The organism is Sphingobacterium kyonggiense, assembly GCF_039536825.1.
In the GTDB taxonomy this organism is placed as follows: domain Bacteria; phylum Bacteroidota; class Bacteroidia; order Sphingobacteriales; family Sphingobacteriaceae; genus Sphingobacterium; species Sphingobacterium kyonggiense.
In genome coordinates this window covers 57,672-115,342 of sequence record NZ_BAAAZI010000005.1, presented here as the reverse complement: position 1 = coordinate 115,342, position 57,671 = coordinate 57,672, and the positions used below count along the sequence as shown (strand labels likewise).

Annotated in this window: 54 protein-coding genes (2 of these 54 cut by a window edge); 35 read left to right on the top strand and 19 right to left on the bottom strand. The window is 40.2% G+C overall.

Going from position 1 to position 57,671, the window contains the following annotated elements:
• The 3 genes from ABD676_RS04865 to ABD676_RS04855 all read right to left on the bottom strand — a co-directional run.
• A protein-coding gene (locus ABD676_RS04865) for a response regulator (RefSeq protein WP_002993158.1) crosses the window boundary here: on the bottom strand, positions 1–175 show its start. 209 nt of this gene lie to the left of the window's left edge; 175 of the gene's 384 nt are visible here — the first part of the coding sequence; its start codon is at positions 173–175; the stop codon falls past the left edge of the window.
• A 273-nt stretch (positions 176–448) separates the two neighbouring features.
• Positions 449–700, bottom strand: a complete 252-nt coding sequence (locus tag ABD676_RS04860; RefSeq protein ID WP_425565270.1) for a helix-turn-helix domain-containing protein — start codon at positions 698–700, stop codon at positions 449–451.
• Between the two features lie 28 nt (positions 701–728).
• Positions 729–1,040: a helix-turn-helix domain-containing protein gene (locus tag ABD676_RS04855; RefSeq protein ID WP_125202213.1), complete on the bottom strand. Its 312-nt coding sequence runs from the start codon at positions 1,038–1,040 to the stop codon at positions 729–731.
• Positions 1,041–1,215: 175 nt separating this feature from the next.
• Here ABD676_RS04855 and ABD676_RS04850 point away from each other — a divergent pair, with 175 nt between their 5' ends.
• Together ABD676_RS04850 and ABD676_RS04845 are read left to right on the top strand one after the other, a co-directional pair.
• On the top strand, positions 1,216–2,817 hold the full coding sequence (locus ABD676_RS04850; RefSeq protein WP_344673471.1) for a hypothetical protein: 1,602 nt from the start codon (positions 1,216–1,218) through the stop codon (positions 2,815–2,817).
• A complete protein-coding gene (locus tag ABD676_RS04845; protein WP_002993164.1) occupies positions 2,817–5,468 on the top strand; it encodes a hypothetical protein in 2,652 nt (883 codons plus the stop codon). Before ABD676_RS04850 ends, ABD676_RS04845 begins: the two co-directional genes overlap by 1 nt.
• Positions 5,469–5,527: 59 nt before the next feature.
• Here ABD676_RS04845 and ABD676_RS04840 read toward each other — a convergent pair whose 3' ends face one another.
• The 13 genes from ABD676_RS04840 to ABD676_RS04780 form a co-directional block, all read right to left on the bottom strand.
• A complete protein-coding gene (locus tag ABD676_RS04840; RefSeq protein ID WP_002993166.1) occupies positions 5,528–5,809 on the bottom strand; it encodes a hypothetical protein in 282 nt (93 codons plus the stop codon).
• Between the two features lie 121 nt (positions 5,810–5,930).
• Positions 5,931–6,380 carry a DUF3872 domain-containing protein gene (locus ABD676_RS04835; protein WP_002993167.1) on the bottom strand — a complete coding sequence of 150 codons (450 nt, stop codon included), beginning with the start codon at positions 6,378–6,380 and terminating at the stop codon, positions 5,931–5,933.
• 11 nt (positions 6,381–6,391) lie between these two features.
• A complete protein-coding gene (locus tag ABD676_RS04830; RefSeq protein ID WP_002993168.1) occupies positions 6,392–6,952 on the bottom strand; it encodes a conjugal transfer protein TraO in 561 nt (186 codons plus the stop codon).
• A gap of 27 nt (positions 6,953–6,979) precedes the next feature.
• Entirely contained in the window at positions 6,980–7,873 is an 894-nt protein-coding gene (gene traN / locus ABD676_RS04825; protein ID WP_344673470.1) for a conjugative transposon protein TraN, read from the bottom strand.
• A 24-nt stretch (positions 7,874–7,897) separates the two neighbouring features.
• Positions 7,898–9,244, bottom strand: coding sequence for a conjugative transposon protein TraM (traM, locus tag ABD676_RS04820; RefSeq protein WP_313260148.1), 1,347 nt, complete (start codon positions 9,242–9,244; stop codon positions 7,898–7,900).
• Positions 9,231–9,515, bottom strand: a complete 285-nt coding sequence (locus tag ABD676_RS04815; protein ID WP_313260146.1) for a nitrogen regulatory IIA protein — start codon at positions 9,513–9,515, stop codon at positions 9,231–9,233. Before ABD676_RS04815 ends, traM begins: the two co-directional genes overlap by 14 nt.
• Before the next feature lie 17 nt (positions 9,516–9,532).
• Positions 9,533–9,961, bottom strand: coding sequence for a hypothetical protein (locus ABD676_RS04810; RefSeq protein WP_002993172.1), 429 nt, complete (start codon positions 9,959–9,961; stop codon positions 9,533–9,535).
• 10 nt (positions 9,962–9,971) lie between these two features.
• The gene (gene traK, locus ABD676_RS04805) at positions 9,972–10,595 is read right to left on the bottom strand and encodes a conjugative transposon protein TraK (protein WP_002993173.1); all 624 of its coding nucleotides are present in this window, start codon (positions 10,593–10,595) and stop codon (positions 9,972–9,974) included.
• Positions 10,596–10,615: 20 nt separating this feature from the next.
• Positions 10,616–11,611: a conjugative transposon protein TraJ gene (gene traJ, locus ABD676_RS04800; protein ID WP_002993175.1), complete on the bottom strand. Its 996-nt coding sequence runs from the start codon at positions 11,609–11,611 to the stop codon at positions 10,616–10,618.
• 3 nt (positions 11,612–11,614) lie between these two features.
• The gene (locus ABD676_RS04795; protein ID WP_002993177.1) at positions 11,615–12,247 is read right to left on the bottom strand and encodes a DUF4141 domain-containing protein; all 633 of its coding nucleotides are present in this window, start codon (positions 12,245–12,247) and stop codon (positions 11,615–11,617) included.
• A gap of 27 nt (positions 12,248–12,274) precedes the next feature.
• Positions 12,275–14,776, bottom strand: coding sequence for a TraG family conjugative transposon ATPase (locus tag ABD676_RS04790; protein ID WP_313260142.1), 2,502 nt, complete (start codon positions 14,774–14,776; stop codon positions 12,275–12,277).
• Complete coding sequence (locus ABD676_RS04785; protein WP_313260141.1) at positions 14,773–15,105, bottom strand: DUF4133 domain-containing protein; 333 nt, start codon at positions 15,103–15,105, stop codon at positions 14,773–14,775. The genes ABD676_RS04790 and ABD676_RS04785 overlap by 4 nt, the downstream gene beginning before the upstream one ends.
• An 11-nt stretch (positions 15,106–15,116) precedes the next feature.
• On the bottom strand, positions 15,117–15,422 hold the full coding sequence (locus ABD676_RS04780) for a DUF4134 domain-containing protein (protein WP_002993181.1): 306 nt from the start codon (positions 15,420–15,422) through the stop codon (positions 15,117–15,119).
• Between the two features lie 188 nt (positions 15,423–15,610).
• Between ABD676_RS04780 and ABD676_RS04775 the strand changes: the two genes are divergently transcribed.
• The 3 genes from ABD676_RS04775 (at position 15,611) to ABD676_RS04765 (ending at position 18,980) form a co-directional block, all read left to right on the top strand.
• Positions 15,611–15,922, top strand: a complete 312-nt coding sequence (locus tag ABD676_RS04775; RefSeq protein WP_002993183.1) for a hypothetical protein — start codon at positions 15,611–15,613, stop codon at positions 15,920–15,922.
• 86 nt (positions 15,923–16,008) lie between these two features.
• Entirely contained in the window at positions 16,009–18,180 is a 2,172-nt protein-coding gene (locus ABD676_RS04770; protein ID WP_091100932.1) for a TonB-dependent receptor, read from the top strand.
• Between the two features lie 5 nt (positions 18,181–18,185).
• Positions 18,186–18,980, top strand: coding sequence for a cation efflux transmembrane domain-containing protein (locus ABD676_RS04765; protein ID WP_091100928.1), 795 nt, complete (start codon positions 18,186–18,188; stop codon positions 18,978–18,980).
• 60 nt (positions 18,981–19,040) lie between these two features.
• Here ABD676_RS04765 and ABD676_RS04760 read toward each other — a convergent pair whose 3' ends face one another.
• From ABD676_RS04760 to ABD676_RS04750, 3 genes are read right to left on the bottom strand one after another with little or no spacing between them, the layout of a single operon-like run.
• Entirely contained in the window at positions 19,041–19,676 is a 636-nt protein-coding gene (locus tag ABD676_RS04760; RefSeq protein WP_002993186.1) for a hypothetical protein, read from the bottom strand.
• 2 nt (positions 19,677–19,678) lie between these two features.
• Positions 19,679–20,077 carry a DUF3408 domain-containing protein gene (locus ABD676_RS04755; RefSeq protein ID WP_313260139.1) on the bottom strand — a complete coding sequence of 133 codons (399 nt, stop codon included), beginning with the start codon at positions 20,075–20,077 and terminating at the stop codon, positions 19,679–19,681.
• 11 nt (positions 20,078–20,088) lie between these two features.
• Entirely contained in the window at positions 20,089–20,856 is a 768-nt protein-coding gene (locus ABD676_RS04750; protein ID WP_148917754.1) for a ParA family protein, read from the bottom strand.
• 689 nt (positions 20,857–21,545) lie between these two features.
• Here ABD676_RS04750 and mobA point away from each other — a divergent pair.
• From mobA to ABD676_RS04600, 30 genes are all read left to right on the top strand, one after another.
• On the top strand, positions 21,546–21,977 hold the full coding sequence (gene mobA / locus ABD676_RS04745) for a conjugal transfer protein MobA (RefSeq protein WP_002993194.1): 432 nt from the start codon (positions 21,546–21,548) through the stop codon (positions 21,975–21,977).
• 8 nt (positions 21,978–21,985) lie between these two features.
• Positions 21,986–23,266 carry a conjugal transfer protein MobB gene (gene mobB, locus ABD676_RS04740; RefSeq protein ID WP_313260137.1) on the top strand — a complete coding sequence of 427 codons (1,281 nt, stop codon included), beginning with the start codon at positions 21,986–21,988 and terminating at the stop codon, positions 23,264–23,266.
• A gap of 96 nt (positions 23,267–23,362) precedes the next feature.
• The gene (locus tag ABD676_RS04735; protein ID WP_002993197.1) at positions 23,363–23,737 is read left to right on the top strand and encodes an ArsR/SmtB family transcription factor; all 375 of its coding nucleotides are present in this window, start codon (positions 23,363–23,365) and stop codon (positions 23,735–23,737) included.
• Positions 23,734–24,327, top strand: coding sequence for a mercuric transport protein MerTP (gene merTP / locus ABD676_RS04730; RefSeq protein WP_002993200.1), 594 nt, complete (start codon positions 23,734–23,736; stop codon positions 24,325–24,327). Before ABD676_RS04735 ends, merTP begins: the two co-directional genes overlap by 4 nt.
• Before the next feature lie 7 nt (positions 24,328–24,334).
• Positions 24,335–24,541 (top strand): GDCCVxC domain-containing (seleno)protein, encoded by a 207-nt coding sequence (locus tag ABD676_RS04725; RefSeq protein ID WP_002993202.1) that lies wholly within the window; start codon positions 24,335–24,337, stop codon positions 24,539–24,541.
• Positions 24,542–24,742: 201 nt separating this feature from the next.
• Complete coding sequence (gene mobC / locus ABD676_RS04720) at positions 24,743–26,743, top strand: conjugal transfer protein MobC (protein ID WP_425565269.1); 2,001 nt, start codon at positions 24,743–24,745, stop codon at positions 26,741–26,743.
• 205 nt (positions 26,744–26,948) lie between these two features.
• Positions 26,949–27,284 (top strand): DUF6660 family protein, encoded by a 336-nt coding sequence (locus ABD676_RS04715; protein ID WP_209023052.1) that lies wholly within the window; start codon positions 26,949–26,951, stop codon positions 27,282–27,284.
• Between the two features lie 183 nt (positions 27,285–27,467).
• A complete protein-coding gene (locus ABD676_RS04710) occupies positions 27,468–31,772 on the top strand; it encodes a CusA/CzcA family heavy metal efflux RND transporter (protein ID WP_237235625.1) in 4,305 nt (1,434 codons plus the stop codon).
• An 8-nt stretch (positions 31,773–31,780) separates the two neighbouring features.
• On the top strand, positions 31,781–33,040 hold the full coding sequence (locus ABD676_RS04705; protein WP_094258247.1) for an efflux RND transporter periplasmic adaptor subunit: 1,260 nt from the start codon (positions 31,781–31,783) through the stop codon (positions 33,038–33,040).
• Positions 33,041–33,051: 11 nt separating this feature from the next.
• On the top strand, positions 33,052–33,474 hold the full coding sequence (locus ABD676_RS04700; protein ID WP_290363292.1) for a Fur family transcriptional regulator: 423 nt from the start codon (positions 33,052–33,054) through the stop codon (positions 33,472–33,474).
• A 47-nt stretch (positions 33,475–33,521) separates the two neighbouring features.
• On the top strand, positions 33,522–33,791 hold the full coding sequence (locus tag ABD676_RS04695) for a transglutaminase-like domain-containing protein (RefSeq protein ID WP_313260135.1): 270 nt from the start codon (positions 33,522–33,524) through the stop codon (positions 33,789–33,791).
• Positions 33,792–33,798: 7 nt separating this feature from the next.
• A complete protein-coding gene (locus ABD676_RS04690) occupies positions 33,799–34,224 on the top strand; it encodes a hypothetical protein (protein WP_313260133.1) in 426 nt (141 codons plus the stop codon).
• Between the two features lie 5 nt (positions 34,225–34,229).
• Positions 34,230–36,263 (top strand): heavy metal translocating P-type ATPase, encoded by a 2,034-nt coding sequence (locus ABD676_RS04685; RefSeq protein WP_094258249.1) that lies wholly within the window; start codon positions 34,230–34,232, stop codon positions 36,261–36,263.
• 925 nt (positions 36,264–37,188) lie between these two features.
• A complete protein-coding gene (locus ABD676_RS04680; RefSeq protein WP_232046363.1) occupies positions 37,189–37,755 on the top strand; it encodes a DUF3347 domain-containing protein in 567 nt (188 codons plus the stop codon).
• A 9-nt stretch (positions 37,756–37,764) separates the two neighbouring features.
• Positions 37,765–38,190 carry a hypothetical protein gene (locus ABD676_RS04675; protein ID WP_002993214.1) on the top strand — a complete coding sequence of 142 codons (426 nt, stop codon included), beginning with the start codon at positions 37,765–37,767 and terminating at the stop codon, positions 38,188–38,190.
• A 24-nt stretch (positions 38,191–38,214) separates the two neighbouring features.
• The gene (locus ABD676_RS04670) at positions 38,215–38,787 is read left to right on the top strand and encodes a DUF3347 domain-containing protein (protein WP_260041216.1); all 573 of its coding nucleotides are present in this window, start codon (positions 38,215–38,217) and stop codon (positions 38,785–38,787) included.
• 93 nt (positions 38,788–38,880) lie between these two features.
• Complete coding sequence (locus ABD676_RS04665; RefSeq protein WP_313260130.1) at positions 38,881–42,732, top strand: efflux RND transporter permease subunit; 3,852 nt, start codon at positions 38,881–38,883, stop codon at positions 42,730–42,732.
• Positions 42,719–44,185 carry a TolC family protein gene (locus ABD676_RS04660; protein WP_313512430.1) on the top strand — a complete coding sequence of 489 codons (1,467 nt, stop codon included), beginning with the start codon at positions 42,719–42,721 and terminating at the stop codon, positions 44,183–44,185. The genes ABD676_RS04665 and ABD676_RS04660 overlap by 14 nt, the downstream gene beginning before the upstream one ends.
• Positions 44,186–44,210: 25 nt before the next feature.
• Positions 44,211–45,794: an efflux RND transporter periplasmic adaptor subunit gene (locus tag ABD676_RS04655; protein ID WP_344673469.1), complete on the top strand. Its 1,584-nt coding sequence runs from the start codon at positions 44,211–44,213 to the stop codon at positions 45,792–45,794.
• A gap of 23 nt (positions 45,795–45,817) precedes the next feature.
• Complete coding sequence (locus tag ABD676_RS04650) at positions 45,818–46,291, top strand: heme-binding domain-containing protein (protein ID WP_344673468.1); 474 nt, start codon at positions 45,818–45,820, stop codon at positions 46,289–46,291.
• Positions 46,292–46,363: 72 nt separating this feature from the next.
• Positions 46,364–47,866 (top strand): thymidine phosphorylase family protein, encoded by a 1,503-nt coding sequence (locus ABD676_RS04645; protein ID WP_115170702.1) that lies wholly within the window; start codon positions 46,364–46,366, stop codon positions 47,864–47,866.
• 10 nt (positions 47,867–47,876) lie between these two features.
• Positions 47,877–48,770, top strand: a complete 894-nt coding sequence (locus tag ABD676_RS04640) for a ribose-phosphate pyrophosphokinase (protein WP_313260123.1) — start codon at positions 47,877–47,879, stop codon at positions 48,768–48,770.
• Positions 48,771–49,125: 355 nt separating this feature from the next.
• Positions 49,126–49,404 carry a DUF5676 family membrane protein gene (locus ABD676_RS04635; RefSeq protein ID WP_003010065.1) on the top strand — a complete coding sequence of 93 codons (279 nt, stop codon included), beginning with the start codon at positions 49,126–49,128 and terminating at the stop codon, positions 49,402–49,404.
• 2 nt (positions 49,405–49,406) lie between these two features.
• Positions 49,407–50,438 (top strand): type II glyceraldehyde-3-phosphate dehydrogenase, encoded by a 1,032-nt coding sequence (locus tag ABD676_RS04630; protein WP_344673467.1) that lies wholly within the window; start codon positions 49,407–49,409, stop codon positions 50,436–50,438.
• Positions 50,439–50,485: 47 nt separating this feature from the next.
• On the top strand, positions 50,486–51,589 hold the full coding sequence (locus ABD676_RS04625; RefSeq protein ID WP_313260121.1) for a site-2 protease family protein: 1,104 nt from the start codon (positions 50,486–50,488) through the stop codon (positions 51,587–51,589).
• Between the two features lie 39 nt (positions 51,590–51,628).
• The gene (locus ABD676_RS04620) at positions 51,629–52,300 is read left to right on the top strand and encodes a hypothetical protein (protein ID WP_147284239.1); all 672 of its coding nucleotides are present in this window, start codon (positions 51,629–51,631) and stop codon (positions 52,298–52,300) included.
• 168 nt (positions 52,301–52,468) lie between these two features.
• The gene (locus ABD676_RS04615) at positions 52,469–53,530 is read left to right on the top strand and encodes a class I fructose-bisphosphate aldolase (RefSeq protein ID WP_039990349.1); all 1,062 of its coding nucleotides are present in this window, start codon (positions 52,469–52,471) and stop codon (positions 53,528–53,530) included.
• Between the two features lie 115 nt (positions 53,531–53,645).
• Positions 53,646–54,491, top strand: coding sequence for an ATP cone domain-containing protein (locus ABD676_RS04610; RefSeq protein ID WP_003010073.1), 846 nt, complete (start codon positions 53,646–53,648; stop codon positions 54,489–54,491).
• A 101-nt stretch (positions 54,492–54,592) separates the two neighbouring features.
• The gene (locus ABD676_RS04605; RefSeq protein ID WP_313260117.1) at positions 54,593–55,969 is read left to right on the top strand and encodes an MBL fold metallo-hydrolase RNA specificity domain-containing protein; all 1,377 of its coding nucleotides are present in this window, start codon (positions 54,593–54,595) and stop codon (positions 55,967–55,969) included.
• 90 nt (positions 55,970–56,059) lie between these two features.
• On the top strand, positions 56,060–57,671 hold the 5' portion of the coding sequence (locus ABD676_RS04600) for a heavy metal translocating P-type ATPase (protein WP_003010077.1). The gene runs 500 nt beyond the window's last position; only the first 1,612 of its 2,112 coding nucleotides appear in the window; it begins with the start codon at positions 56,060–56,062; its stop codon lies off the right edge, out of view.

The following is a 57,671-nucleotide window of genomic DNA, read 5'->3' as shown; positions in this document are numbered from 1 at the left end:
CTTTGGGGAGTTCATTCAATGAAGACAACTGTGTTAGCCCATTTTCAATGCTTTCTGACCGAGATAGTATTTCCATTCCAGATGCAGCGAGATCTTTGCAGATGTTATCGGTTACAGGGCTTTTGTCATTGATAAAAGACAGGGAGATTGTTTCTTGTACAGTACCAGTTTTCATACGTTACCTTTTTTTGAGTTAGATGAAGTTCCTGCACAAAAAGAAAGCGCAGGCAACTACACTTACCGCACATTGAGGTACTGGTATACCCGACAACGAATAAGCGAGCGCCCACGCCTATGGCATGAGCGTTCTTCCTTATCGTCCCGTTGTCTAAAAATTACCAGTTTTCAATGTGGGACTTAAAGCAAAAACACTTTAAGTATTTCTATATTTTACATAGCAAAGATACTAAACTCGTTTCGATATAGAAATATGATTGCTTGAAATCCGTTACTTGTTCTTTTGTCCATTGCAGACATAGTTTTGTTCAAGTATCCGTAAAAGGTCGGTTTGCTTAAAAATGATTTTGCCGCCTATCTGGATGTATGGGAGTATTTGGTCATCACGATATTGCTGTAAAGTCCGTCTGCTGATATGTAACAGCTTGCACACATCTTCGCCCGAAAGATATATTTCACCGTTCATTACAGGACGGTAGTTTTTTAATATCTGTTCAATACGATTTCGTAGCTGTGTAATCATTTCCCTGTGGGCGATGATATCGTCACTATCATTCGTGAATAAATCCATTTTCAGTAGTATTGTCCAGCTGTCCGGCTTCGAGCAAAGCCTGTACATCTGAGCGTTTATAATAATTTTTACGGTTCAGTTTTGAATACGGTAATAGTCCTTTGCTTTTGTAGGTCTGTAAAGTCCGCTTGGTAATGTTCATCATCAGACATACTTCCTGGTTATCGAGCCATTGTTCCGCTTTAAAAATGGGCGTATATTTCTGTGTGGCATTTTCGGTCAATTCCAAAAGTGCTTTTAGCTCATTTTTCATTCCGTCTAGTGCCGACTTTTGTATTGCAATTACTTCCATTGTTTGCTCAATTTTACTATGGAAGTCGAATTTATAAATGCTTATGATAGCGTTAGAAAATGTTGCAGGCTTTGGCTCTGAAAGGTAGTGTTTGGCTCCGCGATAAATTTCAGCATAGTTTATTTTGTAAATTTGAAAATTATAGGTTAATAACAAATTCAATAAGAATTTTTAAATGGCATTATTACAAAAAGGCAAATCAAACTATCCGTTTTGGGGAGCATCAATAAATTTAATTACAGGACTTGACCCATTAGGGCTTCAGACAACTTCAGAGGCAACTTATGCAACGATGTTGCCCGGAATTTCTAACTTGACTAATCGACTGCGGTACTATGGCTTTTATTGCTGGTTATTAGATTTTTACTTTAAAACAGAGAAAAAGGGAAATTCAAAAGAGCAATACCGCTTTATTCGCAGGGCTGAGTTAATGATTGCTATCATAATGCAAAGTCAGCGGAAAGCAGTTCAGCAAATTACAGGAAGTAATTTCGCATCAAACCTACTCAACACGATTGAAAATGATTATTTTGATTTAGCTGAGGGGGCTGATAAAGACGGTACAGACAAAAATGTGTATTGGAAATATCCGTCCGGTGCTTTTGGGCAATATTATTATGGGGCGATGCAAGCTCTTTCATTAATTATTACTGCGGTAAATGATTTTGGAGACGTTGTTTACAATATAAGCCAACCACATCCCAGACAAAAAGTTTCAGGAAAACAATTAGCTAATGCTTTTGAGATATCATTATCCCCCCAAATAAAAGAGTTATTTTACAGCAACATAAAAAAAGGAAAGCTTTACCAATCGGATATTCCAGAACTAATCAAATATTTTGCGATTGAGACTATAGAAACTGAAAGCAGTGAATGGCAATTGTATATGGAAATGCTCCTTGACAAAGATGAGCCAAGCCAAGAAGTTGAAGAATTGGTGACTTTTCATAGAAGAGAAACCATTTTATCGCTAATAAAAACAGCGGTTCAAAACGATAATGACTATAATTGGTATAAATTTTTGCTCGAAAGCTATCATAAAAAATTAGGTTCAAGCACTCAACCCGAAACAGAAACAAACATCGGTTGGTATTGCTATCAACTAAATGAATATTGGCAATACAGTTGCGGAACAATATTTTGGGCATTGCTGCAACATCTTTACGATTTTCAACAAGACCAATATTTGCCGTCTTTTGTTGAGAAGTTTTCGGATAGCATCTCAAAAGAAATTTGCAAAGATTTTAACCAATCAATACAGCCCACATCTTTAGTTTCAGAAATTTTATCACTCATTCCAGATACGAACGACGAAGAGGAAACGAAAAGAGCAATCAACCAAACCAACGACCCAATTCTTGCTGGTAAATACGGTTTCATGCTTTTACTTCAGCTGTTCAAAAATAATAGAGAACAATTGCATCCTTTGAAAGAATTTATGAGTAGAAAGAGAACAGAAAGAGATGGAAATATGGTTGATGGCATCCTTACAGTTCATAAAGCAGAGAAAGAAATTCTTAAAGATTTTGTTGAACAATTTATTTTACGCAAAATAATTTACAGACACACAATGGTTGCCTTTAGAAAAATGGGTAATGGCTCACAATCCACGCATAAATTTTTTATAGAAGAACAATACATCCGTTTCATCGACATATTTCCACCAAGAAATACATCGCCGAGAATGAATGCTTTGCAAAACATAATGTTTGATTTGCAGGTAATCGACGAGGAAAAGGTTTTGTCTCCGCTTCACACAAAACTTTTGGTTGACTAATGGCATTAGAAAGAGAAAACATTTTGACTTTAATTGGAAGCAGAAGATACCATTCTTGTATTCTTACCACTTTCAGCTTTGACTTTTACTTTTTTGAAATGAAAGCAATGAAATGGTTGCGTTCGTGTGGTGTGAGAAACATTAATGTTTTTATTGACGGCTACTATTATTCAGAGTTGATGCGACAAGCCACTGGCGAAGAAATGCAACTTACTGCCGGTTATTCACTTTATCCTGTTTTTCAAAATTCAGTATTTCATCCAAAAATCTGGATGCTATTTGGCGATAAGGAGGGTTTATTAATTGTTGGTTCAGGAAATCTTACCAATTCGGGAAATGGAAACAACGATGAAATTTGGGGAGCATATCATTTTGATATTCGTTCGACCGAGAACGCCCCAATATTTTCATCTGCTTGGAATTATTTATCGATGCTTTCATCAACAGTTAAAGGTCAGATGAATGAAAAGACCACAAGGTGGATAATTGAACATTCAAAATGGCTTAATGAATTACCAGCAGTAAAACCGTTTGAATTTTTAAATACTTCACAAAAAGAGAAAGTTGCTTTTTTATTCAATTCCGAAACCTCTTCGATTTGGAATGAGCTATTAAAACATATTAGCAACGAAAAAATTGTTGAAATTACTACCATTTCTCCATTTTATGATAGCAAAGGAAAGGTACTGCAAGAGCTGAAAAATCTTTTCCCAAAAGCAGATATTAATGTGGTTTTAGAAGAAAGTGGTTTTATTCCATCGGCAATGGATTTAAGTAAAACATTTTCATTTTACGACTGGTGCAATGCTGGTATCAGTAGAGTTCAATATTCGAAATCTGATAATTCAAACTCTAAACTTCACGGAAAGATTATCCATATTAAAACAAAAGATGGTAAAGAATTTTGCCTTTTCGGAAGTGCCAATATAACACCGGAGGGCTTGGCATTAGCAGGAAAAAATGCAAATGCAGAAGTTTCACTTCTTATACGATCTGAAAAAGGTGGCTTGCTTAATAAATTAGGCATAAAATTGAAAGTTGGCAACAAAAAACAACTTTCAGATTTTACTTCTACAGCTCATAAATCCATTTATGAAACGATAATCAAGAATAATAAATTTCAGGTTCAACTTCTTAGCGCAGAATTGATTTATGATGAGCTTACAATTCACTTAAATGGCAATTTCTCAGAACCGTTTAAATTTATGCTTTTTGATAAAGAGAACCGATATTTTCATTCCCAAACATTCTCGAAGTTTGAGCAAGAACTAAAAGTAAAACTCAATGCAGAATTAGGTAGTTTTCAGTACGTTCAATTGGCTAATATGGAGGATGAATTTGTATCAAACAAACTTTTGGTGTCTGATTATTTTCATCTTGCCAAAACCCATCCAAATCCTAAAACTGAAGACATAGAAAGGATTTACAGCGAAATCCAAAATGGAGAACTAAGCAAAGTTCTCGACTTGTTGCATTATGCGATAATTGATGAAACGGAAAACGAAGAAAGTGCAAGTATTCTGAATAGCCGTAAAACTACAGATGCAAAAAGAGACGGAAACAACGAGCCCGAAAAGCTGTATGACCTTTCTTCTTACAAACCAATTGAGCATTCTGCGTATGAGAAAAGTCTTTTGCTTTCTTCTCTTTCGCTTCGGGTTTTAGATGTTTTAAAATTCATTCACTCAAAATCTCTGTCCATAAACAGACAGATTGATATTAGCATTGATGAACAGGAAGAAAATTTAGGTAACATTGATGGCAATGAGAAAAACGAAGTAAAAATAGTTCGTAATCTTTCTTTTGCGTTGCTAAAGTCTGAAAAAAGAAAATTGACAAGCTATTTTGATAATCTGTATTATAATCAGCAAGAACTTCTTTATGGTAACAATAGACCCCAAAACTATAAACCCACATTAACAGACTTAACCAAATATTTGATAACGCTTGAGCTGATACTTGAATATGGAGGCAAAACAGAAAAATACGACGAGCAAGAAAAGCAACATTTCTTTAGCTATCTTCCGTTTAGCAACAATTATGACAACAATAATGTGAAAGGTTGTTGTTTAAACTTAATAGGCGACTTTTTAATGTTGGCAAGAACAGGCTTTAAAGAATACGAATTTGATTATACAAAAAAGAAAGTTGAGGAATTAAAAGCCGATGCACTTGTAAACACGATTGTTTGCCTGATAAACAATTATTGGAAAGATGGCGAGATGCATTACTTTTTTTCAATGCTTCTAAACACGCTTCATTATTTAGGGTGGAAAAATATTGATGATTTTGAAAATAATTTTGATGATTTGCAAATTAAAATCAATCTTAGAATTTCTGACCTAAAACAGCGAACCAAAGGACTTGAACAGAATCTGATGGTGTTTTATTACAAAGTTTGTCCAGCATTTAAAAAAGTTATGAAGCAACTTGCAGAAAAAAACTTCGATACACTGGCAGTTCAAGGTCAAATTATTTACAAATCTCCGTGGGGTTACAGCTATGTTCAATCAGTAAATAAAATAAATGACTTTACGCTAGTTAGACCAGGCTTTATGTGGGATGATGTTAAAGAAGATTATATAAAACATAGCCCAGATGAAATATATTTGCCGTTAAGGCTCTCTTCTTTTATTTGTACGGATTTGTAGTCATAAAAAATCGGATAACCTTTTGGGCTATCCGATTTGCTTTTAAAATTCTGTAATAATTATCTGCGTTGGGCAGGTTGTTCGGTTGTTACGTCAGGCTGCTGTTTCTCCTTTTTTTCACGGGAATAAACCCATAACGACAACAGCCCAAATATAATCAACGCATAAGCTATCCATTTGCCAACCTTTTCAATCAATTTAATGAAAATCGAACTTTCATAAGATGAGAACCCCTCAGTTCCCATAGAGCTGCGCCTGTAAAACTTTCTACGGTTAATCCAGTAACGAAGTACCAAGCCTGCAACCAAAAATATGATACCTATAACGAGTGATGCAACCATAGTTTATTTCCACTATTTGAATTTACAAAAAAATATTTGTTTAGCCCCTGAACGATGCGTATTCAATACAAAAACGGCTTACCAATCCAATAAGCCGTTTTTTATGAATTGACATGCTGTATTAATCACTACTGTTAAACTGAAAAGTTATCTGCTTTTCGTTCCCGAAGTTATCCGAAATCCAAACCTCAAAGGATTGAGATACTGCAGATGCCGAAGTATAGTACAAACGGAACTGCTCGGTTGGTAACTCATACAGATCATTAGGTAGGTACGGCGGCTCATCGTAATACCTAAGTGTGCCCTTTCCGTCAAACTGGAAGTAGCGAAGGAAATATTGCGTGCTGCTATAATTTCCAGTTCGCTGTATTGTAATGCGGATCTCTACCGTCTGGCCGTTGGCAACATATTTAGGCACTGGCATCACTTTGACCTCAAAAGGAAAGTCCTTTTGTATTTCGAGTTCATCATCTTTGCTACAAGATACCAACGTAACCGAAGCTGTGAGGATTGCCAGGAATACATATATCGGCAGTAATCCTATTCTGAAATTATTGAATATTGCTATCATTGTTTTCTGTTTTAAAAGTTAAACCTTAATCCCATACCTACGGACGGTCGGAACTGTTCTAAGTCTTTACCCCAAAGGACTTTTGTACGCCCTTGCAGGACTAATACAAATCGGTCGGACAGGTACGTTTCAAATGTGAGCCGTCCACCAGCTCCGTAGATAAAATTGTCCTCGCTCAGTATCTTCGATCCGTCATACAACATAGCTTCGCCCCGGTTAATGCTTTCATAACCGACTACGCCTGTTATTCCTAAATTCAGCGTGATGTTTTTTCGGGCATCGCCCAACAAGTAGAAACTGTAACCGCCTTCGGCACTATAACTTTCCTGCGGTATGCGCAGGTCTTTATAGTCGTGGTATTGGTGTGTATATTCCAATGCCCAAAGCTGGTAATTGCCGTTTTTACCATTTACAGTCATCGCTACACTGATGTAATAATCATTGCCAATCTTATCATTGGATAATACGCCTGTGCTTATTTCCAAGCCTTTCTGTTTAGGCAGCATTCGTTGTGCCTGTGCCATTGTGATGCCCATTAAAACAAGCATCACGGTATAGATATACTTTTTCATTTTATTGCTATCTTTTTTAAAGGGTTATTAAAATTTCAGGTGCATATCGTTAATCAAACGAGCCTTGATTAAATCAGAGTTTTCTATCTGAAGTGTTTGATGCCTGCCACCGTTTTTCTCGAAAATCTCAATCAGTAATACCTTGTCATCAGCAATGGTAAATTGGTCTAACATGAACACGTTTTGCTCGATGGTTTTTCCACCGATCTCGTCCAATGGTTTGTAAGTGCGTAGCGGTATCATCGGACGTTCGTGTACTACGGTACGTTTGGCTACCTTTTTATCCACTACCTTGAAATTCACAAAATCAATCTGAAATGGCACATTGGTACGGTTTCTCAATTCCGTATGCAAATAGTATTTGCCGTTGTGGATGTAAATGCCTTTGAGCATAAACTGAATGCCGAAGCTCTTAGCTCCAATATGCTTTACAATGCGTTTGTCTTTCTTGTAAATGGTTTCCAGTAGCAAGCCTGCCAGCGAGGGCGAATTGTTGCCCAATTCTTCAAAAAGCACATCGTTACCATTGGCTTTATCTACCGCTTTCTGCATCGTGAGCAGGTCATAGCTCATTGCCGCCGGGTAGGAACTGTAATACACGTTGAAGTTGTAAAAACGACCGTCATTCGTGATAACGGAAAAATTGGTTTCAGGCTCAAAGTCCCTTACAGATGCTTTCACACGCAACACGTTTTCTGCATCTTCGGCTTTTCCTGCTATCAGGTATTCGCTGCCCAAGTCCACATAACGAATGGCGGTCGGGAAAATCAAGTGCGAAGTTTTATCGTAAGTTACTTCCATACGGTACGGTTCTATCTTGCCCAGGGCAAGCGGCGTTCTGATGGTGTCCTGTGCGTAAGAGTTTACGGCAAAGCCGAGTATCAGGGCAAAAGCCCAAAAGGTTTTTAAATGATTTTTCATTGTTTTATTTATTTGAGTTCAACATTATTTTTTAGATACAAGAAAGACCTGATAGCCCGCTTTCAGTGTAACCTTTGGCGTTCTTACTTTCTTGGCGAAATAGCCTGAGATACCCTGTACCAAGCCACGGCTTAAATCAGCCGCTACCTGCTGTCCGGCATTCTGCGTGAGCATTACGCTTGTTCCCCCTGTCTGGCTCATATTGCCCGCCATTTCGGTAAGTGCATTCATTTCCGGCGAATACGGAACGTACAAGCCTTGCTGCCCGTCCAAATCGTAAATGGTTATATCTACCGGAATGATGTTGCCCTCCAGTTCTACGGAGGTAACTTTTAATTGTAGCCTGCCATTCTGAAATTTTGCATTAGCCGTTACAATTGTTCCTTTGGGAATGGTACGTTGCGGGGTTTTAGCAGGCTCTAATAGTCGTAAGCGCACACCCGTTTCGCCAACTACTGTCTGGGCTTCGTTTACACAGGCTTTGATGCTGTTTTTAGGCTGTACTACCTCTTCAGTAGAACCTGCGGTATAGAACCCGCGGCTTTTTGTTTGGCTCCAATCGGCTGCAAAGGCACTGTCCGACGGCTCACGGTACAAGGCTGATACAATGTTCTTTCTTGTTGGTGTGAACGATACAAATTGCTCTTTTTGGTTAGCACCCGCAGCCCCAGTAGTTGCACCGTTGGCAGGAGCAGCATTTCCTGTGTTAGCATTTTGCGGAAGATACTTTGCAGCCATTTCATAGGATTTCTCCATTAATTTGAGTTGGTCGTCAACGGTGGCCACAGGTGGCACATCTTTCTCGGCCAGCTTTTCTTTCATTTCGTCCAGTTGCCTGCGGAGTTCCATTGTTTCAGAATTATTATCCTGATAGAATGAACCCAATGTGCTTTGCATATTTCTGTAGCTGTTCAATCCATGATTACCGTTTCTTCCCGAATTTCTGCCACCACCGCCAAAGCCGTTGCTTTCTTCATCTTGTTCAGGTAAACCTTCTTCATTGTCAGCAGATGCATTGTCTTCAGTATTCCAATAATCAGAAAGCGTGGTCAGTGCATTGCGCTTTTCCTGCTCTTTGCGTTCGAGCATTTCCTGTTCATACGCCTTGCCTTTATCGGCAGGCATTCCTGCCCCGGTAGCCTGTGGTACGGCATCGTTTAATCCGATGTTCTCCACCGCCTTTTTGTCTTTCGACGGTTTAAATATCAGGTACATACAGCCGAGAAATACCACTCCCATTAAAAGGAATATAAGTGGCTTTTTGAGTTTGTCGGCTTTGTTCTGTGCGCCGTCTTGCAACACATCAGCAGTTTCATTCGGGTTCCCCTCCGTTACCCGAACAACCGATTTTTTGTTCTCATTTTCTTTCATAAATCTGATTTTTTAAAATTGTTGATACACTATCCGGCAACCTTGCAGGATTTCCATTTTTAAGGACAGGGTTCTCAATATGTTTAATGACCATATTGTTACCTGACTTTGAGGTGTCGTACATCACTTTGCCAATGACCACTACGGTGAGCAGTAGGTAAACCACAAAGAAGTACAGCGTATATTGGCGCTGTTTGCGCAAAGGCAACGCCCGCCAACGTTCATCGAGCAGGTCAAAGTACCTGTCCATATTTGCTCTTAATTTTTTCATAGCCTTACTATTTGTTGTTACAGCTTGAAACGCTTAGGACTTTTACCCGCCTGTTGCTTTGGCTCATCGTTGACCAGTGCGACCGCTTCCGTTAATTTGGGTGCAGATATGACGGACAGGTTTGCCAGTTCTGATTTTTTAAGCAACTGCCCGAAGCCGTCTTTCTTGGCTATTTCCATACGGCTAAGCGAAAATTTGCCATTCAGGTATTTTACCCACATACTGCATTCTACACGGGGCTTGTCATCACCCGACCATTGTAGGTAGCCTGTCAGAAATAAATCCTGTTTAGGTAAATTGTCTGCACCTTTTTGGCAGCTTTTGAGGTATTCGCTGATACTGTCTTTCAGCTTTCTGGCATACGCACCCTGCGTATGGAAATAGCCGTTATATCCTTTGTCTGTAAGGATTTTTGCGAACGTTTTTAAATCTGATAATGCTTCCATAAGATTGTTTTTAGCGTTCGATGACTTCGATATCCCTGTTTTCCACGACTGCAAATTTTTCAATATTGAAACCTTGCGGGTTGTTGTCAGAGCGAACGGAGTTAACGAGATAGCAGGAAGTAATCAGGTTACGTCTGGTTACATTGCTTGACCGGATGATGAACTGTTTGGCATAGGTGCGCACTGCATACGGGTAGTTGTCGAAGTTGCACACGACACTATCTACCTCTATGCGTTGTTGCACGTTCCCCGAAATAATCCTGCTGTAATAGCCCTTTTCCGATAAGTCTTTGTAGTAATCAAAAGCACTTTTATCGGCAAGGTTGAATGCCCTGCTCATATTGCTTTCAATAGCATTCTTGTCGGGGGCAAGCGTAAAGAACAGTTCGTGGAAACGTCTGACGTGTTCCCTTGCTTCAACCGGGCGGTTGATGCTTGCATCCTGCGACAAGGCAAGCATCAGGGATTTACCATTATCCAGTACATAGATTTTTTGGCGTTGTTCTTCTGCAAAGCGGTAGGAACGCCATACGGCGTATCCTACCACACTGGTGCAGAGAACCGCAAACACAATGGCATATAACCTTATCTGCCTAAAGCTGTTTTCGATATTTCTTAGCGTTTTAAATTCCATTTTTTAGAATGATTAATTGTTTATTTATTCATCAGTTTACCGCCGATGTTTCCAACTGTCGAACCTGCGCCTGCTCCGGCGATATTTCCGGCTTTCATTGCCGTGGAGTTTACATTGCGGGTAAAGTTCCCTGCGCCTCCGGCTTGGATTACCCAACCTGTTACTGTCGGTATAGTGAAGTACCCGATGATGCCGATAATCATAAAAATGATGTACACGGTATTGCTCGTATCAGGAATGTAGGTGGGGTCGGCAAGCATTGCTATATCCCTTTCTAAAATGAGGGATTGTATTCTTGCCAACATTGAGCTGAACAAATCCGAAACGGGAAGCCACAGGTAAACGCTTACATACCTCGTGAGCCATTGCGTGAGCGTGGACTGAAAGCCGTCCCATACGGAAATAGCAAAGGCTATTGGTCCGAGTATGGAGAGGACTATCAGGAAAAACGTTCGTATGGTATCAATGACCAAAGCCGCCGCCTGAAAGAGTATTTCCAATAGATTGCGAAACCAGTCCTTTATCGCCTTTTCAATCTTGTAGGCTTGCCTGTCCATATACATACCCGCCATTGTACCAATGTCGGACGGCGACCAACCCAGTTCGTCCAGTTTCTTATCAAACTCTTCGTCTGATACCATATAGGCAGTTTCAGGATTTCTGACCATTGCCTCATATTCCAACTGGTCTTTCTGCTGTTGCAGCTTGTTCAGGTCAATCACCTGGTCTTCGAGTATTTGGTGGGTTCCTACAACCACCGGGCTTAACACTGCATTGATGGTTCCCAGTACGATAGTCGGGAAGAACATAATGCACAGCCCCAAAGCGAACGGGCGCAGCAGAGGGAACATATCAATAGGTTCGGCACGGCTTAAAGCCTGCCAAACCTTTAATGCTACATAGAACAATGCTCCCAATCCCGCCAAACCCTTAGCTACTGCCGCCATATCGCCTGCAAGCGGCATCATATCGTCATAAAGCGATCGCAGGAGTTCGTGAAGATTATCCCATTCCATAGTTTACCAGTATTTTTGGTTAGCAGTTCCGTAGAGTTCAAGCACTCTTTGGGCATCGTTTTTCTTTTTCGCTCTTAGGTAGCTCACAGAAATGTTCTTAGTGGTGTAGTAGCGTACAAGGCTGTGGTAATCCTTTACCTCTTTGTACACACGGTCAATAATGTCCATACGCTCTTTGTCATTCAGCGAAAGGCTTGAAGAGGTTACAATCTGCTTTAGTTCTTTCAGCAGTTCGGTACTTTCATTGAGCAGTGCCGAATAACCGTTGCCAATAGCGACCAATTCCTGTGGCGAAAAATTGGGGTCGTTCATCATCTTGCCGAAGTTCTGCACGTACATTTCGGACACATCGCCCACCAAGAGTACGGTTTGCTGCACCTTACGGGCATCTTTTACAAGGTTGTTGATAGCTTTCAGCTTGTCGTAATACTCCTTGCCCTGGTCGTACACTTTCTTTACTTCGTTGAAGTTCTTTATCACATTACTCACGGTGGAAGAAGTCTGTATGATTTCATTCGCACTGTTGATAATCCCTGAAGCCAAATTAGCGGGGTCGGTTACAACCCATTGGGCTTTTGCTGACGGTGCTACGGCGAGCATCAGTGCCGTACACACCAGATACATTACTTTTTTCATTGTTCTGATTTTTTAAATTGTTAATGACTATTGATTTGAATTGTCCCGCCGTTGCATTGCGATATGCTTAATAGCGAGTTCTACGTTACCATCGAGTTCCGCAGCAAGCTGCATCACTTCCATTTTTTCGGTTTCCTCTGTGGTGTAGGCGAGGTATTCCTCCAAACTAACTTCGGTGGCATAGACTGCCGAGTGCGTACCACCTAAACCAATCCAAACCTCTTTGTACAAGCGGCTTGCATCGTTGTTCATATTGATGGAAAGTACCTGACCTTTTTCTTTGTCGGTAAGGCCCAACATTGCCTGTATATCATCAAACTTGTTCATATACTTGCGTTGGTCTAAAAGGATTTTACAGTCGGAGTTATTGATGATACTTTCTTTCACAATGGGCGACTGGATGATATCATCGACCTCCTGTGTTACGACAATGGCTTCTCCGAAAAACTTACGCACGGTTTTGAACAAATACTTGATGTATTCTGCCATTCCCTCTTTTGCAATCGCTTTCCAAGCCTCTTCAATCAGGATAAGTTTGCGAATACCTTTCAGTCGGCGCATTTTGTTAATGAACACCTCCATAATGATAATCGTGACTATGGGAAAGAGGATTTTGTGGTCTTTTATCGCATCAATTTCAAACACGATAAAGCGTTTGGAAAGAAGGTCTAACTGCTTATCGGAGTTGAGCAAATAATCGTATTCTCCTCCTTTGTAATAGGGTTCGAGAACATTCAGGAAATTGGCAATGTCAAAATCTTTTTCCCTGACTTGTTTCTCCTCCAATACTTTGCGGTAGTCGCCTTTTACATACTCATAGAAGCCGTTAAATGACGGATAAGTATCATCTTGTTTGATACGTTCGATGTAACCGGAAACAGCATTGGACAATGCTACTTCTTCCGACCTTGTCGGCGGTTCATCGTCCCGTTTCCAAAGAGTGAGTATCAGAGTTTTGATACTTTCCCGCTTTTCGATGTCGAACACGCCGTCATCGGTATAAAAGGGATTGAACGCAATCGGGTTATCTTCGGTGTACGTGAAGTAAACACCGTCTTCGCCTTTGGTTTTTCCTTTGATGAGTTCGCATAATCCCTGATAACTGTTACCCGTATCTACGAGTAGAACGTGAGCACCCTGTTCGTGATATTGGCGTACCATATGGTTAGTGAAGAAAGATTTTCCCGAACCTGACGGACCAAGTATGAACTTGTTTCTGTTCGTGATAATCCCACGTTTCATCGGCAAATCGGAAATATCCAAATGGATTGGTTTTCCTGTAAGCCTGTCCGCCATTTTGATACCGAACGGAGAGGGCGAATTGTGGTAATTCGTTTCTTCTGCAAAGAAGCACAAGGCAGGTTCTATAAACGTATAGAAACTTTCCTCACTCGGAAAATCGCCAGCATTGCCTGGCATTGCAGCCCAATACAATGTGGCAACGTCTGTCGTGTTGTGGCGGGGCTTACACTCCATTAGTGCCAACGCACTACCGCAATCGTTCTTTAGCTGTTTGAGTTCCGCAGGGTCTTCCGACCAAGCCACAATATTGAAGTGTGCTCTTACAGAAGATAGCCCGAAGCTGTGTGCTTCGTTCAGATACTTCTCAATCCACTCCTTATTGATTTGGTTCGCCCGACTATAACGGGCTAAAGAGTGCATATTACGGGCAGATTTCTCAAACTTTTGCAGGTTGTCCTCGCTGTTATCCAAGAATAGGTACTGATTGTAAATGTGGTTACAGCTCAATAACAACCCTACGGGTGCAGCAAACGACAAACGGCAGTCGCTCCGGTCGGTAGATAGCTTTTCAAAGCGGGTATCAGCCGAAACAGTTGCAGGCAGGTCGTCCGTATCGGACAAGGTGTGCAAAGACAGCCTTTTGTTGCCGATACGCACTTCTTCCGCTCCTAATGCGATGTCCTGCATTGGTGTTCCGGCTTCTCTCGAAAGTGTAAGGTATTGTTCCAGCAATCCCTGTTTTTCGTCTGTTCCGATGATGTCGTCTTCGGTCAAACGTCGCAGGTTTACAAAACCGCTATCATTCACGATACGTTCAAACTGTGCGACCGCTTCCATAAATTGATGTATCGTTTCCTTATTGATTTCCTTTGGAATAAGCGTACCCTTGCAAAGCGAACTGAAATTGCTTTGCATACGCATTCTGTTCTTGGTCGTTTTTGTCAGGAACAGGTAGCAATAATGGTTCAGGAATGGTCGTTCGTTGAAATGCCGTTGATAGCTTTTGGAAAGAAAACTCTGGTCTTCCTGTGCCAAATCGGGAGTGTAGCTTTCTTTGATATACCAATCTTGCTTGTGAATGACTGTAAAATCGGGTAATGTCTTAATCGCCTTATGCCAGGCGGAGTGAATAGCTTCGTATTCAGCCGATGCTACCGTAAACAGCTCAGGCAATCGTACTTCAAAACAGGCGGTTATGTCCGCATCTTTGGACAGGATACAGTTGTTTTCTACTGCCAAGAGTGGAAACTTATGTTCCAATGTGGTTGTTTTGGCTACATTTCTCATACGGCTTTCGGTTTAGGAGTGAATTTTAAATACCTGCGTACAGGCTTACGACAAATAATGTAGCGAGGGTGTCGTTTTCTCGCACCTACTTTCATTAGTCCGTGTTCTCTGTACTTTCGGTTCAGCGAAAAGGTCTGCCATACAATGAGCGAAGCACCGCCAGCTCCGAGAAACAGGCAGACGTAATTACTTACGCCAACCATATACAATATCATCACGAAGATGAGCGTACCGAGCAGACCACCAGCGAATATGAACAGGTATTGGGCTTTCAGCCCTTTAAATTCCACTGTCCTGCCAATGCCTTTGTTAATGTTATAACTGTTCATAAGGCAGAGGTTTACAGGAAGAATGAACGCAGGATAGTAGCCGCAACAATCAGGAAGATACACGCACCGAACCACGAAGCCGCCGTCTTCGATGTGTCGGGGTCGCCCGAGCTGAATTTGTTGTACACCTTAACACCTCCGATTAAGCCGACAACCGCCCCAATCGCATAAATGAGTTGGGTGGCAGGGTCGAAATAAGACGTTACCATTTGGGTAGCCTCGTTGATACCTGCCGACCCGTTTCCCTGTGCGAACGCACCCATTCCTGACAGCATTGCTACGGCTGCCAGCAAAACTTTTTTACTTTGTTTTTTCATAATTGAAACACATTAATTTGTTACTGTTATCCCGCACCTTGCGGACTTTCGGGACAAAGGTGTTTTAGAAATCAAGGCGTGATAACAAAGTGGCAGTGAGAGGAATTGTTTGGCTGTGGGTGGCTGAATTGCTAAAGAAAATAGAGAGGTGTTGACAGGAAGAGAGAGGTTTTTACTATCTTCGTAAAATGAAATCCTTGTCGTACATATTAGCATTAATGGTTTTGGTCTTATCGACCTTGCCAAGCTTTATGGAAGATAAATGTTTTGACCTAGTGAATCAAACAACAAATAGTCAAGAACAAGATAGCGACGATTGCGGTATGGAATGTTGCTCGCCTTTTTCTAAATGCAATACCTGTACTGGATTTGTAATTACTTCCTTTTATGCTTTAACATCCAATTATGTCCAACAACCTAAAAAGAAATTAGGTGTAATAACAGCGTCAGCTGTTTCAGACTTCCTCTCTTCCATTTGGCAACCCCCTAAGATTAATTAATGTTTTTAGTGTCTTCGGCACAATAACAGATTACGGTGCTACAAACCCTCAATTCTCATTTTTCAAACATTAATGTTTTTTAAACAATGAAAAAAATAGTCTTTGTGTCATTTTTTATGACACTAAATCTCTGTGTATTTGCACAAAACACTTTAAATGCTGTTATTAGAAACAGTGAAAACAAAAATCTTTTGATTGGAGTGACAGCATCTATAAAAGGAACCTCGCTTGCCGCTACATCAAACGAAAACGGTCTCATCATAATAGAAAATATTCCTGATGGGATACAGGAAATACATTTTAGCTATATCGGTTTTAACGACTATATAGATACATTGGAATTTCCATTAGCTGACAACAGTCCTATTGAAATCTTACTCAAAGAAAGTTCAGAGGAGTTAGAGGAAGTTGTCATTTCATCCACAAGAAGCACAAGGAGTATACAAAATATCCCTACCCGTATTGAATTTATTGGAAGTGAAGAACTGGGCGAAAAAGGGAACATGAAACCGGGAGATATTCGTATGCTTTTAGCGGAAAGCACAGGTATTCACGTACAAACCACTTCGCCTACCAGTGCCAATGCAAGTATTCGTATTCAGGGACTTGATGGAAGATATACACAAATCCTGAAAGACGGTTTCCCCATTTATTCAGGTGCTTCAAGTGGATTGGGTTTGTTACAGATACCACCACTTGACCTCAAACAAGTAGAAGTCATCAAAGGCTCTACATCTACACTATATGGAGGCGGAGCAATAGCTGGACTGGTCAATCTGATTTCCAAAACGCCGACCTATGAGAGAGATTTAGGTTTTCACCTCAATGGAACATCCGGCAGGGGTTTGGATATAAACGGCTTTTATGGACAAAGGTTTAATAAAATTGGAACAACTATATTTGCTTCCCATAACCGTAACGCAGCTTATGATCCTGCTAAGAACGGGCTATCCGCTATTCCACAATTCGAACGCTATGTACTGAATCCGAAGCTCTTCGTTTATTTCAATGAAAAGACGAAACTGAACTTCGGTATCAACACAACGATCGAGAGCCGTTTGGGAGGTGATATGCTTTACATCAAAGGAAATGGAGATAATACAAACCAATATTTTGAGGAAAATAAAACACAACGCTATTCCACACAATTTGTTTTCGACCATATCATCAATGAAAACAGTACTGTTCAAGTCAAAAATAGTGTAAGTTATTTTAACCGAAATACTACCATTCCAAACTATCAGTTTGAGGGAACACAAACAGCAAGTTTTACCGAAGCCAACTACACCAACAGTACTGAAAAATCGGAATGGGTCACAGGTATTAATATTTGGACGGATAATTTCAAAGAAAAGCAGATTATGGCATCTCCGTTGAGAGATTATAATCAGACTACATTCGGTGCTTTTGTACAAAATTCTTTTAATGCTACGGATTGGTTTCAATTGGAAACAGGTTTTAGAACGGATTATGTTGTGGATTATGGGGTGGTATTCTTACCGAGAGTTTCGGCTCTATTCCACATTGCCGAGGGCTTAACTTCACGAGTTGGTGGTGGATTTGGCTATAAAACACCTACCATTTTTACGGAAGAAAGCGAACGCCTACAATATCAAAATGTAATGCCCATTGACGACAAGACCAATAAATTGGAAAAAAGTTATGGAGCAAATGCAGACATCAATTACCGCACCTACATTGGGGAAGATTGGTCATTTAGCATAAATCAATTGTTCTTTTACACCTATTTGGATAATCCCTTGTTACTTGAAAACTCCTCGGCAAATCTGTATCAGTTTGTTAATTCTCCTGGCTACATCCATACCAAAGGAACAGAAACCAATATTAAAATTGGTTATGATGACCTGAAATTGTTTTTGGGTTATACCTATACAGATGCCCGATTACACCAAAATGGAACGACTGTAGAAAGCCCTTTAACACCAAAACACCGCATTAATTCCATCCTGATGTATGAAATAGAAGACAAATGGAAAATTGGTCTGGAAGCCTATTATTTCAGTCGCCAAAAACTGAATAATGGAACTACGGGCAAAGATTACTTTATTACTGGATTTATGGCTGAAAAGATTTGGGAAAGATTTTCTCTGTACATCAACTTTGAAAACTTCCTCGACACCCGACAAACACGCTTTGACAGCATTTATACAGGAACAATAACCAATCCAGTTTTTAAAGACATTTATGCACCTTTGGACGGATTTGTGATTAACGGAGGAATAAAATTTAAGCTTTAAAATAAATGGAAAAAACCATATTCAATATAACTAAAATGGATTGCCCAAGCGAGGAGCAATTAATCCGTATGAAACTGCAAGACTTTGATACGGTAAAAGGATTGGAATTCGATATAGCCAATAGAAAATTAGACGTTTATCACGATGGAAACCCAGAGCCAATTTTTTTGGCTCTGGGAACACTGAATCTAAATACGACATTGGTTTCAACCGAAAAAAGTAATTTCGTTGTTGAAACAGATACAAGCAACAAGCAACGGAAATTACTTTGGATCGTATTGATTATCAACTTCCTGTTCTTTGGATTGGAAATGTTATTCGGTGTTTTTTCAGGCTCAATGGGGTTGGTAGCCGATAGTTTGGATATGCTTGCCGACAGTGTCGTTTACGCATTGGCATTAATCGCCGTGGGTGGAACAATCGCTTTAAAAAACAACATCGCCAGATTTGCAGGATACTTCCAAGTCTTACTGGCTATTATAGGTTTCGTTGAAGTAATCAGACGTTTTATGGGAATTGAAGCTATGCCCGATTTCAAGACAATGATTGTCGTTTCAGTTTTAGCATTGATTGCAAACGTATTTTGCCTTTATCTTTTACAAAAGAACAAAAGTAAAGAAGCGCATATGCAGGCTTCGATGATATTCACATCAAATGATGTCATTATCAATTCGGGAGTTATTGTTGCTGGTCTTTTAGTTAATTGGCTCAATTCAAGTTATCCAGATTTGATTATTGGAGCTATTGTATTTGTAATTGTAGCAAGAGGGGCTTACAGAATATTGAAGTTGGCAAAGTAAATGTAAAAATAAGTTGAGCCTGAAATTTAGTTTTTCAGGCTCAATTAAAATAATTCCGTTTCAGACAAACTCCCCAATATCAAAATCATCTAAATCATTGTTCCGCAAAGTGGAAGAACTGATTTCCGTTTCAGATGAGAGTGAGCTATCCAATAGCTTGGCAATTTTACTGGATGCACCCGCTATAGAATTTTCCAGCAGACTAAATAATTCGGTTCCCTGTATTTTCTGAACGATTGCTATCGCTGTTTCCTTTTGAGATGACTCCAGTTTTTCTTGCTGAAGCAACATCCCCACGGAGCTTAGTTCTTCAAAGGTAACCCCTTGGGCAAAACCATTATCGCCACCAGATATTCCGTACCTGTTCCATTCTTCTTCCTCTTCTTCAAAATCAGGTTGATTGCTAAAAACTTCATCCAGCTCTTCCTGCGGAATCTGAATACTCCTGTTTTCATTTTCGTCGTATTCAATGTCTAAATTATCGGGATTTACCTCTGGTTCCTCAATCTGGCGTTCATTGGCAGTGTTTGGCACTGAAAGGCGTTCTACGGGTTTGGGCTGTCCCATAATATCGGGCAGATCCGGATTGACTTTCTTTTGCGGAGGTTTTTGTTTTGACCTTTTCTTAATGATAATCTTATCCTGCAAAAGCAGGACAATGACGATCAGCAGGCATATTACTATTACAATTTCCATAACTATAAAATTGGTTTAAAACGTTCGTTGAAATAATCTGTAATATCGTCCCCGTACTCTCTAAAATGGTGTTCAAGAATGTTGTCGATATAAGAATAGAGTGTAGTCTTTTCTTCTCTTGTTAATTGTACTATACGTAACAACCTTTCGTGATATTCTGGACGAATGTAAACGACCTTTCCGTTTCGACCTGAAGGAAAACGATTGACCAGAAATGTCTCCTCATAATCCACCTTCTTTAGGGAGCTATTGCGGGCTTTTGATTTTGTTTCCTTCTGTATTTTCTGTTGTTGAATAACTTCGGGTATAGTAACAGATTGATTACCACTCATGATATTCATGATTAATTCTTCATCAACATCGGGCTTATCAAAATCTTTTCTTCTCTTATCTGTTGACATACTTAACTATTTTAGAGATTAACAATTTTTAAAAATTCTTCAATAAATAAATCCAGTCTCGTTACTTTCATTAGTTGAGGTTCGGCAGGTAACAGACTTGACCGAAATACACTGTTCGGTGTATCGTCCGTCTCTTTTCTGAAACGTTTACTATCCATTATCCGAGAATTCATCACAGATAAATCGAGTTCGTTAATAACGCTTTGATAAGCCTCGTATATTCCTGTTTTCTCTCGACCATCTACCTGATTCCAAAACATCCACATTTTCTGATCTTCATTACTCTCCTCCGTTTCGGGCAAGCCAAGGAATGCTTTAGTAAAGCTCAGTGTACTTTCCATAACTAGACGGTCAGCACTAATTGGAGAAAAAATAAAATCCATTGTTCTTAAGGTCGTGAGCACACCTTTTGTATTAGCTGTTCCGGGAAGATCAAAAAAAGTTATATCAGGCTCTATTGCAGATTGATTTACGTATTCTAAAGCCTTTGACAAGGCATCCTCCGGTTTACAACTGATAATCGGATATGCTTTTTTATTGATACTTTGATACAACTTCATTGCAGCTCTTTTGTGGTAATCATTCTGCATAATAGTTTTCAAATCCCTTTCCCTCATATTGGCTAAGCTGTGTTGTGGGAAATCACAATCCATTACAAGGACATTAAAACCTAAACGATAATGCAATACACTTGAAAGTAATGCGGTCATAGTAGATTTTCCAACACCGCCTTTAGGCGTTGAAAAACTAATTTTTAAAGTTTTCTTTTTTGTTTCCATTATTTAAAGATTTATTGTTACACATTTTATTTGTTTGGCAGGTTTGAATATTGGTTTATTTAAATAGTACCTATTTCCTATATGCCTGTATTCCCCTTTTGGAAATTTTCTTGATTGTTATTTGCTTTTATTACCGCTTGGTGGGTAATCATTTTTAGCAACTGGAAAACCTTACAACTTGTAAATTGCTTTACCGCTTTTATGCTTTTACAGTTTTATGTTTTTAAAACCCTATGCTTTTATTCCAAAATTTCTGTACTAAAACCCAATTTATTTTTTATCCTCATTACATTTTTTACAACCTGCCCTAAAACTTTGATGCAAATAAAGCGATTGATTTATCCGGTAAATGATGTATGGCAGTATTTGGCGTTCAAAGGCAGTGTTTGGCACTCTGTTGTAGTGCAATCCTTTCGTAAAGAGCGCTTTACTTTGTAAGTAGATTTTTATTAACGGATTTATGCAAAATCAAATTGACAAAATGGACTTTAACAGCTACGGCATCAAGCCGTTTTTCCCTGTTAAATCCAATCCGTCCCGGAGGGCGGATTTTTGTGTTCACCGGAACACGGCAAGTTGTGTTTTGAGCATCTCGAAAAGATTTCCGATGCTCAAAACAACTTGCCCTGCCGGGGGCAGAAAACGTCCTCCGAAGTCGGCGTTTTGTATGAATTAAAAATGGATTAGTGATGAATGAAAACAGCAGAAAGCAGTTAAAAAAGGGCGGGCGTCCTCTAAAAAACGATCCCGCTAAAATCCGGTACACGATTTCCTTTAATGAGGAAGAGCATGCCCGTTTTCTTGACTTATTTGAAAAGTCCGGTATGCAGGTTAAGGCACATTTTATAACCTCTTGCATCTTCGATAAGACGATAAAATCTGTTAAAATAGACAAAGGAACAATTGATTTTTATATGCGATTGACTTCGTTTCACAGTCAATTTCGATCTATTGGCGTGAATTATAATCAGGTCGTAAAGCTATTGTATAAGAACTTTTCGGAGAAAAAGGCAGCAGCATATCTCTATAAATTGGAAAAACATACGGCTGAAATGACCGCCTTGTTTAAAGAAATTGTCCAGATAACGGAAGAATTTGATGTAAAATATCTGAAAAAATAACAGCAGAAATGATTGCGAAAATTGGTAGAAGCGCAAATTTATACGGAGCCTTGGCATATAATCAGCTTAAAGTGGAGAATGAAAATGGGCGAATTTTGTTTGCTAATAAGATGATTGAAACCGCAAGCGGACATTATTCCGTAGCACAATTAGCCCAATCTTTTGCTCCTTATCTCATCGCCAACCGCAATACCGAGAAACATACGTTGCATATTTCGCTCAATCCTGATCCCAAGGATAATGTAGATGATGATAAGTTTAGGGAAATGGCGGAAGAATATATGCGTGAAATGGGTTACGGCGAACAGCCTTTTGTGGTCTTCAAACATACCGATATTGACCGTAGTCATATCCATATCGTATCGGTCTGCGTGGACGAACAGGGCGTGAAAATTTCGGATAGTTTTGAGAAAATGCGGTCTATGAGTGTATGCCGTGAACTGGAAAGAAAACACGGTCTGATACCCGCAACGGACAAAGAACGTAATCACAATGATAAGGTTTTTCGTCCGGTGGATTATCGGGCAAGTGATATAAAAAGTCAGATTGCTTCGGTCATTCGCCACTTGCCGAACTATTATCAATACCAAACTTTGGGAGAATACAATGCTTTGCTTTCCCTGTTCAATATTACCACCGAGAAAGTGGAGGGAGAATTACACGGAAAGGCACAGCAGGGTTTATTGTACATTCCATTGAATGAGAAAGGCGAAAAAGCAGGACATCCGTTCAAGGCTTCGTTTTTCGGAAAGAACGCAGGGCTTCCGGCTTTGGAATTGCATTTTGCGAAATGCAAAACAACCCTGAAAGATACCGCAACCAAACAGACTTTAAAATCAGCCGTTACCATTGCCCTGCAATCAACGGTTGACGAATTGAGCTTTAAAAAACAGTTAGGCGAGCAAGGTATCAATGTAGTGATACGCAGAAACGATACCGGACGAATTTACGGTATGTCGTTCATTGACCACAACTCTAAAAGCGTTTGGAACGGTTCACGATTGGCAAAAGAACTTTCTGCCAATACCTTTAATGATTATTGGAACAATAATATCAAAGCGGAGATTAAAGAGCCAGTTGCACCCCTACCAAAATTGTCCAAACCAACTGATACGGAGGATTTACCTGCGGAAGAACCACATCATTTGTTCGACTTCTTAAATACTGAAAAACACGAAGACGGTTTGATAGAAGCCTTTGGAGGTTTGCTCATACCTGAAGCACAGGGGGAAGATTACGAGGAACAGGATTTTGCTAATAGGATGAAGAAAAAGAAAAGAAGACTATAGTAAGTCATCTTTTGGAATTAAAATCTGCTTTTAAAACGATTTGTTAAATTGTATTTTAGCATTTGCTTAAATAAACGAATTAACTATATTTGCACTATGGGTAATAATTCTTGTATACGTCAACAAGCAGACATTGAACAAATAAACCGCTGTAAAGACCGGGTTTTAGAGCTTAACGATTCGTTTGATTATTTATCGAATGGGCTTGAATTGGCAGGAAATACCGTAAGACTTAAAATTCTCTTCCTACTTTACGAAGAAAAACGACTTTGTGTTTGCGATATAAGCGACGTTCTTGGAATGACAATCTCGGCAGTTTCACAACATTTACGAAAACTTAAAGACCGTAATCTAGTAGAAACAGACAGGGAGGCCCAAACTATTTTTTATTCATTGACCAAGGAATATGAAAAATTGCTAAAACCGTTTTTTAAAATACTTGATGAAAACAAAGTCATAGAAGCAATATGAAAACAAACAACAAACTTATCGGCGCAGGACTTTTGACTGCAATTGCAGCTTCACTTTGTTGCGTTACACCAGTTTTGGCTCTCATTGCAGGAACAAGCGGACTTGCCTCCACTTTTTCTTGGCTTGAATCTTTCAGACCGTATTTTATCGGTTTGACAATTTTGGTTCTTGGTTTTGCTTGGTATCAAAAGTTAAAGCCTAAAAAGCAAATTGATTGCAATTGTGAAACAGCAGAAAAACCAAAATTCATTCAGTCGAAAACGTTTTTAGGAATTGTAACATCATTTGCAATAGTAATGCTTGCTTTTCCATATTATTCAAGTGTTTTCTACCCAAAGACAGAAAAGCAAATCATAATAGTGGACAAATCCAATATTGAAAAAGTAGAATTTACGATTAGCGGAATGACTTGTGCAAGTTGTGAAGAACACATAAATCACGAAGTGAATAAATTGATAGGGATTGTCAATCTAAAAGCTTCTTATGAAAATGGAAATACAATCGTAGAGTTTGACAACTCGAAAACAAATATTTCTGAAATTGAAAAAGCAATAAACTCAACAGGGTATTCTGTAACCGCGAAAAATTAAAATTAAAATGGAAATCAAATTGCAATCAATAATCACTTGCCCCAACTGCGGACACAAGAAAGAAGAAACAATGCCGACAGATGCTTGCCAATATTTTTACGAATGTGAAAAGTGCAAACATGTTCTTAAACCAAAGCAAGGCGACTGTTGTGTTTATTGTAGTTATGGAAATGTTCCTTGTCCACCTATTCAGCAAAACAAAAAATGTTGCTAACGGGTATAAAACAAAAGAAGGTCGATATAACTAAAGTATTTTTATTTTACTACCTATAAATATTACTATATAAAAGGGGTATAGAAGCTATACCTCTTATGACCCAGCCGAACCCTGCCACTCACCGCCATCCACTACCACTTTTCCAAAGCCAATCTTTATAGTCTTTAAATTCACGCCCGAACATTAAAATTAAAAATAATGCAAGGAGAAGACGATTTAAGAGGTTTAGCCAAAATAATGGCTTTTATGAGAGCAGTTAGTATTCTATTAGTACTGATGCATCTTTATTGGTTTTGTTATGGTTTCTTTATGGAACGTGGCTGGACACTAGAAGTAATCAATAAAATATTAGGGAATTTTGACCGAACAGCCGGTTTGTTTTCGCATACTTTATATACCAAAGTATTTGCAATCGTGTTATTGGCTTTAAGCTGTTTGGGAACCAAAGGCGTGAAGAACGAGAAGATGACCTGGTCAAAGATTTACGTGGCTTTGGGAATTGGTTTTTTGCTGTTCTTTCTGAATACACCACTGTTAAAGTTGTCGCCCATCATTGGCACATTCTTTTATATACTGACTATCGGACTAGGTTATATTGCTTTGCTGATGGCTGGGGTTTGGATAAGCAGGTTATTGAAAAACAACCTGATGGATGATGTTTTCAATATGGAGAACGAAAGTTTTATGCAGGAAACCAAATTGATGGAAAATGAATATTCCGTAAACCTGCCTACTAAATTTTGGTACAATAAAAAGGAACACAAGGGCTGGATCAATATCGTAAATCCTTTCAGAGCAACGATTGTTTTGGGGACTCCGGGTTCTGGTAAATCGTATGCCGTCGTTAACAATTATATCAAGCAACAAATTGAAAAAGGTTTTTCGATGTATATCTACGATTTCAAGTTTGACGACCTTTCTACTATTGCTTATAATCATTTATTGAAACATCAGGATAAGTACGAAATAAAACCAAAGTTCTACGTCATCAACTTTGACGATCCACGCAAGAGCCATCGTTGCAATCCGCTCAATCCAGATTTTATGACTGACATATCCGATGCTTACGAAGCCGCTTACACGATTATGTTGAACCTCAACAGAAGCTGGATACAAAAACAAGGAGATTTCTTTGTCGAATCTCCAATTATTCTTTTAGCGGCTATCATCTGGTTTTTAAAAATTTACGAGAATGGTAAGTATTGCACCTTTCCACACGCCATTGAATTGCTGAATAAAAAGTATTCGGATGTATTTACCATTTTAACTTCGTATCCTGATTTGGAAAACTATCTTTCACCATTTATGGATGCTTGGCAAGGCGGAGCACAAGACCAGTTGCAGGGACAAATTGCATCGGCTAAAATCCCTTTGTCACGAATGATATCACCGCAGTTGTATTGGGTTATGACAGGCGATGATTTTTCATTGGACATCAACAACCCGAACGAGCCGAAGATTTTGTGCGTGGGTAACAATCCCGACCGTCAAAATATCTACTCCGCAGCTTTGGGCTTGTACAACTCCCGAATTGTCAAGCTCATCAATAAGAAAGGACAATTAAAGAGTTCGGTTATTATAGATGAGTTGCCCACGATTTATTTTAGAGGGTTGGACAATCTTATCGCAACGGCGAGAAGTAATAAGGTGGCTGTGTGCTTGGGCTTTCAGGACTTTTCGCAGTTGATACGTGATTACGGCGATAAAGAAGCTAAAGTTATTCAAAACACCGTAGGTAATGTATTCAGTGGACAGGTTGTAGGAGAAACGGCAAAAAGCCTTTCGGAACGTTTTGGAAAAGTATTACAGAAACGTCAAAGTATGACGATAAACCGTAATGATAAATCAACTTCTATTTCTACACAATTAGACAGCCTTATTCCGGCTTCCAAAATTTCAACCTTAACGCAGGGTATGTTTGTCGGTTCTGTATCGGATAATTTTGACGATCGTATCGAACAAAAGATATTTCACGCAGAAATCGTGGTCGATAATGAAAAGGTAGCCGCCGAAACAAAAGCCTATCAAAAGATACCGCAAATCCTATCCTTTGTAGATGAGCAAGGCGAGGATAAAATGAAGCAGGAAATTGAAAGCAATTACCGTCAGATAAAATCAGATATTCTGCATATCGTCGAAAGTGAAATGGAACGGATTAAGAATGACCCGAACTTACAGCATTTGATACAGCAAGAGTAATAAAGGTACAAGTGGAAATTTTTAGTATAGACTAAAAAATATTGGCGATACTTCTTCTTAAATTTAGTATGGAGTGTCGCCATTATTGTTTTGAACAGTATGTAAAACAAATATTCAGAATGAAAAAGGATATTATATAAAATAGTAATTATTCAAAACAATGCAATGCCATTGCATTACTTTTTTACTAACTTTGCAAAAGAATATGAAAGTCTTTTTTTCCATATTGGCAATTTATATGATGGCGGTATTTTTAATGCCTTGTACCGATATGTATGAAAAGGAGAGTTTTCAAAACCATAACCATTCAGAAGAATTAGCCCATAAAGCAAGCCACGACCATCAGGAAAAACCTGATATGTGCAGTCCGTTTTGTTTATGCGGTTGTTGTGGAATGGTGTCGGGCATAGTGCTTCAATGGAATGTATATAACTTAGTTAAGAAGACCTTTGACTTGTCTAAGGCCAAAGTTTACTATAAATCTATCTTTATATCCCTCTATCTGGGAGAAATTTGGCAACCGCCAAAGATTAATGCATAATTTTTAATGTTTAAATGATTACAGCTTAATGCTAACAGCGTTAGCTTGGTTTTTAGGGTATTTATATTCCCTAAAAACATAATCATTATGATTTTATCATTATTTATCCATCATTAATCATCACAAAAAGTGTTAAATAACATTATAAAATTCTCTATAAAGAATAAGTTCATTATAGGATTAATGACCTTATTACTCATCATTTGGGGGGTATGGAGTGCCACGAAAATCCCCATTGATGCCCAACCTGACATTACAAACAATCAGGTTCAGATTATTACCCTGTCACCAACATTAGCAGGACAGGAGGTGGAGCAACTGGTTACATTTCCTGTAGAGCAAAGTATCGTCAATCTTCCCAAAGTAGAAGAAATAAGAAGTGTTTCGAGGTTTGGACTATCTGTTGTAACCGTAGTGTTTCAAGACAATGTCGATATTTATTTTGCAAGACAGTTGGTAAGCCAACAGCTGAAAGAAGCACAAGACCAGATACCTGATGGAGTTGGAACGCCTGAACTTGCTCCTGTCAGTACAGGTCTTGGCGAAGTGTACCAATACATTCTCCATCCCAAACAAGGAAGCGAAGATAAATATTCTGCAATGGATTTACGGACAATGCAGGATTGGATTGTCGCCAGACAACTTTACGGTACTCCGGGAATTGCAGAAGTTAATAGTTTCGGCGGTCTGCTCAAACAATACGAGGTATCCGTTGACCCTAACCGCATCAAAGCGATGGACGTCAGTATCTCCGATATTTTTACTGCACTCGAAAACAACAACCAAAATACCGGAGGCGCTTATATTGATAAGAAACCCAATGCATACTTCATTCGGGGAATTGGTTTAGTCACTTCACTGGAAGATGTAGGTAATATTGTTGTTAAAAATACGGAAAGTGTTCCGGTATTCATCAAAGATGTAGCAAAAGTACAATTTGGTCACGCTACCCGATACGGAGCAATGACCTATAACGGCGAAGTAGATGCTGTGGGAGGTATTGTAATGATGCTCAAGGGAGAAAACACTGCTACGGTCGTAAAAAACATCAAAGAAAAAATACCGGTTATCCAACAATCTCTACCCGATGATGTGGTCATAGAACCTTATTTGGATAGAATGAACCTGGTAGATAGAGCGATAAGTACTGTCGAAAAAAACCTAATTGAAGGTGCATTAATCGTAATATTTGTATTGATTATCTTCTTAGGGAATTTCAGGGCAGGTTTAATCGTCGCATCAGCTATACCGTTATCAATGCTTTTTGCATTGGGAATGATGAGGTTATTTGGCGTAAGTGCCAACCTGATGAGTTTGGGAGCTATTGATTTCGGATTGATAGTGGACGGTTCGCTGATCGTTGTTGAAGCCACAATGCACCATTTGGGCTTACGGAAATCCACTCAAAAACTTACGCAGGCAGAAATGGACGAGGAGGTGTATGAATCTGCAAGAAAAATCCGTACGAGTGCAGCATTTGGAGAAATCATTATCCTCATTGTTTATATTCCTATCCTTACTTTGGTCGGCATAGAAGGAAAAATGTTTACGCCAATGGCGCAGACCGTAAGTTTCGCCATTTTGGGAGCTTTGATTTTGTCCTTTACCTATATCCCGATGATGAGTGCCTTGTGTCTGTCTAAAAAACCGATTACCAAAAGGAATTTTTCAGACAAAATGATGGACTATCTTCAAGGGGTTTATAAGCCTTTGTTAGAAAAAGCCATTCGGATAAAATATGTGATTATTGCGGTTGCCGTCGGACTTTTTACCATTAGTATATTCCTTTTTTCACGGATGGGCGGAGAGTTCCTGCCAACATTGGGCGAGGGCGATTTTGCTTTCCATTGTATTTTGCCGCAAGGAACATCCTTAAGCCAAAGTCTGGAAACCTCTATGCAGGCATCTAAGATAATCAAGGAGTTTGACGAAGTAAAAATGGTTGTAGGAAAAACGGGGGCTGCCGAAGTACCGACAGACCCGATGCCGCCCGAAGCGACCGACCTGATGATTATTCTTAAACCACAGGACGAATGGAAAACAAAGAAATCGTATGACGAACTTTCCAATGAAATGATGGAGAAACTCGAAGTTATTCCCGGTGTATTCTTTGAAGCCAACCAGCCGATACAGATGAGGTTTAATGAACTGATGACGGGTATCAGGCAAGATGTAGCTGTGAAAATATTCGGAGAGAACCTCGACAGTTTGTTGATTTATGCCAATAAAGCCAATGCCATTATTCAAACGGTAGAGGGTGCAACCGCTCCGCAGGTAGAACGGATAGCAGGTCTTCCACAGATTAATATCGAATACGACCGTACCCGAATAGCCAACTATGGCTTGAATGTACAGGAGATAAACGATATTGTCAGTACTGCGTTTGCAGGTAAATCAGCAGGCGTGGTTTATGAAAATGAGCGTAGATTTGATTTGGTGGTACGGCTTGATGAAGAACACCGCAGTTCTATTGAGGATGTGAGCAATCTGTTTATTCCACTTCCAAACGGAGAGCAGGTTCCACTTTCGCAGGTTGCCAACATTGACTATAAATTAGGTCCTGCACAAATCAGCCGTGAAGGAGGAAAACGAAGGATATATGTCGGATTTAATGTACAAGGGCGGGATGTAGCAAGTGTTGTAGAAGAAATTCAGGATAAGTTGGCTGAACAGGTTAAGCTACCGACAGGATATTATTTTACCTATGGCGGTCAGTTTGAGAACCTCCAAAAAGCTACTGACAGATTACTGATTGCAGTACCTATCGCCCTGCTTTTGATTTTTATCTTATTGTACTTCACGTTTCATTCGTTCAAGGAAGCCGTTTTGGTCTATACAGCTATCCCGATGAGTGCCATTGGAGGTGTGTTTGCCCTATTGTTGAGGGATATGCCATTCAGCATATCAGCAGGTGTAGGGTTTATCGCTTTGTTTGGTGTTGCTGTTCTGAACGGGATTGTACTGATTTCCACATTCAACAGATTGGAAAAAGAGGGTTGGAACGAGATTATCCCGAGAATTATCGAGGGGGCTAAAACAAGACTAAGACCCGTATTAATGACAGCGTCGGTAGCAAGTTTAGGTTTCTTACCGATGGCATTGAGTACAAGTGCGGGTGCAGAAGTACAAAAACCGTTGGCAACGGTCGTTATCGGCGGATTGATGTCAGCAACGGCATTGACGTTATTCGTACTGCCTTTACTATACCTCGTATTTATGAGAAATCATAAGCCTACAAAAAATAATAAAATGAAAGCCATAACACCTATATTGTTACTGTTTACGTTCTTAGGCTTTTCTCAAACCAGTAATGCACAAAATCCTGTAAACGTAGATAGAGCTATCGAAATAGCTATGGAAAATAACCCTCAGCTCCGTTCCAAAAAATTGGAGATTCAATCTACCCAAAGTTTGAGTAAGACAGCATATGAGCTACCGAAAACCGATTTAAATTTCCAATATGGGAATACAGATGGATTTGAGTACAATGACGGTTTCCAAATTTCGCAGACTATACCCTTTCCAACACTTTTTGGGGTAAAGAAAAACCTTGTCAAAGAGCAAGTCAAAGGGCAGGAATGGTCAAAGGCTCTGACAGAAAATGAGCTAAGAAAGCAGGTAAGAACATATTATTATCAGTTAGCGTATCTGGAACATAATGCTTCGGTATTGAAGTATTTGGATAGTATTTATGCAGACTTTATCCGTGTGGCGGAGCTGCGTTATAAAACAGGAGATATAGGGCGGATAGAAGTCAGTACGGCTGTTACCAAAAAGGGGGAAATCAATATATTGCTCCAGCAAAATGAGGTCTTCAGGCAAAATGCCTATCAGAATCTTAAAAACCTGATGCAGACAAAGGAAGATTTTGCCATTGAACCCAAATCAGACTATGAACCATTACTTTTGACTTCTTTCATAGACAGTTCAGCTATTGAAAACCACCCAAGCATCCAGCTATTGTATCAGGAGGCTAAAATCGCTGAACAGAACAAGAAGTTGGAACGGGCAAACAGCCTGCCTGATTTTACGTTCGGTTATAATAATATATCGCTGATAGGAATGCACAGTAGAAACGGCGTGGAACAATTTTACGGCAGAGGACAGCGGTTCAGTTTTGTTGATGTAGGCATAACCATTCCACTCTTTACTACGACCAGAGCGAAAATCCGTTCCCTTGATTATCAAAAACAATCATTGGAACTGAATGCCCAATGGCAACAACAGCAGCTAAAAACGGAGTTGGCAAATGCCCTGAAACAATATGAACAGAATGTTTCACAGTTTACCTATTTCAAGGAGCAGGCACTTCCGAATGCTGATGAAATCATCAATGCGGCAAAGTTAGGGTACAGTACCGGAGATATTTCTTATGTGGAGTACCTCTTTGCCTTGCAGACAACAACCGATATTCAGCTTAATTATCTAAAGAGCATACAGCAAATCAATGAGGCTGTAACGCTTATTCATTCATTAATCAGCAAATAATACAAAATATGAAACGTATCATCAATAATATAGTTTTCAGCGTTTTTGTCCTCGTAGCAATCTTTGCTTTGAACGCCTGTACAAATAAACATACGGAGGACGACGGACATAATCACGGTAGCGAAGCAGCAGCAACAACGGACGAACACGAAGAAGAAAACGTTGCGGTACTGACCGATGAACAGATAAAAGCTGTAGGTATCGAAATCGGGATGATTGAACAGAAACAATTGTCCGCAACATTGAAAGCCAACGGTGGATTGAGAGTACCCAACAGCAACAAGGCAAATGCAACTTCAATGTTTGGCGGCGTTATCAAATCCCTCAATGTGGAGATAGGCGATTTCGTAAAAAAAGGTCAGGTCATCGCCACTATTTCCAATCCGGAATTCATACAATTACAGGAAGAATACCTAAGCATCAATAGCAGGATAGAATTTGCAGAGCAGGAAGTTGCAAGACAAAGAGAGCTGAACGAGGGAAATGCAGGTGCAAAGAAAAACCTGCAAAGTGCCACATCTGAATTGAACACGTTGAGAACACGAAAAGCATCGTTACAACAACAAATCCAAATGATGGGCATTAATCCGGCTTCCCTGTCAAATTCCAGCCTTAAATCCTCGTTGGTCGTTACAAGTCCGATAGGCGGTACGGTAAGTAACGTTTTTGCCAAAATCGGAAGCTATGTAGATGTGTCTTCGCCTATTGCCGAAATAATAGAGAACACAGCATTGCACTTGGACTTACAGGTTTATGAAAAAGATATTCCCCTAATCAAAATAGGTCAGAAAATAGATTTTGTCGTAACCAACAACCCCAATAAGACCCATTCTGCCGAAGTTTATAGTATAGGTTCATCTTTTAGCGGAGAGAGCAAAACCATTGCCGTTCACAGCAGAATTACCGGAGATAAAACAGGATTGATTGACGGAATGAGCATAACCGGAAATGTAAGTTTAGATGATGTATTAAGTACGGCTGTACCCAACGAAGCGGTTGTCAATGCAGACGGGAAATATTACATCTTTTTGGTCAAGGAGCAGGAAGAAGAACCGCACGACCATAAAGAAGATGAGGCTCACGACCACGGTTCGGAAAATGGAACTCAATTTACAAGAATGGAGGTCGTTAAAGGTGCTTCTCAATTGGGTTACACGGCGATAACGCCTGTAAATGAAATTCCACACGGTACACATATCGTGATAAAAGGTGCGTTTTTTGTGAATGCAAAAATGAATGATACCGGAGAACACGGTCACGCTCACTAAAATGGTATATAATGAAAAAAAGCATTGAACAAAAGCTGTTGTCAAAGAACACCAATCCGACCAGTATGCGGATATTGGTATATGATTTCTTGGAGCAACAGCAGACAGCGATGTCCTTATCTGAAATCGAAAGTCATTTCTATAAAGCAGACAGGGTTACGATTTACAGGACTTTGAAAACTTTCGAGGAAAAAGGCATTGTACACAGTATTCAGGAGAACACTACCGTTAAGTATATTTTGTGTCACGATGGGGGTGATGAAGAAACACACAAAGATTGGCACTTACATTTCTATTGTAAAATCTGTAAACAGACAACCTGTAAGGAGGATTTTATAATACCGCAGAATGGAAACCAAAATTACCGTATTGACGAAATAAAACTATTTGGTAAAGGTATTTGCGAGAACTGTTTAAAGGAGAGTTTGCAATAGCATTGCAGGCTCTTCCTGTGTATCTTTGTCATAAATATAAATGTGTTATGGATAACTATCTTAAAGAAACAAAAATCCTTGACTACTCAAACGTTTCTATACAAGAGCTATTGGAACAAAGAGGGTGGAAAGATTTGGGCAATGTTTCAAGAGTTAAAGCCATTTACAATTTTGTCAGGGATGAAATAAAATTTGGCTACAATGTTTCGGACGATATACCTGCATCAGAAATATTGCAGGATGGCTATGGACAGTGCAATACCAAAGCGACTTTGCTAATGACGTTATTAAGAGCAACGTCACGGTTTTACCATTGACAAAGCCTTGCAAAAAGGAGCTATTACGGGTATTTGGTACAAACTTTCGCCTCAAAACATCTTACATAGCTGGGTAGAAGTATGGGTAAATGAACAGTGGTATTTTTTAGAAGGTGTGATTTTGGATAAACCCTATCTCACCAAATTGCAGGAGCAGAACAGCGATTGCAAAACCACATTTTGTGGTTTCGGGGTTTATACCGATAATTTTGAGAACCCACCGATTGAATGGAACCTCAACAATACGTTTATTCAGGATAAGGGCATCAATCAGGACTTTGGCGTTTTTGATACACCCGATGAATTTTATTCTAAGCATCAGCAAAAGCTAAATGCGTTAAAGCGATTTGTTTTTCAGTATATCGTGAGGTATATAATGAATAATAACGTAGAAATAATAAGAAATAAAAGTGTAACGAACCTAAAAAATTAAAGGCTATGACAAATACAGACAAAAATCATAAGCATACGTATGATGCACAAGGCAAAATGACTTGTTGCACGCTGGAAGAAAAAATTTACACCGAAGCAGGTGCAAAAGAGCTGGTAAATGAAAAGCATCAACACGACCACGGCGATGATGAAGGACACGACCACAGTCATAGTGAGAGTAGTCCAATTAAAATGTTTTTGCCGAGTATAATATCATTGGTATTGTTGCTTGCTGCCATAGCATTTGATCATTGGCTTCCACAGCAATGGTTTACGGGTTGGGTAAGGATTATTTGGTATGTGGTTGCGTATGCTCCCGTTGGGTTTCCTGTATTGACAGATGCCGTGAAAAGCATCAGAAAAGGGGAAATCTTTTCAGAGTTCTTTTTAATGGGCATTGCCACCATCGGGGCATTTGCCATTGGCGAATATCCCGAGGGCGTTGCCGTGATGTTGTTTTATGCTGTTGGAGAAGTTTTTCAGACAATGGCGGTTTCCAGAGCCAAAGCAAATATCAAATCATTGCTCGACCAAAGACCTGATGAGGTAACGGTTTTAAGAAACGACCAACCCCTAACTGTAAAGGCGGAAACCGTGAATATCGGCGAAATAATACAATTGAAACCGGGAGAAAAATTAGGTTTGGACGGAGAATTATTGTCTGAAACGGCATCGTTCAACACCTCAGCACTCACAGGCGAAAGCAAACCCGACACCAAAGCCAAAGGCGAAACGGTTTTGGCAGGTATGATAAACCTTAATACCGTTGCACAAGTGCAGGTCACAACCGCATATATGGATAGTAAGTTGAGTAAAATTTTGGAATTGGTACAAAATGCTACTTCACAAAAAGCACCAACGGAATTATTTATCCGCAAGTTTGCGAAAATATATACCCCTATAGTGGTACTGTTAGCGGTCGCTATCTGTGTGCTGCCTTACTTTTTCGTAGCTGATTATGAGTTTAGGGATTGGTTGTACAGGGCTTTGGTATTCTTAGTTATTTCTTGTCCTTGTGCCTTAGTAATCAGTATTCCATTGGGTTATTTCGGTGGCATTGGAGCAGCGAGCAAAAACGGAATACTGTTCAAAGGAAGTAACTTTTTAGATAGCCTTTCCAATATCCAAAATGTGGTAATGGATAAAACGGGTACAATGACAGAGGGTGTTTTCAAGGTTCAAGAAGTGGTATTTGACAAAGCGTTCAATCAAGATGAAATTTTGCAATTGGTCAATGTATTGGAAAGCCACAGTACGCACCCCGTAGCGACAGCTATTCACGAATACGTGGGGGAACTGGATAATACAATCCGCTTAGAAAATACAGAGGAAATTGCTGGACACGGGCTGAAATCAACCGTAAATGGTAAAGACTTGTTGGTTGGAAATTTCAAGCTGATGAACAAGTTTGGAATACAATACGACTTAGATCCGAACAGCATCGTTTATACGACCATTGCCGTTGCTTACGATAACAAATTTGTCGGTTACATTACGATTGCCGACAGTATCAAAGAAGATGCAGAGAAAACCATCCGTTTATTGCATAAACTCAATGTGAAAGCAACTATGCTTAGCGGAGATAAAAGTACAGTGGTAAAGTATGTAGCGGAGCAGTTGGGGATAGATAATGCTTTTGGGGATTTATTGCCCGAAGATAAAGTAAACAGGGTTAAAGAAATTAAAGCCAAAGGCGAAAGCGTTGCTTTCGTCGGCGACGGCGTGAACGATGCTCCCGTTGTGGCGTTGAGCGACGTAGGTATCGCAATGGGCGGTTTGGGAAGCGATGCCACTATTGAAACGGCAGATGTGGTCATACAAGACGATAAGCCGAGCAAAATCCCAATGGCAATCAATATTGGAAAAAAGACAAAGAAAATCGTTTGGCAAAATATCACATTGGCATTTGTGGTAAAAGGAATTGTATTGGTGCTTGGTGCAGGTGGATTGGCTACAATGTGGGAAGCCGTTTTTGCTGATGTGGGCGTGGCGTTATTGGCTATTCTTAATGCGGTACGAATACAGCGGATGAAATTTTAAAGGACGTCAATTTATAAGTATTGAAAAGAAAACAGAAAATACGCAAAAAGAAATATATAAAGGTATTCAACCGAAGCGACTTAATGTCTTTGGACATCAGTGACGACAACCTTGTTGATGTAAGAACCATTTAAGTAGGTTGAAGTATGCTTCTGAAAACCCCGTAACCGGGCGTATGGGTGTATTCAATATGGGACGAAATATCAGTGTTAAATTAATAATGAATTTCTGATTCGATATTATTGAGTGAAAGATTTAAAAGAACGCTAGCAGGAAATGTAACTGACACTATAATGCTCATGGAATAAAAATAAATGGCGGATAAGAGAAACTTATCTGCCATTTATTTCAAAAAAAACGAACCGGTTTGAAAAATACCATTATCTTTGCAATAGTTTTTTTGTTTTTTACATGTTAAAAAGGATAAACATATTAATGATTATATGCTTATTGGGCTTTTTTATAATCCCAATGCAATCCTATGCGTGTAAATCGCATTCCAAAGAAATTGTTATCAAGGAGAAGTCATGTTGCAGTGCCAACAAGCAGCATCATTCAGAAGATCAATGTGAGAAAGACTGCTGTAAGTCTAAGGATGACACGAGCAATGAATGCTCTGGAAATTGTGGACCTACGTCCTGCCACAGCTCTTCTAATAGTTTTTCTGCAACACCCCCATTTTTTAGGAACGCTCAAAATCCTGTTTTTTCTAAAAGTAAAAAATCATACCCTTTATACAAAGAACCCTTTTATTCTACAGGGGAATCTTCCATTTGGCAACCGCCTAAAATAAGTTAAATTAGTACTGTATAGCCATAGGTGTGCGAAATCGGTTGATTTTGCACCTATCCGCAATACATGTTTTATTAAAAGCCAGATCTGGCTTTTGATTATTTACCATTTTTAATACTTAATAAGGTTCCAAATGAAATCAATATCAAAAATATTGATGGTAATCACCGTATTACTATCCGCAGCAAACAGCTTTGCGCAAAACCAGAACGAGCAACATCACAACCATGGTGGAACAGCTCAAGCAAAGAATATTCCATCACAAAATTTATCACAATTACATGCCGTATTTGACAAGTATTTTTCCATAAAAGATGCTTTGGTAAACGCAGATGTAAATATAGCATCTTCAAATGCTACTGAATTAGCCACAGTTATTAAAACAGTGGATATGGGTGAACTTTCTCCCAAAGAGCATACCGTATGGATGAAGGTCATGAAGGAACTGTCTTTAAACACAGAAAACATCTCGAAATCGAAAGACGTCGTAAAGCAACGGAGGGCATTTGCCCTACTTTCTAAGAATGTCTATGAATTGGCAAACGCATCAAAGCAAAAAACAACTATGTACTACCAAAACTGCCCGATGTACAACGATGGCAAAGGTGCAACTTGGTTAAGTAAAAGTACGGATATCAAAAACCCGTATTACGGTTCAAAAATGCTGACCTGCGGTAGTACTATTGAAAAATTAAATTAGTCAGCCATTATGAGATGTCTATTGATTGGGATCGTTACTTCTATTGTAGTCATATTTAGTTCATGCAACAATAACCCTACACTAAAGGTGCAAGACAATACATATACTTCAAAAAGCTCAAATACAAATACCCGTGACCACAATGCCTTTGAAATGGGCGATGTAGTTCCGTCGGAAGAGGTATGCATGGTCAACAATGAATACATGGGCAAAAAACAATTTGAGGTAAATTTTGAAGGAAAAATATATTACGGATGTTGCCAGATGTGTAAAGAACGTATTCCAAAAGATCCTTCTACACGCGTTGCCATAGATCCATTTTCCAAAAAGCAGATAGATAAAGCGACTGCTATAATAGCAATTACGGGCAACAACGGGGAAGTATCATATTTTGAAAATAATACTACATATACAAATTACATAAATCAATTTTAATTATTAAAAACAGAAATCATGACAATGAAACATTTATTTGTAGGCTTACTAGCCTCATCCGTATTGACCTTGGCAGCATGCAATGGCACTTCTGAAAAAAAATCAGAAAGCGACGTCCATACTGAAACAACGGTATCCAACGAAAGCAACGCTGCAAGCGACCAGGGAACTTTTTCGGAACTTTTTTCCCATTACCAGCACCTGACTTTTGCTTTGTCTTCCGATAATGATAAAGAAGCCGCAAATGCAGCTAAAGGCATGCTGGAAGCACTCCCCAAGATTAATACCGAGGGCTTTAGTGCAGAACAGAAAAGCACCTTCGATGACATCGCTGCTGATATTCAGGAACATTCGGAGCACATAGGTGATAACATAGGCAATATCGCTCATCAAAGAGAACATTTAGTGATCTTGAGCAAGGATTTTTATGATATAACAAAAGAATTCGGCACCGAAAAGCCCATGTACAAGATTTTTTGCTCGATGTACGATGACAACAAAGGAGCATATTGGTTAAGCGATAGCAAAGAGGTCAAAAACCCTTACTATGGTGAAGATATGCTAACATGTGGTGAAGTTCAGGAAGAACTGAAGTAAAAACGCTGATTAAGATTTGAAATTCAAATATCAGGTACCGGTCGATTTCTGTAGGCTGGTATCTGATATTAAAATGTAAACAATGTATATGTTATGCTTAACAAAATTATCAAATATTTTTTGGAGAACCGAGTAATAACACTGTTATTACTTGTGGTTGTCCTTATATGGGGGCTGATTACAGCGCCCTTTAATTGGCATCAAAATGCGTTGCCGAGCGATCCTGTGCCGGTCGATGCGATTCCGAACATTGGGGAGAACCAGCAAATTGTGGCGACCGAATGGATGGGGAGGTCTCCCAAAGATATACAGGAACAGATTACCTATCCACTCACGACCTCCTTACTGGGCATCCCCGGCGTAAAAACAATCCGGAGCAGTTCGATGTTCGGCATGTCCTTCCTCTATGTCATTTTTGAAGAGGATGTTGAGTTTTATTGGAGCCGTTCCCGTATTCTGGAAAAACTGAATTCATTGCCTGCCGGCACATTACCATCCGATGTAACGCCCACGCTCGGGCCGGATGCCACTGCTTTGGGGCAGGTCTTTTGGTATACACTGGAGGGACGCAATCCCGAAACCGGCAAACCTACAGGAGGCTGGGACCCCGATGAGCTGCGCACGATTCAGGATTTCTATGCCAAATATAATTTGGCAGCATCGGAAGGGGTTTCCGAAGTGGCTTCCATCGGAGGTTTCGTAAAAGAATACCAAGTCGATATCAATCCAGATGCGATGCGCGCATACAATGTATCCGTAATGGATATCATGTCGGCTATCCAAAACAGCAACCTGGATATCGGTGCAGAGACGATCGAAATAAACAAAGCGGAATATCTGGTGCGTGGATTGGGCTACCTTAAAAGTGTCCAGGATCTGGAAGATGCCGTAGTGGCTGTGCGCAATAATGTTCCCGTAAAGATAAAAGACGTTGGGTTTGTCAATTTGGGACCCTCCACCCGACGGGGCGGATTGGATAAGGAGGGCGTGGAAGCAGTTGGCGGTGTAGTAGTTGCCCGGCATGGAACCAACCCCATGGAGGTCATCAATAATGTCAAGGCGAAGATCAAAGAAATGGAGGCAGGTTTCCCTCAAAAAACATTAGAGGATGGGACTATTTCAAAAGTCACCGTCGTTCCGTTTTATGACCGCTCGGGTTTAATCCAGGAAACCATCGGGACGCTGGAAAATGCTTTAGCACACGAAATACTGATCTGCATTATCGTTGTCATCGTCTTGGTGATCAATCTCCGCGCATCAATTCTTATATCCAGCCTCTTGCCCATCGGTGTGTTGGCGACTTTCATTATTATGAAACAGATGGATGTAGAAGCGAATATCGTTGCTCTTTCGGGTATCGCCATTGCCATTGGGGTCATGGTGGATGTGGGGATTGTCTTTATCGAAAGCATACTACGCCATATGGATGAAGAAAAAGCCAAGGGTGTTGAGAGTCGGGGGAAAGCCTTTGTAAACTTGATTTCCACCGCTGTTGCGGAAGTGTCGGGTGCTTTGTCAACGGCGATGCTCACCACGATCATCAGCTTTTTACCTGTTTTTATGATGGAAGCACAAGAAGGTAAGTTGTTCGGTCCCTTGGCATACACCAAAACCTTTGCTTTGGTTTCAGCGTTTGTGTTAGGCATTATTATCTTGCCAACACTGGCTTATTATATATTTTCAATCCGTATCAATGGGAGTAAAGTTCGCCGGATAGCCAACTACGTTTTGGTAGTTGCCGGTATCGCTCTTTGGATCTATACAGGTGTTTTTGTCGCGTTCGCATTGACTTTGATCGGAGTCAACAACCTGTTTACACCAAGATGGAAAGGAGAAAAAATTGCCAACTACGTTAATGTAGCTATCACACTTTTTGTAGCGATGTATTACCTGACGGTTGAGTGGCTGCCACTCGGCACGCAGGCAAGCACCACACTTAACTTTGTGTTCGTATTCTTTGCCATTGGTTCCATCCTGGGAATGTTATGGGCATTGGTGATCTATTATGAACAGATCCTGCGTTGGTCACTTTCCAACCGGTGGAAATTCATGGCCATCCCTATCATTACTTTATTATTCGGAATGTTAGCATGGATGGGCGTAGAGAAGAGTTTTGGTTTTGTTGCAAATGGCTTCGAAAAGACAGGTTGGAAATCATTTCGGGAGACTGCCTTCTGGCAAAAATCCACCGAAACATTTCCCGGTATCGGGGAGGAATTTATGCCAAGCCTCAATGAAGGTTCTTTCCTTTTGATGCCCACCAGTATGCCGCATACTGGGATTGAACAAAACCTGCAATTGATCAGAACACTTGATAAACGTATTAAAAACATACCGGAAGTCGAACTTATCGTAGGAAAATGGGGCCGTGTGAATTCTGCACTTGATCCGGCTCCTACACAGATGTTTGAAAATACGATCAATTATATCCCGGAATTTTATCTGGATGAAGACGGGCATCGTGAAAGGTTCAAGGTAAACAGTTCCGGAGAATTCGTGTTGAAAGGTGACAAGACCTATGCTGTTTCCGATGGTTTCCGTTCCATACCACGGGACAGTCTGATTGAAGATAAAAGCGGAAAATTTTTCCGCAGATGGCGTCCCGAAATTAAAAAAGCCGAAGATATCTGGCAAGAGATCGTCAATGTTTCCCATCTGCCCGGATTGACTTCTGCTCCTAAGCTGCAACCGATAGAAGCGAGAATGGTGATGCTTTCTACGGGCATGAGGGCTCCGATGGGGTTAAAGGTATCGGGTCCGGATTTGGAGTCGATTGAAATCGGTGGCAAGGCCTTGGAAGCAGCCTTAAAGGATGTTCCATCTGTTATGCCATCGACCGTTTTCTACGACCGTGCTGTAGGCGCACCCTATATCGAAATCCATCTGAACCGGGATAGAATGGCCAGATACGGTATTACCGTTGCCGAGCTTCAAGAAGTAATCAGTGCGGCAGTCGGCGGTATGACGTTGACCACTACAGTCGAAGGCCGGGAACGGTTTCCCGTTCGCCTGCGCTACCCACGAGAATTACGGGATGACCCGGATGCGTTGCGAAAAATAATCATTCCGACAGCTACAGGAGCTCAGATTCCATTGGGGGATGTGGTGGATGTTGAATATGCCAAGGGCGCTCAGATGATCCAAAGTGAAAATACGTTTTTGTTGGGTTACGTAATCTTTGATAAAAAAAGTGGCATAGCAGAAGTCGACGTAGTGCACGAAGCGGATCAACTCCTAAAGGAAAAAATAGCGTCTGGAGAACTGGATTTACCCAACGGGGTGACGTATAAGTTTGCCGGAAATTATGAACAGCAAGAACGTGCAGCAAAGAGGCTGATGCTTATTATACCATTGAGTTTGTTAGCGATTTTAGTAATTCTCTACTTTCAGTTCCGAACGGTTACAGCCTCATTAATTCATTTTTCGGGTGTTTTTGTGGCACTTGCAGGAGGTTTCATTTTGTTGTGGCTTTACGGGCAGCCCTGGTTTATGGACTTCTCTGTCGGGGGGACGAATATGAGGGATCTGTTCCAGATGCACAGCATCAATCTCAGCATTGCCGTTTGGGTAGGATTTATCGCCCTGTTCGGACTGGCGACGAGTGATGGTGTATTAATGGGAACATACATCCACGATACATTTGAAGCACGGAACCCCAGAACAAAAGATGAAATACGGGAAGCAGTCATATACGCAGGCTTAAAGCGTGTCAGACCGGCAGCGATGACCACTGCTACAGCACTGATCGCCTTACTGCCTGTCCTGACCTCTACCGGTAAAGGTGCGGAAATCATGGTACCAATGGCCATCCCGACTTTCGGCGGCATGCTGATCCAATCCATGACCATGTTTGTAGTCCCGGTATTCCAGTGCTGGTGGAGGGAATCTGCCACGAAAAAAGAAAATAGAAAAAATAATAAAAATATAGCGAATGAAAACGAATAAGATAAATCGGTATATAACCGTGGCTGTATTAACAAGCTTAAGCATTTTTTCGCAAGCTTTAGCCCAAGACTACCCCACCGATTCGCTGTCCTATTATATACAAGTCGCAATCGAAAATAATCCGGGTGTAAAATCACAAAAGTATGCGCATGAGGCATACCTTGAAAAAATTCCGCAAGCCGGAGCATACCAAGACCCGGAATTGTCCATGGAAGCATATACGATGCCTATGGAAATTATAGGAGGGCGTTCTATTGGAAATGTAAGCTTGATGCAGATGTTCCCATGGTTTGGCACGAGAAAAGCAGCTCGCACAGAGGCTACACATATGGCCAATATGCAAGATCAACAGTATCGGGAAGCCATAAATAATCTGATCCTTCAGGTCAGCACACAGTGGTACACGATGCAAAAATTGAACGAGCAACTCAAGAATAATCAGGAAAACCAAGTGTTTCTAAAACAATTGGAACAATTGGCAATACGGAAATTCTCTGCGCCCTCAAGCACCTCACAATCAAGTGTAGCACCCGTCGTAAGCAGTAATACGCCTTCCTCACCAACCAGATCTAGTGCTTCATCGGGTATGGGAGGGATGAGTATGGGAGGAGGCAATTCAGCTCCTGCTACTAATCAGAATATGAGTATGCCGTCCGGTGGTGGCATGGGAGCAATGGAAGGTGGCTCCGGATCGGGTATGTCAGAGGTGCTTCGTATCCAATTGGAAATTGTCGAAATTGAAAATAACATTGAAAGTTTACATGCTCAGATTAAAGCCGAAAAAGCAAAATTCAATGCATTGTTGAATCGGGAAGCAACTGAAAAGGTCATGCTGGGACAAGAGATCCACAAGCTGATTTTTTTATATAGCGAGGAAGAGGCACTAAGGGTTATTGAGACAAACAATCCCATGCTTGAAATGATTGCCGAAGAAGGCTTGGCATTTAAGGCAAAAGCGGAAATGGATCGGAAAATGAGTTATCCCATGATTGGTATCGGTGTGGAATACATGGTTGTGGGAAGGACGAATAATTCAATGCTGGCCATGGACGGGATGAACGGTAAGGATATGGTCATGCCTATGGTTTCAGTGAGCCTGCCGCTCTTCCGTAAAAAATACAATGCCCAGCAAAACGAAAGCAGGCTATGGCGAAAATCAAGCGAAGAGAACTTTAAAAACACCTTCAACACTTTGAAAAGCGAGTTTTACAGTCTCAAAAGCCAACTGGATGATGCTCAGCGTGCCATCGAGCTGTACGAAAAACAAACTACGCTCGCCCAAACGACATATAACCTGATCGTAAAAGAGTTCGTTACAGGCAAAAGTGACTTGACCAACGTTATTCAGGTGCAGCGGCAATTATTGGATTATCAGCTTAGGAAAGCTGAGGCCCTTGCAAACTATAATACGATGGTTGTGTCAATAAAAAAACTATTAGCAGACCATAAATAATGCAATTATTTTAAAATTATTAGCAATGAATAAACTGAAAAATATTTTTAGAAATAAGGCGGTAACTTACGGGGTTATATTATTGTCCGGACTACTGCTTGGCTGGGCGATATTTGGCGGGAATTCGTCCCATGATCACAGTCATGACCTTGAAATGGAAGTGACCGAGGACGGAGAAACAGTATGGACTTGCTCCATGCATCCCCAGATCAGAATGGATAAACCGGGGAAATGCCCGATATGTGCAATGGATCTAATTCCCTTGAAATCATCAGGGGGAGGTGATGATGTAATTGACGATGACGCCATCCAAATGTCAGAAGAAGCCATAGCATTGGCTAATATCCAGACTTCGATTGTCGGCCACCAAGACGCTGTTAAAGATGTCCAACTGTATGGGACTATTCAGGTGGACGAACGTTTACAACAATCCCAAACATCGCATGTCAATGGCCGTATTGAAAATCTTTACGTAACCTTTACCGGCGAATCTGTAAGAGAAGGACAACTGATAGCCAAAATCTATTCGCCTGATTTATTGACGGCGCAGCAAGAATTGCTCGAAGCTGCAAAATTGCAGGATATGCAGCCTCTCCTATTGGATGCCGCGAAAGAGAAACTGAGTTTATGGAAAGTGTCAGAGGACCAGATAAGCAAAATATTGGCATCCAACGAAGTTTCACCTTACGTCAATATATATGCGAATACAAGTGGTGTTGTCATAGCAAAAAATGTAAACCCGGGCGATTATATCGGCCAAGGGAGCGTCTTGTACACCATTTCAAACCTTTCCAAGTTATGGGCGGTTTTTGATGCGTATGAAACAGATTTGCCATTTCTAAAGGTGGGAAACCAACTGGAATATACATTACGGAGTTTGCCCGGAAAAGTCTATAAAGGGCGGATTGCCTTTATTAACCCTATCCTTGATGCTAATTCAAGAACGGCAAAAATCAGGGTCGAAGCCGATAACCGGGATCGCAATCTCAAACCTGAAATGTACGCAACAGCAAGAATCACTGCTCCTTTACAAGGCTACAACGATGAGTTGGTCATTCCCAAGTCGGCGGTTTTATGGACAGGGAAGCGCTCCATAGTTTACGTAAAACAGCCAAATACATCCACGCCTGCTTTTAAACTTCGGGAGATCGTCTTGGGCCCCTCATTGGGCGACCAATATGTTGTTATGTCGGGGCTGGAAAATGGCGAGGAAATCGTGACCAAGGGAGCTTTCACCGTTGATGCAAGTGCCCAGCTGGAAGGTAAAATCAGTATGATGAATAACGATGGCGCAGCATCGGCTGCCGGACATCAGCATGGCGATGCTCAAACCAATATCAATAAGACCCATGATATGTTGAAAGTATCAGGAAATTGTGAAATGTGCAAAAGCCGGATTGAGAAAGCGGCCAAAAGTGTCAAGGGGGTGATTTCCGCAAACTGGGATGTTAATGCCAAAGTTATCCATTTGGATTTCGATTCAAAAGTAACCTCAAAAAGTGCCATAAGCAAAGCTATTGCTAATATCGGGCACGATACAGAGCTGGACAAGGCTCCCAAGGCGGTTTATGATGATTTACCGAGTTGCTGTCTCTATGACCGGAGATAATGGTACTTGATTAATATTAGATCATGAAAAAAAACGGAAAACGAACGAAAGCATACAAAGCAATTTTAACAGTTCTGTTAAGTGTGTTTGTGTTAATGCAATTTATATCCCCCCGCAGGAACCTATCCCCGGTTCCTGCGGGCCAGGTTTTTGTTGATTCATTTAAGGTCGATGCAAAAGTTAATGCAATCCTGTCGGTATCATGCTATGACTGCCATAGCAATAATACCCAATACCCTTGGTACACTAATGTTCAGCCTTTGGGTTGGTTCATGGCAGATCATATAACCGAAGGAAAAGAGAAATTGAACTTTGATGATTTGCCAAATTACAGCCCGAGAAGGATAAACTCAAAGTTTAGCCAGATTATTGAGCAAATCGAGAAAGGTAAAATGCCGTTGAGTTCATATACGTGGATGCATGGGGGTGCTCGTCTAAGCATGGAAGATAAGAAGCTGTTAGTTGAATACTTTAACTCGTTGATGGATAATGAATAAGTTTAGAGTGTTAATAGTACAGACGGTTCCTTCGGAAATAGACTCAAAACGTAAATTTTAATAACAGGAAAAGTGGAAAACCAATCTAATATCTTAAAATACAAACATCTCGGAATCTACACTCAAAACGAGAATGTAGTATATATGCATGAAAACTGCCACGTTTGTGCTTCAGAAGGCTTTGAGGCACTTACCCGAATTAGAATATCCACTGCAACGGACTCAATCGTAGCAAGTCTTAATGTAATTTCATCCAATCTTCTGTTGACTGATGAAATTGGGTTATCGGACGCCGCAGCAAAAAAACTGAATGTTTCCCCAAATGAAACTTTGTATGTTTCACATTTGGAACCTATTAAATCTTTAAGCCACGTACGGGCAAAAATCTACAATCAGAAACTGGATTACTTGGCGTACAATGAAATCATTACGGATATAGTTCAGGGCAATTATTCCAATATCGACCTCACAGCATTTATCACCGCCTGTGCCGGAAATAGAATGGATCTTGATGAAATCACCTATCTTACAAAAGCCATGATTGCTTCTGGTATGCAATTGCACTGGAACAAGGAGATTGTTGTTGATAAGCATTGCATCGGAGGGTTACCAGGCAATAGAACAACACCGTTGGTAGTTGCCATTGTTACTGCCTTTGGCCTTACAATGCCCAAAACGTCTTCCCGTGCCATTACCTCGCCTGCCGGTACTGCAGATACCATGGAAGTATTTACCAATGTAACGCTTTCCCCTGAAAAAATAAAAGAAGTGGTTCATAAGGAAGGGGGGTGTATCGTTTGGGGTGGAACAGCCCAGTTAAGCCCGGCAGATGATCTGCTGATAAAAATCGAAAAAGCCCTCGATATAGATAGCGAGGGACAGCTAATTGCTTCGGTACTCTCAAAAAAAGCAGCGGCGGGTTCCACGCACGTTGTTATAGATATTCCTGTAGGTGAAACTGCAAAAATGAGAAGTACAAAAATGGCGCAGGAATTACAGGATCATATGGAAGCAATAGGCAAAGAAGTGGGATTGAATGTAAAAGTAATAATTACAGACGGTTCCCAACCTGTGGGGAGGGGAATTGGCCCAGCGCTTGAAGCCATTGATATCTTGAAAGTGCTGAAAAATGAAGCCGATGCCCCTAAAGACTTGACAGAAAGATCATTGCTTTTAGCTGGAGAACTATTGGAGCTTTCGGGAAAAGTCGATTCGGGAACCGGATACCAAACAGCGAAGCAAGTGTTAGAATCGGGTAAAGCTTATAAAAAATTTATTTCCATCTGCAAAGCCCAAGGTCGCTTCTCACAACCTGTTTTAGCACACTATAAAAATGAAGTTAGAGCCGAAAAGCCGGGAGTTCTGCAAGTAATTGATAACAGAAAAATTGCAAAACTCGCCAAACTTTCGGGTGCACCTCAATCTAAATCCGCAGGGATTCATTTAAATGTCCGTCTGGGAGAAAATATTGAAAAGGGCCAGCTACTATATACTATTTATGCAGAATCCAAAGGCGAGCTTAATTATGCTTTGGAATATAAAAACCATCACGACAATATTATAACCTTAATTTAAAGAACATACTATGAACACGATATTATTTAGTCTTCCGGGAAATGAAGAACTCACAGCGCTTTTGGCAAAAAAAATGAATGCGGAAATTGGCAATGTGACGTTTCGCAAATTTCCAGACGGAGAAACCTATACCCGTATCTTATCTGATGTTAAAGACAAACGTGTGGTACTAATCTGTACTTTACATGAACCTGATGAAAAATTGTTGCCACTTTACTTTTTAAGCCATACGGCAAAGTCGCTAGGTGCGAAATGTACCTGTTTGGTAGTTCCATACCTCGCATATATGCGACAGGACAAAGTTTTTAATGAGGGTGAAGGAGTAACCTCTGGTTTTTTTGGAAAATTAGTTTCTGGTTTTGCCGATAGCATTATCACAGTTGATCCCCACTTGCATCGAATAAGTTCTTTGGAAGAAGTTTATGACATTCCAAATAAAGTCGTCCGTGCAGCAGATGCTATTTCAGAATGGATAATTGAAAACATCGAAAACCCTGTCCTTATAGGTCCAGATTCTGAAAGCGAGCAATGGGTTTCAGAAGTTGCGAAGAATGCGGGAGCACCATTTACGGTACTGCAAAAGGTGCGTCATGGAGACCGTGAAGTGGAGGTTTCTGTCCCCGAGGTGGGTATATACAAAGATCATACCCCTGTTTTAGTGGATGACATAATCTCAACTGCACGCACAATGATTGAAACTGTGGAACATTTGAAAATTGCTGGAATGAAACCACCGATATGTATAGGCATACACGCTGTTTTTTCGGGTAATGCCTATCAGGAATTAATGGATACCGGAGTGAACAACATAGTAACCTGTAACACCATTCCACACCCTTCAAATGCTATTGATTTGAGTAATGTATTGGCAAAAGAGGTAAAACAAATAATGGACCAGATATGATTAAGTAGAACTTCAGAAAAAAACATTTTAAAGAAAGTAAATCAGTAAAAGTTATAACAAAAGCAAGAAAAAATGTAATAGCTCACTGTAAATGATTCAATATCTTTATATTAATAAACAGAAAAGAGAAATTCTAACTCTAAACTAAAAATCATGAAACACCTATGGATGATTATTGGATGTATCCTTCCACTATTATTGATTTTTTTAGCTCCCGCATTAGGGCTGAGCTCACAAGTTTCAATGTTTATTTTCATTGTATTCATGTTTGCCTGCCATTTATTAATGCCGATGCTTCATGGCAGTCACGATCACAAGCAACAAAATTCAGAAACTACTAAATCAGAAAAAAAACATGGACACCATTAATGTTAAAAGGTTCGGCCTTGCAACAGGGCTTACTGCAACACTGCTTTATGTTGGTTGTATTTTGGTAATGGCCACCGTGGGTCATAGTGGCACAGTTTCATTTTTCAACGGTATTCTTCATGGTATAGACACAACGTCAATTATCCGGACGGATGTTTCTTTTTGGGAAGTATGTATGGGTATTGTTGAAATTTTTATTATCGGTTGGCTGGTGGGTTCGTGTATTGCAGCTATTTATAATATCAGTTCAAAAACCAAATTGTAGTTATGAAAAAGATCAAAGTAGCCATCAATGGGTATGGCGTAATAGGGAAACGGGTAGCAGATGCTGTCAGCCTTCAGGATGACATGGAATTAATCGGTGTGTGTGATGTTGTTACAGATTGGCGCATCAAAATGGCAGTAAGTAAAAGTTACCTTGTTTACGGTTTTGACCAAGCAGTCAGTAATCAAATGAAGGAAGTCGGGATTCCGGTAGTAGGCAGTTTGGATGATATGTTGCAGGCAGCCGATATTGTAGTTGATTGTACACCAAAAAAGATAGCGTCCCAAAACCTTCCAAAATATAGGCTAATGGGTATAAAATTTATTGTACACGGAGGAGAAAAACATGAAACCACGGGGCACTCTTTTAGCGCGGAAAACAATTATGAAACTGCCATCGGACGTGAAAGCACTCGCGTTGTATCTTGCAATACAACTTCTATTGTGCGTACGCTTACGGCATTAAAAAATGCCGGACTGCTAAAGAAAGCAAGAGGCACATTGCTTCGAAGAGCAACCGACCCATGGGAAAGTCATTTAAATGGTATAATGAATACCCTCGTTCCTGAAAAAGATATACCCAGCCACCAGGGGCCGGATGCACAAACGATTGATCCTTCTTTGGATGTAATTACTACCGCTATTAAAGTGCCGCAAACCCTAAGCCACCTTCATTACTGGAATGTGCAGCTTTCCCGGCAGGCGGCAAAAGATGAAGTATTGCAGGCATTCGCCAATTCCACCAGAATAGCTATGATTAATTACAGCGATGGGCTGCCAGCCAACAATACGGTGAAAGAACTGATGCTTGAAATGGGTCGTCCGTATGGCGATATGTATGAAGTAGCTGTATGGAAAGATATGCTGAAAGTACAGGGCGATGAATTGTTTTATGCTTACATAGTGGACAATCAGGCCATCGTAATCCCCGAAACCATAGATGCTATCCGTGCATTGACTGGAATAGAACCTAATGCTGAAAAGTCAATTATAAAGACGAACGCGAGCCTTGGCATAAAGCAAAGTTTTTATTAGTCGGAAAACAAAAGAAATAAGCAATCATATAATTAAAACGGAATAGTATGAAAAAGAAATGGGCTTTGTATCTCGGAAATATTTTAGGCATAAAGGTGTTTATTCATTGGACGTTTGTGATACTTCTGGCTTGGGTATTCCTGATGCACACACAAATGGGTCATGGCTTTTCGGAAGCAATATGGGGAGTAGTTTTTATCCTTGCTTTGTTTGTTTGTGTGATATTTCATGAATTTGGACACGCTCTTACAGCTAAGCGGTACAATATTCAGACTAAAGATGTTACGGTTTACCCTATTGGTGGTGTCGCTACTCTTGAAAGCATGCCGAGAAAACCAAAACAGGAATTGATGGTGGCATTTGCAGGTCCCGCCGTTAATATCGTTATTGCTGCTGCTCTGTGGATATATATGCAGCTTTCTGCTACGATGCCTGATTGGACTGTGCTAAAAAACGTGGATCACATGCAAACCGAGTCTTTTGTTTTCAATCTCTTTGTAGCAAATATCATTTTGGCAGTATTTAACCTTATACCGGCTTTTCCAATGGACGGTGGCAGGGTATTGCGAGCGCTTCTTGCTTTCAAAATGGATAGATCTAAGGCCACACGAATTGCTGCCGAAGTAGGTCAATTTCTAGCAATTTTGTTAGTTTTCCTGGGCTTTTTCTTTAATTTCTGGCTTGTTTTTATCGGATTGTTTATATACCTAGGAGCCAGTAGCGAAGCTACTTATGAAGCTACACACAGCATACTGGAAGGCTATGATGTTCGAAAAGTGTTGATGACACGGTTTACTACCCTGCTTCCAAACGACAGCCTTGAAAAAGCAGTTCAGATACTGCTCGACGGGAAGGAGCAGGATTTTCTTGTCGCTACAGATGGCAAAGTTCAGGGCGTGCTTTCGCGGAAAGAACTGATACAGGGGTTGTCTGCTTTCGGAAAATCGTCTCCTGTAAGGAACAGCATGCGGACGGACTTCACAATACTTTCACCGGAGATGAGCCTGCAGGACGTTTTCTCAAACATGACAACAAAGGGTTATAAGGTTTATCCAGTACAGGATAAAGGCGTACTGGTTGGCATGGTAGATAAAGAAAATATAAGTGAATTGATTTTGGTGCAACAAGCCTTATCAGGAAAGAAAAGTTAACTAAGCCTATCAATCTGGCTTAAAGAAAAAAAACGAGATATGAATAAATCAATTTATAGCATATTATTTTTCACTCTGTTCCTATTTCCTTTTGCGACATTGAAAGCTCAGGACAATGCAATGTTGATTGAGCAAATAGAAGGCAAAAAGATAACAAGAGAAAGTTTTGACAAAAAGGGAAAACTTACAGGGAAGCAAATATTTACTGCTGGAAAAATGGCCCGAAGGGGCGGGACTTTCTTTATAAACATCAAAACTGAACTTTATGACGAAGCACAGAAGTTAGAGTCAACCTACACGACCAATTATGAGTGCCGTCCCGAAGACGCTGACGTGCTTTTATCGGTCTTTGCAATCAATCCCAAAAAGAGGAAGGTCAGGGTGTCCGTGAAATCCGGGGATTTTAAAAAACTTTATGCTTTAGCGGCTGATGAAATGATACGCAGTATGAGTTTGACGATGTATGTGGAAACAGGCATTCTCAATTTCCTTGGGTCAAAAAACAATGTAGATGTCACCAATCGTGTGCTCATTAAAGAAAATAACAACCTGAAGATTACAGAAAAAATTTCCATTAAAGCTTATCTAATGGGCATACAGGTAAGAACAATTAATTATGACGTAACGGAATATTTAACGCTTTCGGGTTTATTGCAGAAGCAGGAATTTAAACAAGCGAACGGTGGTTATTTTACTGTTAGCTATAAATAAAATCAACTTGGAATGGCACATAAAAACAAGAAGCAGTTAAGTTCTTGAGCAAAAGGATTTTGAGAGCAACGGGTTGGTCTAGTTATGCACTTTCCGGAATTGAAACCGATACGGCAACGTCCTTTTCCAAAACAAATAGAAGTTTATGAATTAAGTAAAGTTAAAAAAATGAAAATAAGCGAAAATATTGCAGAGCTATTAGGGAAAAAGGCATCCTTCTATTTGGATCACGTTTGTGAAAAAATAACGAAGGATGAATTACAAACCCCCGGTAAGGATGGTCTTGACCAGGTATTTGGAAATAGCAATAGAAATCCACAAGTACTGCGAAGTCTTTCCCAGTTGTACAAACACGGGAATCTGGGAAGCACAGGCTACTTAAGCATCCTGCCTATCGATCAAGGTATTGAGCATAGTGCCGCTTTTTCGTTCTATAAAAACCGTGACTATTTTGACCCCGAGAATATAATAAAACTAGCCATTGAAGCTGGTTGCAATGCTGTGGCATCTACGTTTGGCGTACTGGGATTGAACGCCCGAAAATATGCCCACAAAATCCCATTTATTGTAAAAATTAATCACAATGAACTGCTTACCTATCCAAATTCCTATGACCAAACACTATTTGGAAAGGTTAAATCGGCTTGGGATATGGGAGCTGTTGCTGTGGGTGCTACCATTTATTTTGGTTCAAAAGAAAGTAACAGACAGCTTAAAGAAATAGCCGAAGCCTTCGAAGAAGCACATAGTTTGGGAATGGCAACCATTTTATGGTGCTATACCCGTAATGATGCTTTTAAAACCGAAACTGAAGATTATCACACGTCTGCAGATTTAACGGGACAAGCCAATCATTTGGGTGTGACCATTCAGGCTGATATAATCAAACAAAAACTTCCGACCAACAATTTTGGATTTAGAGAAATAGGATTTGGAAAGTATGACGATGCTATGTATAAAGCGCTTACCACAGACCATCCTATTGACTTATGCAGATTGCAGGCGGCCAATTGCTATATGGGCAAAATAGGATTGATCAATTCAGGAGGCGGATCCAAAGGTGAGTCTGATTTCGTTGAAGCAGTTATAACGGCCGTAGTCAATAAACGAGCAGGAGGAACTGGATTGATTATGGGAAGAAAGGCATTTCAAAAACCATTCGCTGAAGGGATAGAATTAATCAATGCGGTCCAAAGTGTTTATTTGAACGGTAAAATTACAATAGCGTGAAGTATTTGGTTAAAACATCAGTCCTTTAGGATTTCTAAGCTTATTTTAAAAAATCATTGCCGAGGTCATAACCAATTCATTCAGCATTACCAGTAATGACAATACATATAAAAAAATGAAACACCCAATCAACATAGTGAAGTATTCTGGCGACGTGGTAGCTTTTAATGTAGACAAGCTTATTAATTCCTTAAGGCGTTCCCAAGCAAGTGAAGAATTGATTCAACATATAGTAGCGCAAGTGGAAAACCAATTATATGATGGTATTTCCACCAAAAAAATTTATCAAATGGCGTTCAAGATGCTGAAGGATAAATCAAGGGTTAGTGCTTCAAAGTACAAGCTCAAAAAAGCCTTGATGGAATTGGGGCCATCCGGCTTTCCGTTTGAAAAATTGGTAGGTAAATTGTTGGCCCACGAAGGGTTTGATGCAAAAGTTGGTGTGATTGTAAAAGGTAATTGTGTACAACACGAAGTGGATGTGGTAGCACAAAAGGATAATGATCATTATATGATAGAATGTAAATACCACAGTGACCAGGGACGTTTTTGCAATGTGAAGATTCCCTTATATATCCATTCAAGATTTTTGGATGTAGAAAAACAATGGCTACAATTAAAAGGCCACGAGGCTAAATTTCATAAAGGAGGTTTGTACACCAATACCCGATTTACAAGTGATGCCATACAATATGGAAATTGTGTTGGATTATTATTGACAGGTTGGGATTACCCAAGAGGAAATGGTTTAAAGGATAGAATAGATAAATCCGGGCTACATCCGTTAACCGCTTTAACAACACTCACAAAAGCTGAAAAAACAAAGTTATTGGATGAAGGTATTGTGCTTTGCAAAGAAGTTTACGGAAACCCAGGTTTATTAGAGAAAATAGGGATACCGAAAGCAAGACATAAAAATATTCTCGAAGATTCAGAAGAATTATGCGCCACTCATATATGAAGTCACAAATAAACAATTATTAATTTAAATACAAAAAAGATGAAAATTGGAGAATCGCTTACACACCTTTCTGGTGGTGGACACTATAAAATACCGGACAAATGAAAAACAATAAAATAAATATCCATTTTTTGGGTGCGGCAAGTACCGTAACCGGCTCAAAATATTTAGTGGACACGGGAGATCGTAAAATTCTAATAGACTGCGGTCTTTTTCAAGGGTTGAAAGAATTGCGCCTTAAAAACTGGGAGTATCTGCCTGTAGAAGTTTCAAAAATAGATGTGGTACTGCTTACCCACGGCCATTTAGACCATACAGGTTATCTCCCTCGATTGGTAAAACAAGGGTATAATGGGCCTATCTATGGCACCAATCCAACATTGGATATTGCGAAAATCATACTGAACGACAGTGCAAAAATACAGGAACAGGAAGCCGCGCGTGCCAATAAGGAAGGTTATTCCAAACACAGTCCCGCCGTACCACTTTACGATTTAAAGGATGTAGAAAAAACCATTTCACATTTTAAGGGTGTTCCACAATCACAATGGATTCCATTGTTTGATGGTATCAGAGCCCGATTTAAGTATAATGGACATATTTTGGGTGCTACTTTCATAGAGCTGGATGTACACGGAAAACGCTTTGTTTTTTCGGGCGATATTGGAAGAACAAATGATTTACTATTGTACCCACCCTTGAAACCGAAAAAGGCCGATGTTCTTTTCATAGAATCGACCTATGGAGGAAGGTTTCATCCTGATGAAGTGGAAGCCATTCCACAGATTGAAAAATTAGTCAACGACACCATCAATAGAGGCGGCTGCTTATTTATCCCAAGTTTTTCTGTTGAACGGGCCCAACTGATGATGCTTGTTTTTTGGACATTGCTCAAGGAGAACAAAATACCAAAAGTACAAATGATAATGGACAGCCCAATGGGAGCCAATATATTGGAGCTGTTCCACCGCACAAGGGATTGGCATCGATTAAAAGACAATGAATGTGATGAAATGTGTTCGTATTTTACAGTGGTAAGCAGCTATCGTGAAACTATGGAATTACGAACTGACAATAAACCTAAAATAGTAATTGCAGGTAGTGGAATGCTTACAGGTGGAAGAATGCTCAACTATCTCGAAACACAAGCGCAGAACCCCAAGAATACCTTGCTGTTTATAGGTTATCAGGCTGAAGGTACCCGTGGAAGAAAATTATTGGAAGGGGATAAGGAATTAAAAGTATACGGAAAATGGGTGCCTTTTAATATGGAGGTAGCTGAAATTAAAGGACTCTCGGCACATGCAGACCATGCAGAACTTATGGATTGGATGAGCAAATTAAACAATAAACCCGAGCGAATCTTTATTGTACACGGCGAAAAAGAAAGTGCGGAAGCCCTTCAAAAAGGGATAAAGGAAACACATGGATGGGATGCTGAAATCCCAGAACTCTACAGTATTGAAGAAATAGAATAGACTTTTAAACCTCACTAAAAGGTTACCTTGTTAAAAATACATTATTCTTCACTATAGCTAATAAATTTAAAAAATCTTAAATCTTTTTTTATGAAAAAATACGTTTGTCCAATGCACCCCCAGATACTCAAAGATGAGCCGGGAAAGTGCCCATTGTGCGGGATGGCTTTAGTTCCTTTTGGGAAAACCGATAATCACGACCACAAACACCATGATCATGGGGAAGACCAGCATTCAGCACACCTACATGATAAACACGAAGGCCATCAGACACATGATTTCCTGAAAAGATTTTGGATCAGTTTAATTATTACTGTTCCTATTCTGGCTCTTTCACATATGATCCAAAACTGGCTTGGGTACAGTTTGGAATTTACCGGAGACAAATACGTGCTGCTCGCCCTTGGGACTTTAATTTACCTGTACGGAGGGATGCCTTTTTTAAAAGGAATGGTGGGGGAAATCAGAGCAAAAGCCATTGGGATGATGACGTTAGTTGCCATCGCTATTTCTGTAGCCTATTTTTATTCCACGGCAGTCGTATTTGGCCTTCAAGGAATGGATTTCTTTTGGGAATTGGCAACGCTGATCGTCATTATGTTGCTTGGTCACTGGCTGGAAATGCGTTCGCAAATGGCAGCCTCCAAGGCATTACAATCCCTTGTGGCTTTGTTGCCAAATGAAGTAACTGTTGAACGAAATGGTGAAGCTCTGAAAATAAAACTGGAAGAACTAAAAAACGGTGAGACCGTTATCATCAGGCCCGGTGAAAAAATCCCGGCTGATGGGGTAATTTCAGGAGGAAATTCATCTGTAAATGAAAGTATGCTGACAGGAGAAAGCGTTCCTGTAAAAAAGCAGGCAGGTGGAAAAGTGATTGCCGGATCTATTAATGGCGATGGCATGCTAAAAATAACCGCAACCGGTGTAGGGAAGGATAGTTATCTCAATAAAGTCATCAATCTTGTACAAGAGGCACAAGAGGCAAAGTCCAATACGCAAAACCTTGCTGATAAGGTAGCAAAGTGGCTCACATTCATCGCCATCGCAGTAGGTGTAGGCACCTTTATTTATTGGTTCAGCAGCAGCGGCGACCTTGCTTTTGCTCTGGAAAGAATGGTCACGGTTATGGTTACAGCCTGTCCGCACGCATTGGGTGTTGCTATACCATTAGTGGTCGCCATTTCGACCACCCTTTCAGCAACAAACGGTCTGCTGATCCGCAATCGAACCGCGTTTGAAACTACACGGAATTTGTCTACCATTATTTTTGATAAAACAGGAACGCTTACCCAAGGCTCTCACGCTGTGGAAAGGGTAATCCCGGTAACCGATGAATATACAGCTGACGACATCATCATGTATGCGGCGGCGGTTCAACAAAATTCCGAGCATCATATTGCCAAAGGCGTGATGACAACCTTGAAAGAAAGGAGCCTTGAATTATGGAACTCAGAAGATTTTCAATACATGCAGGGTATCGGTGTCCAAGGCGTCGTAAATAAGAAAAAAGTTGTGGCTGCCGGTCCCAACTATTTTAAAGCAAATAATTTATCAATGCCTGAAATTCCAACAGAGATCAATCAAGATGCTGAAACCGTGAATTTTGTTTTGATTAACGATAAGGTAATTGGAATAATCACCTTGGCGGACAGTATTCGTCAAGGATCTCAAGAGGCAATTGATGAATTAAGAAAGATGA

What these genes read in the sequence shown, in the direction of transcription:
- ABD676_RS04855 (WP_125202213.1), bottom strand. Translation starts at nt 1,040, where the DNA reads ATGGAAGTAATTGCAATACAAAAGTCGGCACTAGACGGAATGAAAAAT.
- ABD676_RS04815 (WP_313260146.1), bottom strand. Translation starts at nt 9,515, where the DNA reads ATGAAAAAATTAAGAGCAAATATGGACAGGTACTTTGACCTGCTCGAT.
- ABD676_RS04725 (WP_002993202.1), top strand. Translation starts at nt 24,335, where the DNA reads ATGGAAATCAAATTGCAATCAATAATCACTTGCCCCAACTGCGGACAC.
- ABD676_RS04810 (WP_002993172.1), bottom strand. Translation starts at nt 9,961, where the DNA reads ATGGAAGCATTATCAGATTTAAAAACGTTCGCAAAAATCCTTACAGAC.
- ABD676_RS04760 (WP_002993186.1), bottom strand. Translation starts at nt 19,676, where the DNA reads ATGGAAATTGTAATAGTAATATGCCTGCTGATCGTCATTGTCCTGCTT.
- traM (WP_313260148.1), bottom strand. Translation starts at nt 9,244, where the DNA reads ATGAAAGAAAATGAGAACAAAAAATCGGTTGTTCGGGTAACGGAGGGG.
- ABD676_RS04775 (WP_002993183.1), top strand. Translation starts at nt 15,611, where the DNA reads ATGAAATCCTTGTCGTACATATTAGCATTAATGGTTTTGGTCTTATCG.
- ABD676_RS04830 (WP_002993168.1), bottom strand. Translation starts at nt 6,952, where the DNA reads ATGAAAAAGTATATCTATACCGTGATGCTTGTTTTAATGGGCATCACA.
- merTP (WP_002993200.1), top strand. Translation starts at nt 23,734, where the DNA reads ATGAAAACAAACAACAAACTTATCGGCGCAGGACTTTTGACTGCAATT.
- ABD676_RS04680 (WP_232046363.1), top strand. Translation starts at nt 37,189, where the DNA reads ATGAAATCAATATCAAAAATATTGATGGTAATCACCGTATTACTATCC.
- ABD676_RS04630 (WP_344673467.1), top strand. Translation starts at nt 49,407, where the DNA reads ATGAAAAAGATCAAAGTAGCCATCAATGGGTATGGCGTAATAGGGAAA.
- ABD676_RS04715 (WP_209023052.1), top strand. Translation starts at nt 26,949, where the DNA reads ATGAAAGTCTTTTTTTCCATATTGGCAATTTATATGATGGCGGTATTT.
- ABD676_RS04620 (WP_147284239.1), top strand. Translation starts at nt 51,629, where the DNA reads ATGAATAAATCAATTTATAGCATATTATTTTTCACTCTGTTCCTATTT.
- ABD676_RS04755 (WP_313260139.1), bottom strand. Translation starts at nt 20,077, where the DNA reads ATGTCAACAGATAAGAGAAGAAAAGATTTTGATAAGCCCGATGTTGAT.
- ABD676_RS04625 (WP_313260121.1), top strand. Translation starts at nt 50,486, where the DNA reads ATGAAAAAGAAATGGGCTTTGTATCTCGGAAATATTTTAGGCATAAAG.
- ABD676_RS04610 (WP_003010073.1), top strand. Translation starts at nt 53,646, where the DNA reads ATGAAACACCCAATCAACATAGTGAAGTATTCTGGCGACGTGGTAGCT.
- ABD676_RS04640 (WP_313260123.1), top strand. Translation starts at nt 47,877, where the DNA reads ATGAACACGATATTATTTAGTCTTCCGGGAAATGAAGAACTCACAGCG.
- ABD676_RS04695 (WP_313260135.1), top strand. Translation starts at nt 33,522, where the DNA reads ATGGATAACTATCTTAAAGAAACAAAAATCCTTGACTACTCAAACGTT.
- ABD676_RS04700 (WP_290363292.1), top strand. Translation starts at nt 33,052, where the DNA reads ATGAAAAAAAGCATTGAACAAAAGCTGTTGTCAAAGAACACCAATCCG.
- ABD676_RS04635 (WP_003010065.1), top strand. Translation starts at nt 49,126, where the DNA reads ATGGACACCATTAATGTTAAAAGGTTCGGCCTTGCAACAGGGCTTACT.
- ABD676_RS04615 (WP_039990349.1), top strand. Translation starts at nt 52,469, where the DNA reads ATGAAAATAAGCGAAAATATTGCAGAGCTATTAGGGAAAAAGGCATCC.
- ABD676_RS04835 (WP_002993167.1), bottom strand. Translation starts at nt 6,380, where the DNA reads ATGATAGCAATATTCAATAATTTCAGAATAGGATTACTGCCGATATAT.
- ABD676_RS04785 (WP_313260141.1), bottom strand. Translation starts at nt 15,105, where the DNA reads ATGAACAGTTATAACATTAACAAAGGCATTGGCAGGACAGTGGAATTT.
- ABD676_RS04735 (WP_002993197.1), top strand. Translation starts at nt 23,363, where the DNA reads ATGGGTAATAATTCTTGTATACGTCAACAAGCAGACATTGAACAAATA.
- ABD676_RS04795 (WP_002993177.1), bottom strand. Translation starts at nt 12,247, where the DNA reads ATGAAAAAAGTAATGTATCTGGTGTGTACGGCACTGATGCTCGCCGTA.
- mobC (WP_425565269.1), top strand. Translation starts at nt 24,743, where the DNA reads ATGCAAGGAGAAGACGATTTAAGAGGTTTAGCCAAAATAATGGCTTTT.
- ABD676_RS04705 (WP_094258247.1), top strand. Translation starts at nt 31,781, where the DNA reads ATGAAACGTATCATCAATAATATAGTTTTCAGCGTTTTTGTCCTCGTA.
- ABD676_RS04790 (WP_313260142.1), bottom strand. Translation starts at nt 14,776, where the DNA reads ATGAGAAATGTAGCCAAAACAACCACATTGGAACATAAGTTTCCACTC.
- ABD676_RS04605 (WP_313260117.1), top strand. Translation starts at nt 54,593, where the DNA reads ATGAAAAACAATAAAATAAATATCCATTTTTTGGGTGCGGCAAGTACC.
- ABD676_RS04850 (WP_344673471.1), top strand. Translation starts at nt 1,216, where the DNA reads ATGGCATTATTACAAAAAGGCAAATCAAACTATCCGTTTTGGGGAGCA.
- ABD676_RS04675 (WP_002993214.1), top strand. Translation starts at nt 37,765, where the DNA reads ATGAGATGTCTATTGATTGGGATCGTTACTTCTATTGTAGTCATATTT.
- ABD676_RS04770 (WP_091100932.1), top strand. Translation starts at nt 16,009, where the DNA reads ATGAAAAAAATAGTCTTTGTGTCATTTTTTATGACACTAAATCTCTGT.
- traK (WP_002993173.1), bottom strand. Translation starts at nt 10,595, where the DNA reads ATGGAATTTAAAACGCTAAGAAATATCGAAAACAGCTTTAGGCAGATA.
- ABD676_RS04840 (WP_002993166.1), bottom strand. Translation starts at nt 5,809, where the DNA reads ATGGTTGCATCACTCGTTATAGGTATCATATTTTTGGTTGCAGGCTTG.
- ABD676_RS04845 (WP_002993164.1), top strand. Translation starts at nt 2,817, where the DNA reads ATGGCATTAGAAAGAGAAAACATTTTGACTTTAATTGGAAGCAGAAGA.
- ABD676_RS04780 (WP_002993181.1), bottom strand. Translation starts at nt 15,422, where the DNA reads ATGAAAAAACAAAGTAAAAAAGTTTTGCTGGCAGCCGTAGCAATGCTG.
- ABD676_RS04685 (WP_094258249.1), top strand. Translation starts at nt 34,230, where the DNA reads ATGACAAATACAGACAAAAATCATAAGCATACGTATGATGCACAAGGC.
- ABD676_RS04655 (WP_344673469.1), top strand. Translation starts at nt 44,211, where the DNA reads ATGAATAAACTGAAAAATATTTTTAGAAATAAGGCGGTAACTTACGGG.
- ABD676_RS04670 (WP_260041216.1), top strand. Translation starts at nt 38,215, where the DNA reads ATGAAACATTTATTTGTAGGCTTACTAGCCTCATCCGTATTGACCTTG.
- ABD676_RS04860 (WP_425565270.1), bottom strand. Translation starts at nt 700, where the DNA reads ATGATTACACAGCTACGAAATCGTATTGAACAGATATTAAAAAACTAC.
- ABD676_RS04660 (WP_313512430.1), top strand. Translation starts at nt 42,719, where the DNA reads ATGAAAACGAATAAGATAAATCGGTATATAACCGTGGCTGTATTAACA.
- ABD676_RS04765 (WP_091100928.1), top strand. Translation starts at nt 18,186, where the DNA reads ATGGAAAAAACCATATTCAATATAACTAAAATGGATTGCCCAAGCGAG.
- ABD676_RS04665 (WP_313260130.1), top strand. Translation starts at nt 38,881, where the DNA reads ATGCTTAACAAAATTATCAAATATTTTTTGGAGAACCGAGTAATAACA.
- traJ (WP_002993175.1), bottom strand. Translation starts at nt 11,611, where the DNA reads ATGGAATGGGATAATCTTCACGAACTCCTGCGATCGCTTTATGACGAT.
- ABD676_RS04650 (WP_344673468.1), top strand. Translation starts at nt 45,818, where the DNA reads ATGAAAAAAAACGGAAAACGAACGAAAGCATACAAAGCAATTTTAACA.
- ABD676_RS04710 (WP_237235625.1), top strand. Translation starts at nt 27,468, where the DNA reads ATGACCTTATTACTCATCATTTGGGGGGTATGGAGTGCCACGAAAATC.
- ABD676_RS04750 (WP_148917754.1), bottom strand. Translation starts at nt 20,856, where the DNA reads ATGGAAACAAAAAAGAAAACTTTAAAAATTAGTTTTTCAACGCCTAAA.
- traN (WP_344673470.1), bottom strand. Translation starts at nt 7,873, where the DNA reads ATGAAAAATCATTTAAAAACCTTTTGGGCTTTTGCCCTGATACTCGGC.
- mobB (WP_313260137.1), top strand. Translation starts at nt 21,986, where the DNA reads ATGATTGCGAAAATTGGTAGAAGCGCAAATTTATACGGAGCCTTGGCA.
- mobA (WP_002993194.1), top strand. Translation starts at nt 21,546, where the DNA reads ATGAATGAAAACAGCAGAAAGCAGTTAAAAAAGGGCGGGCGTCCTCTA.